This window comes from Xanthobacter autotrophicus, from assembly GCF_030015065.1.
In the GTDB taxonomy this organism is placed as follows: Bacteria; Pseudomonadota; Alphaproteobacteria; order Rhizobiales; family Xanthobacteraceae; genus Xanthobacter; species Xanthobacter autotrophicus_D.
Window position 1 is genome coordinate 1 of the sequence record NZ_JAIVFN010000008.1, and the last position, 57,671, is coordinate 57,671.

The window sequence follows — 57,671 nt, forward strand, 5'->3', positions numbered from 1 at the left end:
CAGGTGTGTATAAGAGACAGGCCGCCACGGCAGTGACCACCGGGTCTCCCGGGCATTGCGCGGCGCCGATCCCGGCCCCGGCACCGGAGCGCCGAACCGGGCGCGCGGCGGCCTCGCGCCAACAATCCTTTGATTCCGCGCCCCGTTCCGGCTAAGGCTCCCCCTCCCAGCCGCGCGAACGCCAAGATGCAAACTGAGACCCCGCTTTCGCTCGCCGACCTGCGCGCCGAGATCGACCGCATCGACGAGGCCATGCACCGCCTCCTCATGGAGCGCAGCGCGATCATCGACCGCCTGGTGCAGGTGAAGCGCACCGCAGGCGCGGAAAGCGGCTCCGCCTTCCGCCCGGCCCGCGAGGCCGACATGATGCGCCGGCTGGTGGAACGCCATGACGGCCTCCTGCCCCTCGACACGGTGGAGAGCATCTGGCGCGTCATCATCGCCACCTTCACCTATGTGCAGGCGCCGTATTCGGTCCACGCCGACCTTGCCGCGGGCGAACCGGCCATGCGCGACAGCGCCCGTTTCCATTTCGGCTTCACCGTGCCGTTCGTGCCCCATATGGGCGCGCGCGGCGTCATCGACGCGGTCAGGGGCTCGAAGGGCGACCTCGGCCTCATCGCCGCCGTCGCCCCCGCCGCCGGCGACCCGTGGTGGACCGCGCTGGAGGCCGAGGGCGCCCCCAAGATCATCGCCCGCCTGCCGTTCGTGGAGCGGGCCGACCATCCCGCCGGGCTGCCGGTATTCGTGGTCTCCCATCCCATCGACGATGCCGCCGTGCGCGAGGTCCGCGTCTATTCGCTCCGCGTCTCGGGGTGGAGCGCAGCGGCGGGCCGTGCCATACCCGCCTTCGCCGAGGTGGTGGTGGCGCCCGATGAGGCGCTCGACGGCGCGGCGCTCCTCGTCTCCCTGCCTCCCGGCCATGGGGTGGACGAGGTGATCGCAACCCTCACCGAGGCCGGCGCCGGCATCCGAGCCGCCGCCGAGGTGGGCAGCCATGCCGCCATCCACAAGGTGGGCGCAGAGGCGTAAGGGCAGACTGCCAAGGGCCGCCGGGCGGCCCGATCCGTCAGGTTCCGGAGTATGTTGAGATGTCCGCCGTGCTGAAAGACCCGATCCCCGCCCCCGGTCGTCCGCAGCCGCGGCCCGGCGTGCTCGCCATTGAAGCCTACGTGCCCGGCAAGAGCCACGCCCCCGGGGTGGAGAAGGTCTTCAAGCTCTCCTCCAACGAGACCCCGCTCGGCCCGAGCGAGAAGGCGGTCGCCGCCTTCGCCGAGGCCGGCCGCAAGCTGGAGGACTATCCGGACGGCTCGGCCACCGTGCTGCGGCAGGCCATCGCCACGGCCTATGGGCTCGATCCCGCGCGCATCATCTGCGGCGCCGGCTCCGACGAGATCCTGAACCTCGTGGCCCACACCTATGTGGGGCCGGGCGACGAGGTGATCTTCAGCGAGCACGGCTTCCTCGTCTACAAGATCGCGACGCTGGCCTCCGGCGGCACCCCGGTGGTGGCAAAGGAGCGCGACCTGACCGCCGACGTGGACGCCATCCTGGCGCTGGTGACGCCGCGCACGCGCCTCGTCTTCCTCGCCAATCCGAACAATCCCACCGGCACCTACCTGCCGTTCGACGAGGTGCGCCGCCTGCACGCCGGCCTGCCCGCCAACGTGCTCCTGGTGCTGGACGCGGCCTATGCCGAATATGTCCGCCGCAACGACTACGAGACCGGGCTGGAACTGGCGCTCACCGCCGACAACGTGCTGATGAGCCGGACCTTCTCCAAGATCCACGGCCTCGCCGCTTTGCGCATCGGCTGGGCAGTCGGCCCGGCCCATGTGATCGACGCCATGAACCGGGTGCGCGGCCCGTTCAACATGAACACCCCGGCGCTGCTGGCCGGCGCCGCCGCCATCGCCGATGCCGCACATGTGGAGAAGGCGGTGGCGCACAACGAGCGCTGGCTGCCGTGGCTGACGGAGCAGATCGAGGGGCTCGGCCTCAAGGTCACGCCCTCCGTCGCCAACTTCCTGCTCATCCACTTCCCCGACACCCCCGGCCGCACGGCGAAGGAGGCGGATGCCTTCCTCACCCGGCGGGGCCTCGTGCTGCGGCAGGTGTCGTCCTACGGCCTGCCTGGCGCCCTGCGCATGACGGTGGGGACGGAGGAGGCCAACCATCTGGTGGTGGCCGCCCTCGCCGATTTCATGTCAGGCCAGGATTCGGCCGGCAAGGAAACGGCGGGGAACGACAAGTGATCCGCCCCCTCGTTCCCCGCCTCGCCATCATCGGGGCGGGGCTCATCGGCTCGTCGCTCGCCCGCGCGGCGCGGGAGAAGCACCTCGCCGGCACCATCGTGGTGGCCGATCGGGACGCCGCCGTCTGCGCCCGCGTGCGCGAGCTGGGCTTTGCCAGCGAGGTGACCCAGAGCGCCGCCGAGGCCGCCAGGGACGCCGACATCGTCGTCGCCTGCGTGCCCGTGGGCGCCTCCGGCGCGGTGGCGGCCGAGGTGGGGCCGCATCTGAAGCCCGGCGCCATCCTCTCGGACGTGGGCTCGGTGAAGGCGTCGGTGGTGGAGGCCATGGCGCCCTTCGTGCCGGCCCACGCCCATCTGGTGCCGGCCCATCCCGTCGCGGGCACGGAATTCTCCGGCCCCGACGCCGGCTTTGCCACCCTGTTCGAGAACCGCTGGTGCATTGTCACCCCGCCGGAGGGGGCCGATCCCGCCGCCGTGGATCGCATCGTCGCCTTGTGGCGGGCGGCGGGAGCGAACGTGGAGACCATGAGCGCCCAGCACCACGATCTGGTGCTCGCCATCACCAGCCACGTGCCGCACCTCATCGCCTACAACATCGTGGGCACGGCGGCGCACCTGGAGGAGACGCTGACCTCCGAGGTGATCAAGTTCTCGGCCGGCGGCTTCCGCGACTTCACCCGCATCGCCTCGTCCGACCCCACCATGTGGCGCGACGTGTTCCTCGCCAACCGCGAGGCGGTGCTGGAGATGCTCGGCCGCTTCACGGAAGACCTCACCGCGCTCCAGCGCGCCATCCGCTACGGCGACGGCGACGCGCTGTTCGAGCATTTCACCCGCACAAGGGCCATCCGCCGCTCCATCATCGAGCAGGGCCAGGAGACCGCCGCCCCCGATTTCGGCCGCCGCGCCGCGGAAAAGCCCAAGCACGAGCAGAGCTGACACGGCTGCGGCCGGCCCCCTGTCACGCCACCGGCAAGAAACTGTGCCACTGGGGCGTGCCACGCTTCCGCCGAAGTCCGGGGCGAGGTGATACCCGGCCCGGATTCGGGGATGCACCCGCACCCGCGGCATCGACGGGCCGGTGAACGAGGACGATTGCCGATGACGCCGCGCACCGTGACGGTCGCCCTGAGCCTTGTGACCGCGCTCCTGTTCGCCGCTTTCGCGCCGCGCCCGGCGCAGGCGCACCCCCATGTGTGGGTCACCATGAAAAGCGAGCTGGTCTATGACGCCAGCGGCCGCCTCACCGGTGTGAAGCAGAGCTGGACCTTCGACGACGCCTTCTCCGCCTTCGCCCTGCAGGGCATGGAGAAGCGCAAGGACGGCGGCTATGGCGACGACGTGCTGAAACCCCTCGCCGAGGTGAATGTCACATCCCTGAAGGAATACAATTACTTCGTCGTGGGCAAGACGGCGACGGCCAAGCTCGCCTTCAAGGACCCCGTCGATTATTTCCTCACCTACGAGAACGAGCTGCTCACCCTGCACTTCACCCTGCCGCTGGAGAAGCCGGTGGCGGCGAAGGGGACCACCTCCCTCGAAATCTACGACCCCACCGCCTTCGTCTCCTTCGCCTTCAACGAGAAGGACGCGGTGAAGCTCACCTCGGCCCCGGCCGGCTGCACCCCGGAGGTGATCTCCCCCGAGCCTCCGGCGAGCCAGACGCTGAACGAGGCGTTCTTCTCCAACCTCACCTCCGCCAGCGCCTATGGCGCGCAGTTCGCCGACAAGATCACGGTGAAGTGCCCGTGAGCCAGATGACCGTGAAGGCGCCGGCCGGGGCGAGGCGGCCCATGCGCCGGCTGGCCGTGCTGCTGCTGGCGCTGATCGCCGCCCTCGCCTTTGCCCTGCTGGCGGCGCTGGTGCTCTATCCGGACCTCGCCTTCGCGCAGGGCTTCGGCGGGGCGCCCAAGACCTCGCCCTTCGGCCTCGGCGGCACGGCCCAGCCCACCGGCATCACCGGCTTCATCCTCGCCCGGCAGGCGGAATTCTACCGCGCTCTGGTGCAGGCGGTGCGGGCGAGCAAGCAGGACGGCAACGCCACCTTCCTCCTCGCCGGCCTGTCGTTCGCCTATGGCGTGTTCCATGCCGCCGGCCCCGGCCACGGCAAGGCGGTGATCTCCTCCTATCTTCTCGCGGATGGCGGCACGCTCCGGCGCGGCGCGGTGCTGGCGCTGGCCTCGGGCATGGTGCAGGCGATCGTCGCCGTCGCCTTCGTGGGCGTGCTGGCGCTGGCGCTGAACGCCACCGCCGTGTCCATGGCGCAGGCCATGAACTGGGTGGAGATCGCGGCTTATGGCGGCATCGGCCTGTTCGGCCTCTATCTCGCGATCGTGAAGGGCCGCGCCCTCGTGGCCGCAGCGCGGGGCGTGCCGGTCCACGCCCACGGCGCCGATTGCGGCTGCGGCGATGTCCACGCCCCCGATCCCGCCTTGCTCGAGGGCAGGGGCGGCTGGAAGCGGGCGGCGGTGGCGGTGGTCTCCGCCGGAGCGCGGCCGTGCTCGGGCGCCATCCTGGTGCTCACCTTCGCCCTGTCGCAGGGCGTGTTCGCGAGCGGGGTGGCCTCCGCCTTCGCCATGGGCCTCGGCACCGCGCTGATGGTGACGCTCATCGCCGCCATCGCGGTCTATGGCAAGCGCCTTGCGGTGCGGCTCGCCGGCCGCGACGACCGGCGAGCCGTCTTGCTGCGCCTCGGCGTGGAGCTGGGGGCCGCGCTGCTGGTGATGGTGTTCGGCTTCGCTCTGCTCACCGGCTATCTGGAAAGCGAGCGCCTGCTGCCGGGCTGAGCGCGTCGTTTCCAGCCTCCGGAATGCTGCATCGCCGTCAGACACATGCCGCGATGCGCCAAAATGCGCCACGCCTGTCTTTTGAGCAATTTCGTTGCGCCTTGAGTTAGAACAACGAAATTGCGGGGTGCGACACTCCGTGCCAGCCTAACGGAAAGGGTTGCGGCGGCTTGGCTTGAGCTTCGCCTGCGCCCGCTCCGGAGGCGCCCATGGCCCTGTCGCCCGTCTCGCTCGACGACAAATACGACCTCACCCAGGAGCGCGTCTTCGTCTCGGGGACGCAGGCGCTGGTGCGCCTCGCCTTGATGCAGAAGGAGCGCGACCGCCGCGCCGGCCTTAACACCGCGGGCTACGTCACCGGCTATCGCGGCTCGCCTTTGGGCGGGCTCGACCAGCAGTTCCTGCGCGCCGAGAAGATCCTGAAGGCCAACGACATCAAGTTCCAGTCCGGCCTCAACGAGGACCTCGCCGCCACCGCCCTGTGGGGCTCCCAGCAGGCCGAGCTCCGGGGCGAGGGCAAGTATGATGGCGTGTTCGGCCTCTGGTACGGCAAGGGGCCGGGGGTGGACCGCTCCGGCGACGTGTTCCGCCACGCCAACAATGCGGGCACCTCCCGCCACGGCGGCGTGCTCGCCCTCATGGGCGACGACCACACCTGCGAAAGCTCCACCACCGCCCACCAGAGCGAGTTCCACTTCGTGGACGTGATGATCCCGGTGCTGAACCCGGCCGGGGTGCAGGAGATCATAGATTACGGCCTCTATGGCTGGGCCCTGTCACGCTTCTCCGGCGCCTGGGTGGGCCTGAAGGCGGTGAAGGACACCATCGAGTCGACCTCCATCGTGGACGGGCGGCTGGACCGGGTGCGCATCGAGCCGGCGCTGGGCTTTGCGATGCCTCCCGGCGGGCTCAACATCCGCCTCGGCGACACCCCCCTCGCGCAGGAGGAGCGGGTCCAGGAATACAAGCGCGACGCGGTGCTGCACTTCCTGCGCGCCAACCGGCTCAATCGTTTCATCACGTCCGGCGGGGCGCGCCCGCGCATCGGCATCGCCACCGTGGGCAAGTCCTATCTGGACGTGCGCCTCGCGCTGGACGAGCTGGGCATCGACGAGGTGCGCGCCAACGATCTCGGCCTGCGCATCTGGAAGGTGGCCTGCCCGTGGCCGCTGGAGACGCAGGGCCTCAAGGAATTCGCCCGCGGCCTCGACCTCATCATGGTGGTGGAGGAAAAGCGCTCCCTCATCGAGGTGCAGGTGCGCGAGGAGCTGTACGGCACCGCCAACCAGCCGGTCTGCATCGGCAAGAAGGACGAGGAGGGCCGCTGGCTGTTCCCGGTGAAGGGGGCGCTCGACCCCAACGACATCGCCATCCAGCTCGGCCGCCGCCTGCTCGCCTATGGCGATATCCCGGACATCGCCGCCCGCGTCGCCGAGCTGGAGGAGGCCCAGCGCGTGCTCGCCGCCACCTCGGACGTGGCCACCCGCATTCCCTATTTCTGCTCCGGCTGCCCGCACAACACCTCGACGAAAGTGCCCGAGGGCATGCGAGCCTATGCCGGCATCGGCTGCCACTACATGGTGCAGTGGATGGACCGGGAGACCACCGGCTTCACCCAGATGGGCGGCGAGGGCGCCAACTGGATCGGCGAATCCTCCTTCTCCAGGCGCCCGCACGTGTTCCAGAATCTCGGCGACGGCACCTACAACCATTCGGGCTACCTGGCCCTGCGCGCCGCCTGCGCCGCCAAGGTGAACGTCACCTACAAGATCCTGTTCAACGACGCGGTGGCCATGACCGGCGGCCAGAAGCACGACGGCGACCTCACCGTTCCGGTCATCGCCCGGCAGGTGGCGGCGGAGGGCGTCGAGCGGGTGGTGGTGGTCACGGACGAGCCGGACAAGTATCCGCCGAACACCCACTGGCCCGCCGGCCTCACCATCTACCACCGGGACGAGCTGGAGACCGTGCAGCGGGAGCTGGCGGCCATTCCCGGCGTCACCGTGCTGATCTACGACCAGACCTGCGCCGCCGAGAAGCGGCGGCGCAGGAAGCGTGGCCAGTATCCGGACCCGGACAAGCGCGTGCTCATCAACGAGCGCGTGTGCGAGGGCTGCGGCGATTGCGGCGTGAAGTCCAACTGCGTCTCGGTGCAGCCGCTGGAGACCGAATGGGGTCGCAAGCGCGAGATCGACCAGTCCTCCTGCAACAAGGACTTCTCCTGCGTGAACGGCTTCTGCCCCTCCTTCGTCACCGTGAAGGGGGCTAGACCGAAGAAGGCGGCCGGCGCCGCCGGCGCGGCGGGCGGCTGGCCGGCGCTGCCGGAACCGGCGCACCCTGAGATCCACGGCACCTACGGCATCATCGCCACCGGCGTGGGTGGCACCGGCGTGGTCACCATCGGCGCCATCCTCGGCATGGCGGCGCATCTGGAAGGCAAGGCCTGCGGCATGATCGACATGGCCGGCCTCGCCCAGAAGGGCGGCGCGGTCTACAGCCACATCCGCCTCGCCAACGACCCGGCCGACATCACCGCCATCCGCGTGCCGGCGCGCGGGGCGGACGTGGTGCTGGGCGGCGACCTGGTGGTGGCCGGTACCAAGAAGGTGCTGGCGGCGGTGAAGCCCGGCAAGACCATCGTGGTGGTGAACACCCACGAGGTGCTGCCCGGCGACTTCACCCGCAATGCCGATTACTCCCTGCCCACCGAGCGCATCAAGCGCACCATCCGCGACCTCGCGGGCAGCGGGATGACCCATTTCATCGAGGCCAGCCGCCTGGCCCAGGCCCTGTTCGGCAACGCCCTGGCGCAGAACATCTTCATGGTGGGCTATGCCTACCAGTTCGGCGCCCTGCCGCTGTCGGCAGAGGCCATCGAAAAGGCCATCGAGCTGAACGGCGAGGCGGTGGCCATGAACAAGGCCGCCTTCCTGTGGGGCCGCCGCGCTGCCCATGATCCGGCCGCGGTGGAGGCCCTGGCGACGCCCAGGGGCGAGGTGACGAGCGACGCCCGCCGCCTCTCGCTGGGCCTCGACGAGGTGATCGCCCGCCGTGTCGCGGAGCTCACCGCCTATCAGGATGCGGCCTATGGGCAGCGTTATGCCGGGCTGGTGGAGAAGGTGCGGGCCGCCGAGGCGCAGAAGACCCCCGGCCGGGGCGGCCTGACCGAGGCGGTGGCGAAGAGCCTGTTCAGGCTCATGGCCTACAAGGACGAATACGAGGTCTCCCGGCTCTATGCGGACGGCGCCTTCCGCGCCCAGGCAGCCGCCGCCTTCGATGGGGACCTGACCTTCGAGTTCCACCTCGCACCGCCGCTTCTGGCCCGGCACGATCCCATCACCGGCGAGCCGCGGAAGATCACGCTCGGCCCCTGGATGATGCGGGCCTTCGGCCTGCTGGCGAAGCTGAAGGGGCTGCGGGGCACACCGTTCGACCCGTTCGGCTACAGCGCGGAGCGGCGCACCGAGCGGGCGCTCATCGGCGCCTACGAGAAGACGGTGGAGGAGCTGGTGACCGGCCTCGACGGCGCGAGCCATGCGCTGGCGGTGGCCATCGCCGCGCTGCCGGAGAAGATCCGAGGCTTCGGCCACGTGAAGGCGCGCAACCTGGCGGCGGTGCAGGCGGAGGAGGCCGAGCTTCTCGCCCGCTTCCGCGCCCCGCCGCAGGCCCCCGCCGTGGCGGCGGAGTGAGAGGAAAGCCGGCACGCGGCATTGGCGGTTTCAGGGGCCGGACGCCGCCGGCCCCTGAAACACCAAGCCTCAGTTGCCCGCGAGGATCGCGTTCAGCTCGGCGCGGAACTCGCCTTCGATGTCCGGGCGGGACAGGGCATAGGCCACGTTCGCCATGAGGAAGCCGATCTTCGAGCCGCAATCATAGATGCTGCCGTCGAAGCGCACCGCGAAGAAGGGGTCGGTCTCCTTCAGCTTCAGCATGGAATCGGTCAGCTGGATCTCGTTGCCGGCGCCCTTCTCCTGCTTCGCCAGCAGGTCGAAGATGGCCGGCTGCAGGATGTAGCGGCCGGAAATGGCGAGGTTGCTCGGCGCGGTGCCGGCCTTGGGCTTCTCCACCATCTGGGTGATGGCCTTGGCGCCCTTGGCCTTCTCCTCGCCCACGCCCACGATGCCGTACTGGTGGGTCTGGTCGTCCGGCACCTCGTAGACCGCGACGAGGTTGCCGCCGGTCTCGTTATAGGCTTCCACCATGGAGGCGAGGCAGCCCTGGCCGTTCTTCGGCATGTGCAGCATGTCGGGCAGCAGCAGCGCGAACGGCTCGTCGCCGATGATGTCGCGGGCGCACCACACCGCGTGGCCGAGGCCGAGCGGCAGCTGCTGGCGGGTGAAGGAGGTGGTGCCCGCCTTCGGCGTGTCCCGGTCGAGTTGCTCCAGCTCCTTGGTCTTGCCGCGCTCCTGGAGGGTGCGCTCCAGCTCGAACTGGCGGTCGAAATGGTCCTCGATCACCGCCTTGTTGCGGCCGGTCACGAACACGATGTGCTCGATGCCGGCGGCGCGCGCCTCGTCCACCACGTGCTGGACCACGGGGCGGTCCACGACGGTGAGCATTTCCTTCGGCACCGCCTTGGTGGCCGGTAGGAAGCGGGTGCCGAGACCGGCGACAGGAAGGATCGCCTTGCGAATGGGTTGACGCATCAATTCTGCCCCTTCTTTGCCAGACCGTCGGGTATCATAGAACCGGCTCCGATCAGGTGGGCCCCACCGACCGGATCGCAGCCGCCTCTCCCCGGGAAAGGAACGCCGATGGGCCGGCTTGCGACGCAGGCCGGCCAGCGTCTGCTCTAGCACACCCGCACAAGCCGCGCTGCATTGCAACTCGATCACGCTGCGCCGCACCAAATATATTCGGGCATGGTAACCCGACGGCAACAATCCGGGCGAATGGGCGGTGGCCTGCCCCCCGGGCCGGTGGACAACGCATTCCCCGGACTGGGATTCAGCGCCGATTCTCCGGCCGCATGGCCTCGATCCAGCCGGCACCGGCTCTTGCCGCGCCGCTGCGGGTAGCCCCGTCCCGCCCGGGGGCGTCCACGGGAATCTTGCCATCCATTAACCCCGGCGCAACCATATTGCCGCCCAGTAGAGTCCTATTCGGTGAGGTAAGGCGGCGGCAGAAGGACGCGCGCCGGGGAGGAAAGCTTGGCCATGGCTCAAACGACCTGCATGCGTGCCCTCAAGGGGACCTTCGTCGCCGGGCTCGCGCTCGCGGCGGCGGCGCTGATCACGCCGGCACGGGCGCAGGCCCAGACCACGGGCTCCATCTTCGGCCTGCCATTGGGCCAGCCGCAGGCGTCCGCCACCGGCGGCCATCCGCTGATGACGCCCCAGGCGCTGGCGGATGCCCAGGCCAACTTTCCCCAGTGCATCGCCAGCCTGTGGCCGCTGGCCCAGGCCAAGGGCGTCTCGCGGCGCACCTTCGAGCGCTACACGGCCAGCCTCGAACCCCAGATGAAAATCATGGAGTTCATGGACAGCCAGCCGGAATTCTCCAAGCCCATCGGCGCCTATGTGAACATGCTGGTCACCGAGTGGCGGGTGAAGAAGGGCCGGGAGATCCTGGAGCGCTACAAGCCCATCTTCGAGAAGGTGGAAAAGGCCTATGGCGTCGACCGCTATGCGGTGGCCGCCATCTGGGGTATCGAATCCACCTATGGCGACCCGGACGGCATCGGCCGGCGGAACGTTCTGGAATCCACCGCCACGCTCTCCTGCATCGGCCGGCGGCAGGACTATTTCCGCGACGAGTTCATCGCCACCCTCCAGATCCTGGAGAAAGACGATGTGCCCTACGACCACATGAAGGGCTCGTGGGCCGGCGCGTTCGGGCCCACCCAGTTCATGCCCACCTCGTTCCAGCGCTTCGCCGTGGACTTCGACGGCGACGGCAAGCGCAACGTGGTGGATTCCATCCCCGACATCATCGCCTCCACCGCCAACAACCTGAAGCTGGACGGCTGGGAGCTCGGCAAGGCCTGGGGCTACGAGGTGGTGCTGCCGCAGGGCTTCGACTACCGCAACGCCAACCGCTCCATCAAGCGCACGCTCGGCGAATGGAACACCATGGGCCTGCGCCGCGCCAGCGGCCTCGCCTTCCCGCGCCCGGCCGACACCGCCTACCTGCTGCTGCCCGCGGGCGCCAACGGGCCGGCCTTCCTGATGATGAAGAATTTCGACGCCATCCTGAAATACAACCCGGCCGACGCCTATGCCCTCGCCATCGGGCACCTGGCGGACCGGCTCAAGGGCGGCGGCGCCTTCGCCCAGTCCTGGCCGAAGGAGGAGCGCGGATTGTCGAAGGCCGAGCGGCAGGAGATCCAGTCCCGCCTCGCCCAGATGGGCTACGACATCGGCAATGTGGACGGCATCCTGGGCCAGAAGACCCGGGTGGCCATCCAGGACTACCAGGCGCGCTCCGGGGCGCTGCCCGACGGCTATCCCGACCTCCAGTTGCTCCAGCAGATGAGAAGGTAAGCGGCGACGCTGCTTTCCGGAAGGAAGAACACACCCGCCGGCCCGCCCGGCGGGATTGTTTTGGGGCGGTCCCGCCCTCCCAGCGCCGCGACGCCACCCTCTCCTGCTTGCGGCGGAGGGAGCAGGGTTGCGCAGACGGCTATCCGAGCCTGTCCGGCCCGGATCCGTGGCCTTGCCCGCCAGCAGCGCGCGATTTTCGCCCATTGGGCGTCGCTCAACCCGTATCGTTTCGCGGCCATCGCTGGGCTCCGTGCTCCAAAAACACGGAACCCCATGAATCAGCATTCTCCAGCCTTGGGAATCCTGAACGACGATCGCCCTCTAAATCCAACGAAGAGAACGCGTTGCCCGATCAGCTTGCGATGCAAGCTGATCGGCGCGTGCTCTAGAGCGCGATCCGATCAGATTGAATCAATCTGATCGGTGAATCGCCCTCTAACTTCAAGAAAGAGAACGCGTTGTCCGATCAGCTTGCGATGCAAGCAGATCGGCGCGTGCTCTAGCGCCTGCCCGCCCGATTGACTGGCCCGCCGCGGTTTGCCGGCGTTCCGGGGCGAACCCCCACACCACGCGCCCCGACGCCGGGCGTTGCCACCGCCCGCGCCGCAGGCCGCGGTCGAAGCACGACACCGGGCCTCACGACACACCCCGCCGGATACTCGACATACTGGCAGTACACGACGGCGCTGGCGGTATCGGTGCCGGCTGTGACACATCCAAGCGCAAGCAACGCGGATAGCATGATCGAAAGTCGCATGCTGACCTCCCCGGCTCAAGTTGGCTTAATCAAGTATATCGACAAGCCAACCGCACAATTCGTGCGTGAAATCGGGTCTATTCAAATCGGCTCTCCGAACCGACGCGGCGACCTGTAAATTATAACTTGTAGTACACTATGAGGGACCGGTCGTTGATGCACATCAAAGGATCGCAGCTCCTTCGGGGGACGACAGGTCTGGTTCATCGGGTGCACGGAGAAGCTCCCGGCAATTCGGGAAAGAGCGACGCCCATTGAAGACGTTCGCGCACAGAACCGGCGTTATTGCCGGGCACTGACCGCGGCGAGCGAGAGCGCGATCCGAGCAAATTGAACCGATTTGCTCGGATCGCGCTCTAAACTCAAGAAAGAGAACGCGCTTTCGCGCGAAGCGGGCACCGGTTCGCGTGAATAAAATGCGCTGATTCAAGAATTCGGAGCGCCTCATGGTTTCCATGAAACGACGAGGCGCTCCGATCACTCCAGCCCGATGCGATAGCTCTGCGGGAACGGCGTGCCGGCCATGTCCACCGGCGCCAGCGGTCGCGACGTCGGGCGCCTCAGCACCCTTTTCACGATCTCCGGGATCATCACCGAGCCCACATAGCGGCCGAGGCACTCATGATGGCCGTAGCCGAAATGCAGGTAGGTATGGAACGGCCGGTCGGGCCGGAACGCCTCCGGATCCGGCACGAAGTCCGGATCGAACATGGCGGACAGGCTCAGGGGCAGCACCACGGTGCCCTTGCCGATCACCTTCTCCCGCGGCGTGCCCTTGGCGATGGTGACGGTGGATGCCGCCTCGCGGAACATGAAGGCGACGATGGGCGAGAAGCGCAGCGCCTCCCACACATAACCGTCGAAGGCGGCGTCGTCCCCCGCGATCGCCGCCGCCCGCGCGCCGGCCAGCGCCTCGGGCCGGGAGAACAGCTCGGCCAGCGCATTGATGACCGCTTCCGCCGTGGTCTCGATGGCCCCGATGAGCAGGCCGCCCACATTGATCACCACCCGGTCCATGCCGAAATGGTCCGATGCGGGCAGGTTGAGGCTCAGGATGCGGGTCAGGCTGTCGTCGGGGGCGGTGCCGGCCTTGATCTGCGCGATCCGCGCCGGGATCAGCTGGGCGAACAGGGTGCGCAGCTTCACCCGCGAGTCCTCCGCCGCCTGGTGGATCGCCTCGGCGTCGGGCCGACCGTCATAGGGCAGGTTGTTGAACTGGTCCATCTGGTTGGCATAGGACCAGTCGAGCAGGTCCTGGTCCGGCCCGTGGATGCCGAAGCAGCGCTGCACGATGCGCATGGGCACGTGGCGGGCGAGTTGCTGCACCGCCTCGATCTCGCAGCCGGCGGCGTCCAGCGCCGTATCTGCCACCTCGGCCACGACCGCGCGGATCTTCGGCAGGTCGTCGAAGGCGAGGATGGCGCGCATCACGGACTTGTCGCGGTAATTCACCACGGTCTCGTCCATGGCCAGCATGAAGTCGCCCATCTTGGGCTTGTAGAGGTCCACCGTGAACACCTTCGGGATCGAGAGCACCTCGATCACGTCGGCGCGCTTGGCGATCAGCGTCACCTCGCTGGTCTCGTAGATGGGGGCATGGGCGCGCAGCTCGGCGAAGAAGGCGCGCGTCTCGTTGGCGATGAGGTCACGGGCCAGCGGCCAGCGCTCGGCCGGGCGCAGCGCTGCGAGGCGGTCGAGGCACGGCGTCTGCGACACCGGCACCACGTCCACCCCGCCCGCGATGCCGCCGGCGATTCCCTGGGCGATCTCAATGGCGGACATCGGGCCCCTCCAGGATCTTGAGATATTCGATGATGGCGGTGCGGTCGTCGGGCGTCAGCTTCGCCACCGCGGGGTCGGGGAAGGCATGGCCGCGGTTGGAATTGCCCGGCAGGCTGGTGTCGAACAGGAACAGGCTTTCGCGCTCCTTCTCGGTGAACGCGTCGGCGGAGGAGACGAAGCCGAGCTTCTTCGTGTCCAGCTCCCGCGAGCCCACATAGAAGCGGGCGGGCCGCTCGTCCTCCGGCGAGAGCAGGTCATAGACGGTCGGCACCGAGCCGTTGTGCAGGAACGGCCCCGTCGCCCACACGCCGGCCAGCGGCCCGGCCTTGTAGCTCGGCGGTGCCAGCCAGCCCGGCTGGGGCGAGGGGCGATCCGGCGGCTGGCTGCCGGGCGCGAACCGCCAGCCGTACCACTGCTTGCGCGCATCGCCGGTGATGCCCTGGGCCCTGAGGCTGTTCTCGGTGATGGCCGTGACCGCCGCCAGCAGCACCGCGCCGGCCGGCACCTGGCCATCGGCGAGATGCGGCGCGCTCGCGACCAGGGGTCCGAGCACGCCGGGCTTGGCGAAGCGACCGGTGAAATTGGTGAGCATCTTGGGGTCGGTTTTCACCTTGGCGATGTCCACCATGGAGACCGCCAGCCACCGCCGCCCGCCCTCGGTTTCGGCGGCGGGGGTGAGACGGTATTCGGGGCCGCCATGGCAGCCGGCGCAATGGGCCTTGAACAGCTCGGCGCCACGCTGCGCCTTGGCCGCGTCCACCTTGCCCAGCTCCTTCTCGGGCCACGGCGGCGGCTTCAGGTCCGCCACCCAGGCCTCCAGCGCCACCAGGTTGCCGGGGAGCGCGGTGGAGGTGAAGGCGGCCGGGTTACCGTTGGCGAAGCTGGTGTGGCCGAACACGCCCAGCACCTCGCCGAGATTGCGCCCGAGCGGGTTGCCCGCCACCCCGTTCCACTGCACGTAGCGCTGGTGCGGGGTGGTCCACAGGAAGGGATAGCTCACCGGCGCATCCGGCATGCGGAAGTTGGCGGGCTCGCCGAGCGCGTCGGCGGCCACCGCATTCAGGATATGGCCGAAGGCGTCGAGCCGGCCGCGGCCATAGGGCACCGGGGTCCAGGACGCGGCCTCCAGCCGGCGGATCTCGGCGGCGGTCGCCTCCAGCGCCGGGCGCACCTGCTTGGGATCGGCGGCCACGAGGCGCGCGGCGAAGCGCTGGAACTTGGCGGGGTCCGCCAGAGTGTTGTCGAGGGCGCGGCTGAGGCGCTTCATGAACAGCTGGTAATCGGCCAGGGACGCGCCGCCGTCGATGCGGATGCGCACCCCGTCCGCCACGATATCGGAGGTATGGCAGGCGGCACAGGTCATGCCCACCATGGGCCCCATCGCCCCGCCGGGCCGCGGGTCCTTCACGAAACCGATGGGCAGCCCGTCCGGATTGAGGGGCGAGGGCCCGTCCGCCGGCAGGAAGCCCATCTCGGTCATGTGCCTGGGATCGAGGAACGGCTTGTCGGAGAGCGGCTGCTCCAGCGCGCGCAGGAACACGTAGGGCAGGAGCTGCGAGCCCTGGGACGTGTAGTAGAACTGGTCGCGCAGGCCGTCCGACCACCCCTGGTCGAGCACCTTGGGCGGGCCCGCCTTCTCGTCGGCCTGGCGCCGCGACATGATCGCGTCGGTGGCCGCCGCAAGGCCCAGGAAGCCCGCGACCCCCGCGAGCACGATGAGACCCTTTCGTCCCAGCATTTTCTCCCCCAAAGACTGGTGCGGGTCACCGCCGTGCCCGCCGGAGCCGGTCCGCGCGGGCAGATCCGCGCGGGTAGGTCCGCCGGGCGGTGAAGCCGTCTCGTTTCAGAATGATTAAAAAGCGATTCAGGCTCCGGATGGAAGCACAACAGCATCCACACGGAGGATTTGCATGGTCCCCGCCGGACCGGGGGTGAAGCGTGACGCCCGACGTCACGCGCCGATCGCCCAACCCTCGCGCGGGCGCATGTCAGGCGCGCGACAGCCAGAGCGGGCGCGGCCCGCCCCGGATCGGGCACGCAGCATGGCGGATGCGGCCGGCGCATCCGCCATGACGCCCATTCCGGCAGGCGTCACACCAGCGACAGGTCGAGGCTCTCGCGCAGGCGGGCCACCAGCTCGCCCTGGCGGTTGGTATCCGTCTTTTCGTACAGCGCCTTGAGCTGGCTGCGCACCGTGGACATGGCCACGCTGCGCTGCTGGGCGAAATCGGCGAGCGAGGCGCCCACCGCCAGCGCCGCCGCCAGCGCCGCCTCCGACGGCGTGAGGCGGAAGGTGGTCTGCAGGCGGCGCGCCACGTCGGCGCCGCTGCGGCCCGGCGCCCGCACCACCACCGCGATCTGCGAGCGCGTGGTCAGCTTCACGCTGCCCTCGCCCAATGGCAGCGGATGCAGCGAGACGCGGTAGGGCGCGGCATCCGCATCCGAGCGCTGAACCTCCATGTGCTCGGCATGGGGCAGGCTGGCCTCGCCGCGGGCGGCGGCGAGGGCCACCGCCACCGCTGCCGCCACCTGGCGGGACGCGCGGTCGTCGCGGAAGGCGAGCTTGCCGCCGCGCAGGGCGATGTCGCCCTCCTTCACCATGGCGTCGCCGGCCCGGTTGACGTGGGCCACATGCATGTCTGCGTCCACCAGGAAGATGCCGGCATCGACGATGTCGAGGGCGGCGGCGATGTCGCCCACCTTGGCCTTCGCCTCGTCGAGCAGCGCGTAGAGCTCGAACGCCCGGCGCAGGTGCGGCACCACCAGTCCCAGCTTTTGCTTCTCGGGCGCGCCGAACGGCCCCTGGCCGCGCCCGCGCATGGCGCACACGGTGGCCATCACGTCGGCTTCCTGGGCGAAGTAGGAGACGAGCGAATGCTCGATATCCATGGGCTCCACCACCTCGCGGAACATGGCGGTGGCGCGGAACTGGTCCGGGTCCACCCCGTCCTCGCCGACGATGACGCGGCCGGGATTGGAGAGGATGTACGACAGGCGCGGGTCTTCCGTCGCATGGCGGTACAGGAAGGTCTTGTAGGCCTCGTGGTCGTAGCCCCACACGCGCCAGGTGGGCCGGCGCGGCTGCTTGAGGCTGTAGACCGCGAGCTGGCCGACGCGGCCATCCACGAAGCGCGTGACGCCTTCCAGCAGGATGCCCCATTGCTGGGGATCGCCGCTGAGCTCGTACACGTCGCCGATGAGGCGGGAATATTGATCGAGATCGCCCATGTCCGTCCCATTTCCGCGCGTCGCCGCGGCCGGCCGGGCCGGAACCGCGGAACGCTTTGATCCGATGGACCGCCGTGGCTCATCCCCGCGAGAGCCAGAGGCGCGCTGGCACCCCCGGTCCTGCCGCGGGGCAGGGCAAGGGGACGAGGGTGGCAGGCTTGCCTGCGCCACCCGATGCCACAGTCGCCGGAGCGGTCACGCTCCCGGGCCGCATCCCGCCGGGTTGCACCAACCCGGGCCGCGAATGCGCCCCTCAACCTGTTGAATGAGACCGCGTGACCCGACCCGCCTGCGATGCAGGCGAACCGGCGCGTGCTCCTGACTGCAGCATTGCACAACCACCTCAGGCTGCAAGACGGCCAATGTCGCGGTCATCCCCCATTCGCGGGATGCTGCCCCTTGGGGCTCCATGCTGCCCTATGCGGGAAGCGGCTCAGGCATCGGAACCAGCATGACACTTGAGAGGTCCATGGAAATGTGTGTGGGGGGAGAGGAGGCGCGCCCATCGCTCCGCGAGGCCATCGGGGAGCGCGTGCGCGCCCTGGCCCTGGAATCGGGCGCCCGTCCTGCCGATCACGGCTTCGGCTTCATGTTTCCCGCCCTCACCGGACCGGCCCATCGCCTGGCGCCGGAGCCGGGCACGCTGAAGGCCCTCACCCGCCTTGCCGCGTCCATGGCCGAGCCCCCGGGCGCCCTGCCGCCGCCGCGCACCCGCTCGGCGGGCGACAGCGACCTGCCGGCCGCCTATACCTATCTCGTCGAGTTCCTGCGCAATGATCTGGTATGGGAACGCCGCGCGCCGGACGAGGAGCGCCCGGGGCCGGAGGCCTTCGCGCCGCTGCCGTCGCTTTCGGGGCTGCTGAACCGGCGCTCGGGCGGGCTCGACCTCGACAGCGTCTATGACGCCCCGCGGGACCCCGAGACGGTGCGCCGCATGCTGGTCGGCCCGCTGTCGCCGAAGCCCCAGGGCTGCCCCCATGCCCGCCCGCCACGCGCCGGGGAGCGCAACGACCTGCCGCGGCACCCCCGCAGCCCGGAGCCCGGCCGCGACCGCGCGCCCCGCATGAGCGATCCCCGCAATGACGAGCACCTGATCCTCGGCCAGATGCACGTCGCCTTCCTGAAGGCGCACAATGCCCTCATCGCCTCCGGCCTGTCGTTCGAGGCGGCCCGGCGCGCGCTCCGGCGGCGCTTCCAGTGGATGGTGCTGTTCGACCTCCTGCCCAAGCTGGTGGCGCCGGACGTTCTCGAAGATGTGATGGACGAGAGCCCGCGCCTGTGGCGCGTGGAGCGGCCCGCCGCGCTGTTCATGCCGGTGGAGCTGTCCGCCGCCGCGCTGGTGCTGGCGCCGGTCATGCGCCGCGCCAGCTACGACTACAACGGCAATTTCCGCAACATCGAGCGCAGCGCGCTGGCGACGCGCAGCGTGCTGGCGGGCGGGCGCGACGGGCCGGACACCCTGCCGGAGCACCACGTGATCGCCTGGGACGGCTTCCTGCCGCTGGCCGCCGATGCCCCGCAGCGGGCGCGGCGGCTCGACACCCACATCGCCGGCGCGCCCGAGAGCGCGGAGGCGGTGGCGTCCCATCACCTGCTGCGCGGCTTCCGCCTCGGCCTGCCGACCGGGCAGGCGGTGGCGCGGCATCTCGGCCTGCGTCCGCTCCGGGACGACACCCTGCTCGCCGCCCTGCCCGACCACCAGCGCGTCGCCGCCCTGCCCTTCTGCGAGGCGACGCCCCTGTGGTTCTACATCCTCGCCGAGGCCGGCGATCCGGACGGGCCTGCCGGACGGCATCTCGGCCCGGTGGGCAGCCGCATCGTGGCGGAGGCGCTGTGGACCCTCGCGCTCCACTCGGATGCCTCCATCCTGGCCCCGGGCACCCTGCCCGACTTCGCGCGCTTCTCCCTGAGCGACCTGGTCCTTCTCGCCGGCGAGGAAGACGCCCGCTGAGAGGCGAACGGCCTGGCCGCGCGGTGCCAACCATGAGATGCAACGCAGCACGAGCCAGGCCGTATCCGGCCGCATCTGTCGGAAAACCTACATTTCCGAAGAGATGAAAAGCGCAAGCATAGATCGGTACAATAGTGCCTCTAACACCATAACGTACCGACGTTTACTGTCATTTTTCGCAGAGTCGGAAGAAATCAGGTGACAGATCCGCGACTCTCCGCATAGGTTGCGGTGCGGCAATCTTGCGGAAGAGGGCGCTTCCCATGGATAGCTTGGATCTTCTGGACGGCGAGGCACGGGCGGTCGGAAACGGCCTTGGTGGGGAACCCGAAGCTGTCGCAGTCATCGGAATCGGCTGTCGTTTTCCAGGTGGTATCGCGAGTGCGGAAGGCTATTGGTCCTTCCTTCTCGGCAAGCGTTGCGGCATCCGGGAGATACCCGCGGATCGCTGGAACGTTTACAATTATTATGACCCAGACCCCGAAAGTGCCGGGCGCTCCTATTCCAAGTGGGGCGGATTCTTGTCCGGGGACGTCTTCAACTTCGATCCCGCCTTCTTCGACATGGCCCCGCGCGAGGTCATGTCCATGGATCCCCAGCAGCGTCTGCTGCTGCAGGTGGCCTACGAGGCCATCGAGGATTCGGGCGTACCCCTGCGTGCGCTGCAACGCCAGCGCACCGGCGTCTTCGTCGGCATCTCCACCTCGGACTTCAGCTACAGCCAGCGCTACCGGCGCGTCGCCACCGACATCTTCGCCGGCACCGGCTCGGCCTATTCCATTGCGGCCAACCGCATCTCGCACCGGCTTGACCTGAAGGGGCCGAGCATGGCGCTCGACACCGCCTGCTCGTCGGCCCTGGTGGCGGTGGACCAGGCCGTGCGCCACCTCGCCATGGGCACCTGCGACGTGGCCATGGCCGGCGGCGTCAACATGATGCTGGACCCCGGCCCGTTCGTCGCCTTCTCCAGCGCCAACATGCTGTCGGCCACGGGCCGGATCTACACCTTCGACGCCCGCGCCGACGGCTTCGTGCGCGGCGAGGGCTGCGGCCTCGTGATGCTGAAGCCGCTCGCCCGCGCGGTCGCGGACGGCGATCGCATCTATGCGGTGATCCGCGGCTCGGCCGTGAACCAGGACGGGCGCACCCCGACCCTCACCGCCCCGAGCGACGCGGCCCAGACCGCCATGCTGGAAAGCCTGGTGGCCCAGACCGCCATGGACCCCGAGGACGTGGGCTATGTGGAGGCGCACGGCACCGGCACGCCGGTGGGCGACCCCATCGAGGCCAGCGCCATCGGCCGCGTGTTCGGCGCCGGCCGTGTTGACCGCCCGGTGCTGGTGGGCTCCTTCAAGCCCAATCTCGGCCATCTGGAATCCGCTTCCGGCATCGCCGGGCTGATCAAGATCGTGCTGTCCACCCATCACGGCATCGTGCCGCCGAACCTCAATTTCGAGCGGCCGAACCCGACCATTCCGTTCGACGCGCTCGGCCTCTCCGTGCCGGTGGAAGCCACCCCCTATGCCGGCGAGCACGATGTGCGCCTCGCGGTGGTGAACTCGTTCGGCTTCGGCGGCACCAACGCCTCGGTGGCGGTGGAGAGCTGGCGCGGCGGCAAGCGCACCCGCGCGGAGAAGCGGGCCCGGCCGGCGCCGTCCGACGGGCCGGTGTTCATCCCGCTGTCGGCCAATGGCAAGGCCGGCCTCGCCTTGTGGGCGGAGGAGCTGGCCGACGCGGTGGACGAGGGCGGACCCCTCGGCGCCGTGCCCTACGAGACCCTGTCGACAGCGCTCCGGACCGGCCGCGACCATCTCACCGAACGGGCCGCGATCCTCGCCGACACCGAGGCGCAGGACCTTCCGCTCAAGCTGCGCACCCTCGCGCTCGGCGCCGACGCGCCGGCCAACGAGGCCATCGCGCCCTACATCATCACCGGCCGCGCCAGGCCGCGGCGCCTCGCCTTCACCTTCTCGGGCCAGGGCGGCCAGTGGTGGGCCATGGCCCGCAAGCTGCTCACCGAGGACAAGACCTACCGCGCCTTCGTCGACACCTTCGACGAGGCGCTGAAGCCCCATACCGGCTGGTCGGTGATCGAGGAGATCACCCGCGACGAGGCCACCACCCGCATCAACGACGCGGACGTGACCCAGGCCGCCATCTTCACCAACCAGGTGGGCCTCTACCACATGTGGCGCGAGCGCGGGCTCACGCCGGAACTGCTGGTGGGCCACAGCTTCGGCGAGGTGGCGGCGACCCATATCGCCGGCTGCATCGACCTCGATACCTGCGCCCGGATCATCTATCACCGCGGCCTCATCCCCCACCAGAGCACCCGGCGCGGCGCCATGGCCACGCTGGGTATCACCTACGACCAGCTCGCGCCCCTGCTGCCCGGCGACGGCAGCGTGGTGGTCGCCGCCTTCAACGGCCCCACGGCCCAGACCATCTCCGGCATGGAAGCGCCGGTGGTGGCGCTGCTCGAAGAGGTCAAGCGGCTCTATCCGGACGTCACCGCCCGCCGCCTCACCATGGACTTCGGCTGGCATTCGCCCCATCTCGACGATTGCGAGGCCTATTTCCGCGAAGGCCTCGGCGAGATTTCCTGGAAGCCGCCGTCCTTCCCCATCGTCTCCACCGTCACCGGCGTGCTGGAGACCTGCTTCGACACCGAATACTGGTGGCAGAACCTGCGCCAGCCGGTGAACTACAAGAAGGCCATCGACTTCTGCCTTGATCTCGGCATCGACGCCTTCCTCGAGCTCGGCCCGCACCGCACCGTCACGCCGCTGATCCACGGCATCGCCCAGGAGCGCAACGCCTCCGTGGTGGCCGTGTCCTCGCTGGAGCGGCAGGGTGACGACCGCCTCGTGATGGCCCGCTCCATGGCGGGCCTTTACGTGAACGGCGTGGCCTTCGACTGGAGCGAGACCGAAGCCGGCGCCGAGGAGCACGCCAAGGAGCATCTGGCCCTGCCCCGCAGGCCGTGGGTCAACGAGCGCCTGGTGCAGATGCCGCTGGAGGCGCGGCAGTTCCTGTTCGAAGGCAATCGCCACCCCCTGCTCGGCTGGCGCGAGACCGGGCCGGAGCCGGCCTGGACCAACGAGATTACCCTCAAGAGCCTGAAATATCTCGCCGACCACCGGCCGGGCGGGGACTGCCTGTTCCCCACCGTCGGTTATGTGGAGATGATGGCCGGCGCCCTGCGCGAGCTGTTCGGCGAGGCGCCGGTGGAGCTGCGCGACTTCCGCATCTACGACGCCCTGTCCATCAGCGGCGACGATGCGGTGCTGATCCGCACCTCCTATGATCCCGTCACCTGCCGGCTGCGCATCTCCTCCATGAAGCGCGACACCGACGAGGACTGGCGGCTGCGCGTGGAGGCCTATGGCTGGCAGCACGCCTTCACCCTGCCCCCCGCCCGCTTCGACCCCGCCATCTTCCAGGGCAGGCCCGCCATCGAGCGCGAGGACTTCTATCGCCTCACCTCGCGCCACGGGCTGGATTACGGCCCCACCTTCCAGGCGGTGGACGCCCTGTGGCTCGCGGGGCCGCGGCATGCGGTGGCGCGCCTGTCGAGCACGGAAGCGGCCAGGCGCGACGGCTTCATTGCCTTCCCCGGCCTGTTCGACAGCGTGCTCCAGTCCGGCCTCGTGGTGGAAGACGTGGAGCTGGGCCTGTGGGTCCCCGGCGAGCCGCTGCCCGAGGAGGACAGCGTCGCCGGCCAGTACAAGCTCATGCTGCCCGTGGGCATCCGCAAGGTGATGGTGGCCGGCCCCCTGCCGCCGGAAGTCATCTGCGAATTCTTCACTGATCCCGCCGACGACACCGGCATCTACCGCGTCTACGCGCTGGACGGCACGCCGCTGATCGCGGTGGAGAACCTCAAGGTCAAGACCCTCGGCGCCCTGAAGGCGAACGCCACGGACGGCGGATCCGTGGTGATCGAGGAGACGTTCGAGGCGGCGGCGGCGAAGCCCGACACCCCGGCGCGGCTCGGCCGCTGGCTGGTTCTGTCGGGCGATCCGGCGGCGACGGAGCCGCTGGCCAGCGCGCTCGTGGCGTCGGGCGCCACCGTGGAGACGCTGGCGCCGGACATCTTCACCGCCATGCAGGCGGAGGACGCCACCCGGTTGATCGAGCAGCGGCTCGCCGCGCCCGAAGGCCTTGCCGGCATCGTCTATGCCGCCACCGCCGGGGTCGAACTCGGCCCGGAGGCGGAGCTGTCCACCGATCGCCTGGTGGCGGCGGTGGAGGAGGCCTCGTTCGGCCTCGTCACGGTAGGCCAGGTGATGGACCGCCTGCGCACCGCCGCCCACCGGCCGGCGGTGGTGGTGATCGGCCGCGCCAGCCGCGCCATCCCCGGCGACGCGCCGATGGCCACCGAAGGCCTCGCGGATTCCGCGCTGCTCGGCCTGTCGCGGACGCTGGCCAACGAATGCCCGGAATTCGCCGTCCGCCATGTGGACGCGGACGCCGCCGCCTTCAGCGAGGGCATGGCCCTCGCCCAGGCGGTGCTGGAGGACAGCGACGAGGCGGAGATCATCCTGCGCGGGACGGAACGCACCGTGCCGCGCCTCAGGCAGGGTCCGCTCGGCGGCCTCGCGCCGCTCCGCCGCACCATCGCCAAGGACAGGGACGAGGCCAATTTCTCGGTCACCATGACCAGCCCCGGCCTCATCGACAACGTGGTGCTGCGCGAGTGCCCGTACCCGACCCCGAAGGCGGGCGAGGCGGTGGTGGAAGTGGCCGCCGTGGGCCTCAATTTCCGCGACATCATGGCCGCCACCGGCATCCTGCCCGACGAGGCCGAGGGCGAGGGCGCCTGGTGGCGCAATCTCGGCCTCGAATTCGCCGGTACCGTGCGCGCGGCCGGCGAGGGCGTCACCGGCTTCAAGCCGGGCGACCGGGTGATGGGCATGGGCAAGGGCTTCCTGCGCCGGTTCGCCGCCGCCGATGCCCGCTTCCTCATGCACGTGCCCGACGACGTGGCGCTGGAAGACGCCGCGACCCTGCCGGCCGCCTTCATGACCGCCCATTATTCGCTGGTGGACATTGGCCGCCTCGAGGCCGACGAGAAGGTGCTGGTGCATCTCGCCACCGGCGGCGTGGGCCTCGCGGCCATCCAGGTGGCGCGCGACATCGGCTCCGAAATCCTCGCCTCGGCGGGCTCGGACGCCAAGCGCTCCTTCCTGCGCGACCTCGGCATCGAGCACGTGATGAACTCGCGCAGCCTCGAATTTGCCGAGGGGGTGCGGGCCGCCACCGGCGGGCGGGGCGTGGACGTCGTGCTGAACGCCCTGTCGGGCGCCGGCATCGACAAGGGCCTCGAATGCCTCGCGCCCTTCGGCCGCTTCGTGGAGATCGGCAAGCGCGACCTCGCCCAGGACAAGCCCATCGGGCTGAAGTCGCTCTATTACAACAATACCTATGCGGTGATTGATCTCTCCACCATTGCCGACGAGCGCCCGGCGCGCCTGTCGTCGCTGCTGCGGGCAGTGGAAGCAAAGGTGGCGCAGGGCCTTTACCGCCCCATCGTCGCCACCCGCTTCCCGGTGTCCCGGGCGGCGGAGGCCATGCGCATGTTCTCCAAGGCGCAGCACATCGGCAAGGTGGTGCTCACCTTCGACGAGCCCGCCATCGAGGTGGAGGTCGATCTCTCCCAGCCCATGCGCTTCTCGGGCGAGGCAAGCTATCTCGTCACCGGCGGCCTGCGCGGCTTCGGCGTGGCGGTGGCGGACTTCCTCAGCCGCCAGGGCGCCGGCCGCCTCCTGCTGTGCGGCCGCAACGGCACCCCGGATGCCGAGTCCGAGCCGGTCATCGCCGCCATCGCGGCGCGGGGGACGCAGGTGGTTCCCGTCGCCCTCGATGTCACCGATCCGGATGCCGTGGACGCGCTGATCGCCGCCCACGCCAGGTCCGACAAGCCGCTCAAGGGCATCGTCCACGGCGCGGCGGTGATCCAGGACGGCTTCCTCAGCCAGCTCGACGCCGGCCAGATCTCCCGTGTCATCCGCCCCAAGGCGGGCGGCGCCTGGAGCCTCCACCGCGCGGTGACCAAACACGGCGCCGACCTCGACTTCTTCGTCAGCTTCTCCTCGCTGGCGCAGGTCATCGGCAGCCCCGGCCAGGCCAACTACACGGCGGCCAATTCGGTGCTCAACGGCATGGGCTCCTACCGCAGGGGACGCGGCCTCGCCGGCTCGGCGGCGGCCTGGGGCTCCATCGCCGGTTCGGGCTTCGTGGCGCGCTCCGAGGCACTCGGCAATTATCTGGAGAGCATCGGCATGAAGCCGGTGCCGGACACGGAGGCCGCCGCCTCGCTCGGCACGCTGCTGCGCGCCGCGGACGAGAATCTCGGCTTCGCCCGGGCCGACTGGGCCGCCATCTCGCGGGCCCTGGCGCGCACCGCCGGGACCGCCCGCGTCAAGCCGCTGCTGGCCCAGCGCACGGGTGGCCGCTCGCGCATCCAGGCCGAGTTGCTCGCCGCCCCGCGCGAGGCGTGGGACGGCATGCTGGCGGACCTCATCCGCGGCGAGGTGGCCAAGGTGCTCAAGGTGTCGCCCAACGACATCCCAGCCGACCGCCGGCTGTCAGAACTCGGCCTCGACTCCCTGTCCTCGTTCGAACTGAAGAACCGCATCGAGGCCCATGTGGATGTGAACATCCCCGTGGCCAAATTCCTGCAGACGCCCACCGTCACCGGCCTGTCCGGCGTGGTGGCCGCCACCTTCGAGGCTACCCAGAAGGCTCGCGCCGCCAGCGCCGCAGCGCTCGCCAGCGGCGACGGCAGCGCCGGCGGAACGGCGGGCGGACCGGTGTTCCGCCCGCTGGTGCGGCAGGAGACGCTGCTCGCCCTCGGCGCGAAGCCCATGACCTCCCCGGTCGCCCGGGCGGCCCTGGAAGTGGCGGCCTCGCGCCCCGTCGATCCCGCGCTCGGTTTCGAGACGCTGGCGCAGGCGCTCGCCGCCCTCGCCCTGGCCGAGGATGCCTTGAGGCTCACCGCCACGGCCGCGCGCGAGATCGTGGTGGGCGAGGCCCCCGACCTCGAATGGGTCACCGACCCCTCGGGCCTTGCCCCGATCAGCCAGCCGGGGCCGCTGTGGCGCTTCGGCGTCTCCAAGGCGGCGGATGGCGCGCTCACCCTCCATGCGCGGGCCCACCGTGCGGCGGCGGACGCGCTCTCGCCCCATCTCGCCCTCGCCGCCCTCGTGGCCGCGGCCACGTCGGCCCCCGCGCCCGACACGCCCTTCACCGCCTTCGCGGCGATGGAACGGCCAGCCGAGGGCTCGGTGGTGCAGGCCGGGCACATGGCCTTCTGGAAGGAAGTGCTACGCACCCCGCCGGCGGCCCTGCCGACCCCCGGCCGCACCCTGGCGCCGGCCCCGGCCGGCTTCGGCCTCAACCGCGGGCCGGTGGGCCATTTCGACGCCACGCTGGCCCTCCCCGGCTTCGGTGCTTTGTCCGCGCCGGACCAGGAGGTGCTTCTCCTCGCCGCGCTGGGCCGTGCCCTCGTCGCCGGCACCCACCTCGACCGGGTGGTGGTGGAATGCCACGACCCGGCCCGGCGCGACGCCCCCGCCGGCCTGATCGGACCGGTGGCGAGCGCCGTCCCGGTGCTGCTCGACCAGCTCGACGCCACCGCCGACCGGCTGCTGCGACGGGCGCGCCAGCGCCTCGTGGCGGCGCGCAACCACCGCGCGCTTGATACGGCGGCGGTGGAAGCCCTGCTGGCGGAACGCCTCAACACCGCCGGCGCGGCGCTGCGCCAGGTGGGCTTCTCCTACCTCGATGCCGACGGCGCGGCGCGGGCTGCCGCGCTCGGCATCACCGCCCCGCTGGCGACGTTCAGCGACCCGTTCAACGAGCTGCGGCTCGATGCGGTGGCGGACGGCGGCGGCCTGACCCTGAGGCTCGCCCTCGACACCGCCGCGTTCCCGATGGAGACCGGGCGCGCCCTCCTCGCGGACTTCGCCGCCGCGGTGTCCGCGCTCGCCGGCACCCCGGCGACGATCGGCACCCCCACGTGGCACGGCGCCACCGGAACGGTGCGCCGCGCGGCGGCCGCGCCACCGACCCCGGCGGCCGACGTCCCGGCTCCCGCGGTGACGGGCCTGACCCCCTCGGGCGAGCGGCCGGTGCCGCTCTCCGTCAAGCAGCACAACGTGCTGCGCTCCCTGATGAAGCCGGGGACCAACCACGCCTACCGGGTGTTCTGGTCCATCGGCCGCGCCTTCCGCATCGCGCCCCGCGCCGACATCGACCGCCTGCGCCGGGCCCTCAAGCTGGTGGAGGAGCGGCAGGAATCGCTGCGCACCCGCTTCGTGGCCGGCGATGACGGGCAGCCCCGCGCCCTCATCCTGCCGTGCGGCGAGCCGCCCCTGGTGGTGGAGGAGATGCCCGGCGCCGATACGGCGGCCGTGCAGGCGCGCCTGTCCGCCCTGCTCGATGCCCCGCTCGATCCCTTCACGGAGGCGCCCTACCGCGTCACCGTGCTGCGCGGCGGCGAAGACGGCGACGTGGTGGTGGCGCAGGGCCATCACCTCATCTTCGACGGCTGGGCGCTCGGCGTGTTCGTGGAGGAGGTGTTCCAGGCCTTCCTGGGCATTCCGCTGCCACCCCCCGAAATCACCGTCGAGCAATATGTCAACGAGTTCGACCGGGCGACGGACCCCGTCTTCATGGCCGAGCGCGAGGCCTATGTGCGCGAGCTGTACGGGGCCAACCCGCCGCCTCTGCCGAATTTCGGCCGCAAGGCGAAGGGCCTCGTGCCCAACCTCGACCGCACCCAGGCGGGTCCGGGCGGCGAGATCTTCGCCTTCCTGAACGCCGCCGGGCAGGAACGGGTGCAGGCCCGTGCCCGCCGGATCGGCATCACCGAGACCTCGCTCCTCAATGCGGCCGTCGCCCAGGCCGTCGCCGTGCGCGGCGGCGTGGAGGACGTGATCCTCAACATCCCGGCGGCCATGCGGACCGACCGCCGGCTCACCAACTTCGTGGGCTGGGTGCACGGCTCGACCCTGCTGCGCGCCCCCGGCGGGGCCGTGGCCGACCTCGACGCGCTCGGCGTGTCGCTGTCGGAGCAGCTCAACCGGGCCCTGGTCTACACTCCGTTCGAGTTCTGCTTCCTCGACGGCGACCTGCACGACGACCTGGTGGCCCGGGGCTCCTACCTCGCGCTCTTCGTCAGCGGCATGCAGACGCCGGACCGCTTCGCCCGGGGGGCCACCACCTCCGCGCTCCAGCGGCAGGGCAAGACCGAGGAGCTCGACCTCGGCGTCATCAAGGTGGCGCCGCTCTCGGCCAAGCTGCTCCGCTACGCCATCAACGAGATCGACCTGCGCTCCTTCCAGAGCGCCGAGGGCCTCTCCTACCGCCTCGGCTACGACACCACGGCGCTGACCGCTGCGGAAGGACTGGACCTCGTGAGGGACGTGCTCGATCGCCTGGGCGTCGGCCCCGACGGCTGCGAAGCCATAGTGGACACCGACGCGGAGGAGAAAGCGTGAGAACGGCCCGCAGCGCCGCGCCGGCTGGAGGCCCTCCGACCGAGGAGCGGGGGCGGTGAAGCCGCAGCCCCTGCCCCCCTCCCTCGCCGAGACGGATTATTCCGCAGGCTGGCGCCGTCTCGCCATCGTGCTCTCCCTCGCCGTGCTGGCGGGGGCGCTGATCGGCTACTGGTACGTGGTGCCGCGCACCGCCGCCTGGCACCGGGTGCAGGCTCGCCCCATGAGCCTCGAGATCAACGGGCCGGGCCTGCTCGACGCCATCAACCGCGTGGTGGTGACGAGCCGCATCCAGGGCTTCCTGAAGTCCATCGAGGTGGACCGCAACGATTCCGTCAAGCGCGGGCAGGTGCTGGCGCGGCTGGAATCCGTGGACCTCATCAACCAGCTCGCCGTCTCCGAGGCGGAGGCCAGCGCCGCCGCCCGCAGCATCAACGAGGCCGAGAGCGAGCGGTCCCGCGCCCAGGCCGCCTTCGACAAGGCGAAGATCGAGTTCGACCGGCGCACCGTCCTCGCCCGCACCAACGTCATTTCCCCGGCCGAGCTGACCAATGCGGAAAGCGCCTTCAAGCAGGCCGAGGCGGAGATGGCGCGCGCCGAGGCCGGCATCGAGCGGGCCAGGGCACAGCTTCTGGCCCAGCAGGCCAACGTGAAGGTGCTGGAGGCCAAGCTCGCCGAGGCCACCATCACCGCCCCTCTCGACGGCGTGGTCATCTCCCGCGAGCGCAATCCCGGCGACCTGCTGCTGCCCGGCGCCAACCTGATGCAGGTGGTGGAGCTGTCCACCATCATCATTTCCGCTCGCTTCGACGAATCCGCCCGCTCCGCCATCAAGCCGGGCCAGCCGGCGCGCATCCGCTTCGCCTCCGATCCGTCGCGGCAATGGACCGGGCGGGTACTGCGCCTGTCGCGGCAGGTGGACCAGGAGACCCGCGAGTTCACCGCCGACATCACCCTCGACGAGTTGCCCGAGGCCTGGGCCATCGGCCAGCGGGCCAACGTGGCGGTGGAGGCGCAGTCGCCGGCGGTGGCCATCGGCGTGCCGGAAGCCTTCGTCACCCGCCGCGACGGACGCGCCGGCGTCTGGGTGGCGCAGTCCGGCCGGGCGGCCTGGACCCCCCTCGCCCTCGGCTATACGAGCGGCGCCAACATCGAGGTGACGCGCGGCCTCAAGGCCGGCGACATCGTACTGGCGCCGGCCGGGCGCTATTCTTTCGAGCCGATCGATCTCGGCGTCGAGGTGCCCTAGAGCACGGGCCGATCTGCTTGCATCGCAAGCTGAGCGGCGCGTGCTTCAGGCGGAGTGCGGAGGCTGAGGCGATGAACATCGCCGTCAAGGACATGCGGTTCTCGATGCTGCGCTTCGCCCTCACGGCGGTGGGCATCGGACTGCTGCTTGGCGCCACCATGGGCATGATCGGCCTTTATCGCGGCATCGTCCACGAGGCCCTGCTCATCATCAACGACATCGGCGCCGACCTGTGGGTGGTGGAGGGCGGGCGCTCCGGCCCCTTCGCCGAGACCTCCGCGGTGCCTTCCAGCCTCGACCGCCGGGTGGAGGGCGTGCCGGGGGTCGCCTCGACCCGCCGCTTCATCCAGTACAACCAGCAATATATTATCGACGGCAAGAGCGTGCGCCTCGCCGTCACCGGCGTCGACTACCCCAAGGATTCCGGCAGCTGGATCCCGCTCATCGACGGCCGGCTGTTCCGCTCCACCCGCTACGAGGCCATCGCCGACCAGTCCACCGGCCTCTTGGTGGGCGACGTGGTTCGCCTCGGCCATGACGACTACACCGTGGTGGGCCTCACCAAGGGACAGGTGGACATGGGCGGCGACGGCATGTTCTTCGTCACCATTCCGGACTCGCAGGCCATCAACCGGGTGCTGCCCTCCGAGGCGATCCTGCTGAACCGCCTTGCCAAGGGGCGCTCGCGCATGGGCCTCGGCGACGGCGGCGCGCTGGCGGCGGTGATGGTGGAGCTGAAGCCCAATGCCGACCCCGAGGTGGTGAAGGCGCAGATGAAGGCCTGGGGCGATGTGGAGGTGCTGACGCAGGAGGAGGAGCGCTCCATGCTGCTCGACGGGCGGCTGTGGCGGCTTCGGGTGCAGATCCTCGCCTTCACCGCCATGACCCTGCTGGTGGCGGGCTCCATCATCGCGCTCACGATCTACATGCTGACACTGGAGAAGATCAACCAGATCGCGCTCTTGAAGCTCATCGGCGCCCGCGACCGGGTCATCATCGGCCTGATCGTGCAGCAGGCCCTGTGGATCGCCGCGCTGGGCTTCTCGGTGGCCCTGTTCATCTCCTTCACGCTCTATCCGCACTTTCCCCGCACCGTGCTGCTGGTGCCGGAGGACCTCGCCGGCATCGGCGTGGCGCTTCTGGTGATCAGCCTCGGCGCGAGCTGGTTCGCGATCCGGCGGGCGATGCAGGTCCGGGCGCAGGAGGTCTTGGCGTGACCGCGCAATTCTGGCCCAGCCATGTGGTGATGGAGGTGCGGGGCGCCAGCAAGACCTATCTGTCCGGCGCCAACGAGGTCAAGGCGCTCACCGACATGACGCTGGCGCTGAAGTCCGGCGAGCTCACCGGCATCGTCGGCCCCTCCGGCTCGGGCAAGACCACCTTCCTGATGATCGCCGGCCTGCTCGAGCCGCCGACCACCGGCACCGTCCACTTCCGCGACCAGCCCATCGCCAACGCCTCGACCCGCCTCAACAACCTGCGCGACTTCCGCCGCACCCATGTGGGCTTCATCTTCCAGAAGGCGAACCTGATCCCCTTCCTCACCGCCGTGGAGAACGTGCAGATCGCCCTCGAGATCAACGACGTTCGGCCGAAGCAGGCGAAGGCGCGGGCGCGGGAGCTGCTGGCCCAGTTCGGCCTCGACCACCGCGAGAACAATTACCCTTCCCAATTGTCCGGCGGCGAGCAGCAGCGCGTGTCCATCGCGCGGGCGCTGGCCAACGACCCGGTGCTGCTGCTGGCGGACGAGCCCACGGCGGCGCTGGACGGCTCGCGCGGGCGGCAGGTGATGGAGGTGTTCCGCACCCTGGCCGACGTGCACCGGGTGGCGGTGTGCGTGGTCACCCACGATCCGCGCTGGTCGGACATCTTCGACCGCATCGTGGAGATGAGCGACGGCCGCGTGGTCGAGGTGCGCCCCGGCGGCGCCATGAAAGCCCGGCTGCAGATCTGAAGTCGCCGCCGATCAAGCGAATCCGGCTCGAAGGCCGGCGCCCCGCCCGCGGGCCGCCGCGACGCTCACACCACCGGCGGCAGGCGCTCGGCGGCGGTCTCCAGCGTGCCGTCCGGGGCGAGATAGTCGATGAGGCTCAAGGTGCGCTCCCCGGTGCCCGCCAGCTTGGCGATGATGGCGCGCAGCGCCTTGAAGTCGCTCGCGGAGAGCGGCTCGAACAGGGCGTCGTTGGCCGGCACCTGAACCCGTGTCAGCTCGGCGAGGCGGCGGTCGGCCTCCCCGGTCACGGCCAGCACCACGCGGCGGCGGTCGTCCGGGTTCGGCGTCTTGGTGACGAGGCCGGCCTGGACCAGCTTGTTGACCTCGATGGTCACGAACGCCCCCGACAGATGCAGGTGCTCGGCCAGCGCGTTGACCCCCAGATCCGGCGCGCTGCGGCTGAGCCGCGCGATGGAGTTGAGGATCGTATATTGCGTCCCCGACAGGCCGATGAGGCCGCCCAGCCGGTTGCGCACCTCCTGGATGGCGGCGGCGAACGCCAGCATGTTGTGCACCAGCTCGCGGAATTCGAGGTCCGATCCGTTCACCAGCAGGGCCGCACGCGAGGCGGTCAAAGGCAGTCGCCTGCGGACGTTGGGCGTCGATTGCGGCATGCGGGCGCTCCCTGATCGTGCCGGCGGCGGGCGCGATGCCGGCCAGCAGGCCATGGCCCGGACCCGCCTTCCGCCGACACGGACATATCCTGATCGCGCTTCATAGGCGGCAAGGGCCCAAACGTCCATCGCCTCCCCATAATAGCTTTGTTACAAATCTAATTAAGCGGACATCGCCCCATGTCGGCCAACACGACAGACGCCTTCGACACGCCCGCTTTCCAGCGCACCCTCGGCGTCTTCGCCACCGGCGTCGCCATCGTCGCCGCCGAGGGCGGTGACGGCACTGCCGGACGCTACCGCAGTCTTGCGGCCGCAGCGTCCTGACCCAGCAGCTCTACGGCAAGTTCATCACCAGCCTGCGGGAGCTGGCCGGCGGCGGCACGATCATGCTGCCGTCCTCGGTGCATGACTTCGAAAATCCGGAGCTGGCCGCCCTCATCGGCAAGACCCAGCAGTCCCCCGCCGCCGGCGCGCTGGATGAGGAGAACAAGAGCGGCTCGCGCACGCGCCTGCCCAGCGCATCCATGACAAGGGCCAGCAGCACATGCCGGGGGAAGAGGCCTGGGTAGTGGGCGAGTGGCGGTCTTCGGGCGAGCGCAAATACTATCTCTCCAACCTGCCGGCCGGAGCCTCTCTCACCAAGCTCGCCACCGCCATCAAGGCGCGCTGGGTCTGCGAGCAGGCCCATCAGCAGATGAAGGAGGAACTGGGCCTCGACCACTTCGAGGGCCGGTCCTGGCGCGGCCTCCACCGCCATGCCCTGATGACCATGATCGCCTATGCCTTCCTCCAGCACCGGCGCCTGGAACAGGCCACCGGAGAAAAAAGCCTGCGACGGGGACCGCCGAGACCGACCCTGCCTCAGGTCCGCAGAGCCGTCGTCAGGGCACTCTCCTCGGCATCACCTGCACAAACATGCCCCCACTGCCGAATGACTATCGGGCGGCCACCAATCTGATTCTGCCAAAGTAGTGGTAGGCGCTGGTGACGGCGGCGAGATCGCCGCCGGCGACGGCGTCGATGCGCGACCGGGCGAGGTCCTCGGCGGGACCGGCGACAGCTGCCGTGGCGCAGAAGGCGGCGAGGACCAGCGGGGCGGCTCCTCTCGTGGAAGGGATGCGAGGGAGACGCGCCGCCGCCGCGCTTTATTCCCTCGCCCCGCGCTTTTTTCCGCACCCGTCCAGGAGCCGCCTTTGCGGATCGCTCCGGGCGCGCCGGAAAGATTCGTGCCGCTTTGGAATAAAGGCCGCCCGGCGGAGTCCCCCTCCTGAAGGCGCCGTTACACCGGAGGAGACCGTCATGCGCATTCGCGCTCCATCCCTCGCCATCGGCCTGATCGCCCTTGCCGCGGCGTGCACCGCGGGGACCGCCGCCACGCAGGCACAAGATGCCGCTCCGGTCGGCTCGGCAACCGCCCGGCCCATCGACGAAGCGCCGTTCCTCGCCGAGAACGCGGCGGCGATGGACAAGATGATGGCGGACATGGACGTCGCCCCGACGGGCGATGTCGATGTCGATTTCGCCGCGATGATGATCCCGCACCACCAGGGCGCCGTGGACATGGCGGTCGCCTATCTGCGCTACGGCCGGAACGAGCAACTGCGGCGCCTCGCGCAGGAGATCGTGGTCGAGCAGCAGCAGGAGATCGCTGCCATGCGCCTCGCCCTCGGCCAGCCTTTGCCGCCCTCCGCACCGGCGCCGACCCAGCCCGGGCCTGCGGCAACCGCCGGTTCGGCGGGTGCCGCAGGCCCCGTCCACGATCATTCCGCCCACGGCGGCATGTCCCACGGCGGCATGTCCCCAGCCATCCCGATGTCGATGAAATAGGAGCCCACCGATGAAGACCCGTCTCCTGACCGGCCTGCTGGCGAGCGCCATGCTCGCCTGCGCGGTGCCCGCCCTGGCCGGGCAGGCGCCCTTCGCCGCCTCGGCCCCCGACATCCCGCTGAGCGGCCGCGACCGCGTCTACGCTGCCGAGCAGTTCTCCAATACCATCTCCGTCACCAATCCGGCCACCAACCGGCTGCTCGGCGTCATCCGCCTCGGCGATCCGCAGCCGGGCAATTTCAGCCCGCTCTACAAGGGCCAGGTGCTGGTGCACGGCATGGGCTTCTCGCCCGACCGCACGACCATCGCCGTGGTCTCGATCGGCTCCAACGCGGTGACCTTCGTGGACACCGCCACCAACAAGGTGAGGCACACCACCTATGTCGGCCGCTCGCTGCACGAGGCGTTCTTCACGCCCGACGGCAAGGAGGTGTGGGTGACGGTGCGCGGCGAGGATTATATCGCCGTGCTCGACGCGCAGAGCTACGAGGAGAAGACCCGCATCAAGGTGCCGAACGGTCCCGGCATGCAGATCTTCTCGCCGGACGGAAAATACGGCTATGTCTGCTCGTCCTTCACGCCCGAGATCGAGGTCATCAGCGTCGTCGACCATCAGGTCGTGGCCCGGGTGAAGCAGGAGAGCCCGTTCTGCCCGAACATCGCGGCGACGCCGGACGGCAAGCAGGTCTGGTTCACGCTGAAGGACATCGGCAAGACGCAGGTGTTCAACGCCCGCCCGCCCTTTGACGTCATCAGGACCATCGACACCGGACCGATCACCAACCACGTCAACTTCGCCCGCAACGCCAACGGCACCTTTGCCTATGTGACGGTCGGCGGGCTGAACGAGATCAAGGTGTTCCGCACCGACGACTTCACGCAGGTCGCGACCATTCCGGTCGGCAATCTCCCCCACGGCATCTGGCCATCGGGCGACGGATCGCGGGTCTATGTCGGGCTCGAGAATGCCGATGCGCTCGCGGCCATCGACACGCTGACCAACACGGTGGTCGCCACCATTCCGATCGGCCAGGCGCCGCAGGCGGTCAACTACGTGCCCGGCGCGGTGCCGGATGGCGACGGCACCGCGGGTCTCCAGCCGCTCGGCGTGGCGGGACAGACGGCGCACCTCACCCTCGGCCGGGCGGCCGGCAAGGGAGAGGGCAAGGCGCCGACCAGCGTCTCGCTGTTCGACCAGGGCCTGATCCAGATCCTGCAGGCCTCGGTGACCGGGCTCGAGCCGAAGAAGCCCTACGTGCTGGCGCTCGCCGGCCAGCCGGACGGCAAGGGCGCGCTGGAGCCGCTCTCGGCCTTCATGACCAACCCGGCGGGCTCCGCCATCGTCAACGCCACCGGCCAGATCCGCCAGATCGTGCAGAGCGACGCGACGGCGGCGCGGCGCTACCTGGTCATCGCGGAGGGCACTGCCAGCCAGCCCGGTGCCGTGGTGCAGCGCCAGACGATCAACTGACGCGCAGGGCCGCCTTTCCCACCGCATTCGTGCGGCAGAAAGGCGGCCCTCGGCCCGGCCTCCATGGGATCGCCCCGATGACCGAGATGGTGCGTCTGATCGAACCGCTCATTCCCGCGCTGCGGCGCTATGCGCGCGCGCTGCTGCGGGATCGCGCGGCGGCCGACGATCTGGTGCAGGACTGCCTGGAGCGGGCCATCGGCCGCTGGCACCAGCGCCGCGCCGACAGGGAGCCGCGTGCCTGGATCTTCGCCATCCTGCACAACCTCGCCATGACGCGGCTGCGACGGGCGGCGAACCGGCCGCGCCCGGTGGCGGTCGAGGACGTGGGGGAGGGCGATCTCGCCAACCCGGCGGCGCAGGAAGACAGCCTGCGCTACCGCGATCTCGTTTCCGCCCTGTCGCGACTGCCGGACGAGCAGCGCACGGTGCTGCTGCTGGTCTGCGTCGAGGAACTCTCCTATGCCGAGGCGGCACGGGTGCTCGACGTGCCGATCGGCACGGTCATGTCGCGTCTGTCGCGGGCACGCGAGCGTCTGCACAAGGCCATATCCGACAATTCGAGGCCGGAAACTGCCCACCCGCACCTGCGGAGAGTGAAATGACCACCCGCCCGATCGCCGAAGACGACCTCAACGCCTATGTGGACGAGGCCCTCGACGCCGAGCGCCGCGCCGAAGTCGTCGCCTATCTCGAAACCCACCCCGAGATGGCGGAAAGGATCGCCGCCCATCGCGCCGAGCGCGACCTGCTGCGCGTCGCCTTCGCGCCGGTCGTGGAGGAGCCGTTGCCGCCGCAGCTCTCGCTCGCGCGCATGATCGAGGCCCGGCGGCGACCCGCCGGCACGCCCCGCTGGGCCATGGCCGCGGCCGCCATCCTGCTGCTGGGTGTCGGTGCGGCTGGCGGGTGGTCCCTGCGCGGCATGGGCGTTGCTCCCTCCGGTGGGCTGCAGGCGCTTGGACGGGAGGCAGCGGCGAGCTACGCGGTCTTTGCGCCCGACCAGGCGCGGCCGGTGGAGATCCGTGCCGAGAACCGGGCGCAGCTCGTCGCCTGGACCTCGCGCCGCCTCGGCCGGCCGGTGGCCATTCCCGACCTTGCCTCTTCCGGCTACCGCCTCATGGGCGGGCGTGTCGTCGCCACCGAGCACGGACCCGCGGCGCTGTTCATGTATGACGACGACAAGGGGAACCGGCTGGTCATGTTCGCACGGCCGATGACCAACGGCCGGGACATGCCGGTGGCGCCGCACGTTCAGGATGGGATCAACGGCTACACCTGGGCCGACGATGGCCTCGGCTACAGCCTCGTCGGAGCGGTGGCGCCCGGCCTGCTGCATCCGCTGGCCGACGAGGTGCGCCGCCAGATCCGCAGCGAGGCATGAATGCGGAAAGTCCCGCCATCCACATGGCGAAGTAAGCGTTGCTTCACACCGGCTGGCGCCCCAATCCGCCGTCGCAGGCCTCCCTGATGCGCTGGCGCGCCCGAGAGGTAGTCCGCTATCTCAGCTGCATCTCCGCCGGCAGGCCCGCTTCGCCCGGGCAGGCATGGAGCCGTCATAGAGCGCTCCGTTAGAGCAGCCTAACGGGTCCTGACCGACGCATCGATTTACATTCTATATCTTGAATTTATAATTTCTGAATGTAGTCTCGGGACCAGAGACGGCAAAGGCCGCAGGGCGGTTGCGCTGTCAGGCGCGCCACGCATGCCAGTGGATGGCGCAGATCATCCCAGACCGTCGGCCGCAACAGGCCGCGAACAACGAGAAGGGCGCACACATGACGCCCCGCAAAATCAAGATATGGAGGAAGCCCAGTGTCCCGCATTGTCATTCTCGGCGCCGGTCTCGGCGGAGTCATAATGGCCTACGAGTTGAAGGAGAAAGTCGGACCAAAAGATGAAGTCATGGTGGTCAATAAAGGGGCCACCTATACTTTCGTGCCATCCAATCCATGGGTGGCTGTCGGCTGGCGCGCGGCATCGGAAATCAGCGTCGATCTCACGAAGGTCTTCTCCGGTCGCGGCATCGGCCTCAGGCCCGAAGGCGCAAGGCGCCTTCATGCGCACGAAAGCCGGCTGGAGCTGAATGACGGCAGCTTCCTCGACTATGATTATCTGGTCATCGCCACGGGCCCGGATCTCGCCTTCGACGAGGTGCCCGGCCTCGGACCGGAGGGCCACACCCATTCGGTGTGCCAGACCGACCACGCGGCGCAGGCGAAGCTCGCCTTCGACGCGCTGGTGAAGACGCCGGGGCCGGTCGTCATCGGCGCGGCGGCGGGCGCGTCCTGCTTCGGACCGGCCTACGAGTTCGCCTTCATCCTCGACGCCGCCTTGCGCAAGGCGCGCACACGCGACCGCGTGCCCATGACCTTCGTTTCCCCCGAACCCTATGTGGGCCACCTCGGCCTCGATGGAGTCGGCGACACCAAGGGCCTGCTCGAAAGCGCGCTGCGCGAGCACCACATCAAATGGATCACCAATGCCCGGATCGCCAAGGTGGAGGCTGGCCGCATGGCGGTGGAGGAAGTGAACGAGGACGGCTCGCTGAAGACGGCGCATGACCTCCCGTTCGCCTTTTCCATGGTGCTGCCGGCCTTCCGCGGGGTCCCGGCGGTGGCGGGCATCGAGGGACTGACCAACCCGCGCGGCTTCATCCTCATCGACGAGCATCAGCGCAATCCCGCCTTCCCCAACATCTTTGCGGTGGGCGTGTGCGTCGCCATCCCGCCGGTGGGCAAGACGCCGCTGCCGGTGGGCGTGCCGAAGACCGGCTTCATGATCGAATCCATGGTCACCGCCACCGCCGAGAACATCATCGCGATCATGGCCGGCAAGGCGCCGCACGCACGGGCGAGCTGGAACGCGGTGTGCCTCGCCGATTTCGGCGACGGCGGCATCGCCTTCGTCGCCCAGCCGCAGATCCCGCCGCGCAACGTGAACTGGTCGGCGCAGGGCGCCTGGGTGCATGCTGCGAAGGTGGGCTTCGAACGGTATTTCCTGCACAAGATCCGCCAGGGCGTGAGCGAGACCTTCTACGAAAACGCAGCGCTGAGCCTGCTGGGCATCAAGAAGCTGAAAAACCTGAACTGAGACCTGCGGCCGATGCGTTTGACTCGTCGGCCGCAGGTACAAGCCCGCTGCCGCGCCTGAGATGCCCTCCCGGCACCGGTCAAAGACCTGGGCCGTTGGTATGAGGTGCCCGCCGTTTCCCGGCGCATGCCGATCGGGAGTGGCAACATGCCTCTTGCCCTAAAACATTCATATATTATAATTTAATGTTATTGAATGTAACGGAGCTCATCACACGCGACGGACGGGCATTGAGGCATCTTGCCCTCCGACACGTGGGCATCTCCACGGAGCAATATCATGACCGCCTCCGCGCACATCGTTCCGGCGCAAGCCCAGGTCCGGCGAACCGGGATGTTCCAGCAGAAAGCCTGGTCGCCTTATGTCGCCGGCATCGCCATCGGCCTCCTTCAGGTGCCGGCCTTCCTGCTGATCTCCACCGCGCTCGGAGCGTCCTCGTCCTATGTGACGGTCGGCGGCTTCATCGCTGCGCTGGTCGATCCCGGCGTCATCCAGATCGACTACGTGGCCAAGCACATGGCCGCCACGGGCAAGAACTGGTGGCAGGTGGCGCTGGTGACGGGCGTCGCCCTCGGCGCGTTCCTTTCCATGAAGCTGTCGGGTGCGCACCGCAGGCCCATCTCCCCCATCTGGACGCGGGCCTTGGGAACATCGAGCCCGGCCCTTCGCTATGCCATGGCCTTCGGCGCCGGCTTCCTGATGCTGTTCGGCGCACGCCTGGCGGACGGCTGCACCTCTGGCCACGGACTTTCGGGCATGGCGCAGATGGCTGTGTCCTCCACCATCGCCGTCACCTTCATGTTCGTGGGCGGCATCGCCGCCGCCACCCTCCTGCTGCGCCGCATCTGACGGCGCGCGCACAAGGACGAGGAACCGCCATGTCGCTTTTCACTTCCATCCTCACCGGCCTCGCCATGGGCGTGGTGTTCGGCGTCGCGCTGGAAAAAGCCCGCGTGTTCGAGCCGGGCATGATTGTCGGCCAGATGCAGATAAAGAATTTCATCATGCTGAAGGTCTTCCTCACCGCGGTCGCCACCGGCGCCGTGGTGCTCGCCGCCCTGCACGGCTTCGGCCTGATCAAGCTCGCCCCCAAGGCCACCTTCTATGCCGCGGACATCGTGGGCGGCCTCGTGCTGGGCATCGGCATCGCCCTCGCCGGGGCATGCCCCGGAACGGTGCTGGCGCAGATCGGCGCCGGCTATCGCGATGCGATCTTCACCCTCGTGGGCGGCATAGCCGGAGCCGTCGCCTTCGGCTATGCCGAGCCGGCGCTTGCGCCGCTCCTGCTCACCGGCGGTCCGGGCAAGCTCACCTTCATGGACCTCACCGGCGTCTCCTATCCGGTCCTGTCGGTGGGCTTTGCCGCCGTGCTGGTGGTCGTGCTGGTGCTGCTGGAGCGCTGGCGGCCGTGGCGCGCCGAACTCGGCGCCGATGTGGACGGGGATTTCGGCCCGGCCGAAGGCGCGCCGGGAGTGCCGGCGTCCCGGCTGAAGCCGGCGGAGTAGTGGCGTCATGACCGCGCTCCCCCGCATCGTCATCCTGGGGTCCGGCTTCGCCGCCCTCACCGCCATCCGCGAGCTGCGGCGCAGCGGCGTTTCCGCCGATATCACCGTGGTGTCGCCAAGCGACGAACTCACCTACCTGCCGAGCCTCATCTGGATTCCCGCCGGCCTGCGCCGGGGGGAGGACCTGAAGATCCCGCTGGCCGGCTTCTTCTCCCGGCACCAGGTGCGGCATCTGAAGGCGCGCGTGGAGGCCGTCACCGACGGGGGACGCACGGTAGAGACCTCCGCCGGCCCCGTCGCCAACGATGTCCTGCTGATCGCCACGGGCGGGCGCTATATCCGCAAACTGCCGGGGATCGAGCACGCCATCATTCCCTGCGAGGGCATCGCGGCGGCGGAAGCGGTGCGCGACCGTCTCGCGGCCCTGTCCAGCGGCACCGTCGCGGTGGGCTTCGGCGCCAATCCGGCCGAACCCTCGGCCGTGCGGGGCGGGCCCATGTTCGAATTCCTGTTCGGCATGGACACGCTGCTGCGCCGGCAGGGACGGCGGGATGAGATCGACCTCGTCTTCTTCAACCCCTCGGCCCAGCCGGGCCAGCGGCTCGGCCCCAAGGCGGTGAGCGGCCTGCTGAAGCAGATGGAGCGGCGCGGCATCGCGACCCGCCTCGGCCACAAGATGGTGCGCTTCGAGCCGGACAAGGTGGTGACGGAGGGCGGGGCCTTTTCCGCCGACCTCACGCTGTTCATGCCCGGCCTCACCGGGCCTGCATGGCTTGACGCAAGCTGCCTTCCCACCTCCCCAGGCGGCTTCGTCGCGGCGCAGGAAACCTGCGCGGTGCCGGGCCTCGATCGGGTCTATGTGGCCGGCGATGCCGGCTCCTTTCCCGGACCCGACTGGATGCCCAAGCAGGCCCATCAGGCGGATCTCCAGGCGGTCGCCGCAGCGCGCAACATGGCGGCGGAACTGGCCGGCAAGCCGGCGACGGCGGTGTTCAAGCCGGAGCTGATCTGCATCGTCGACACGCTGGATGCCGGCATGCTGGTGTTCCGCGATCCGAAGCGCAACCTCGCGCTGCCGCGCCTCAAGCCGCTCCACACGGTGAAGCGGATGTTCGAGACGCATTATCTGAAGGCTTACCGGGGCGCCTGAGGTTCAGGGTCGCCGAAGAAAGCCGCCCTCCCAACTGCGACCGGCGCGCCAGATCCACTGCAGCAAAAGCATAGCTGCCCGGATCTACGAACAGGGCAGGTATTGCGAATACGCAATGCCTATTTCGGCCCCCTCAAGCACTCTACGCAAAATATAGAGCCTTCGCACTGCCGTGCAGTGCTGGCGTGCGCGCGTGTCGCACGCCGATGGAGATCTTCAATGATCGATCCGACATTCGTTGAGCTGTCGCGGTGGCAATTTGCTGCGGTTGCCATGTATCACTTCATTTTTGTCCCGCTGACGCTCGGCCTGATCTGGCTCCTGTTCATCATGGAGTCGGTCTACGTCATGACGGGGAAGGAAATATACCGCGATATGTCGCGGTTCTGGACCAAGTTGTTCGCGATCAATTTTGCTCTTGGCGTTACAACCGGCCTCACCATGGAGTTCCAGTTCGGCACAAACTGGGCCTATTACTCCCATTACGTGGGAGATGTCTTCGGCGCGCCGCTGGCCATCGAAGGACTGATGGCCTTCTTCCTGGAATCCACCTTCGTCGGCCTGCTGCTGCTGGGCCGCGACCGCATGAGCAAGCAGGCCTATCTTGCGGTGGTGTTCCTCACTGCCGTGGGCACCAACCTGTCGGCCTTGTGGATCCTGGTCGCCAATGCCTGGATGCAGAACCCGGTGGGCGCCGAATTCTCCGCCGAGACGATGCGCATGGAGATGACCGACTTCGCCGCCGTGGTGTTCAATCCGGTGGCGCAGGTGAAGTTCATCCATACGGTGGCTGCGGGCTACGTCACCGCGTCCATGTTCGTGATCGGCATTTCCGCCTGGTACATCCTGAAGGGGCGCGACCTCGCCTTCGCCAAGCGCTCGTTCGCGGTGGCCGCCGGCTTCGGCGTCGCCGCGGCGCTGGCCGTCATCGTGCTCGGCGACGAGAGCGGCTATGAGCTCGGCGACGTGCAAAAGGTGAAGCTCGCCGCCATCGAGGCGGAATGGGAGACCCACGCGGCCCCGGCGCCGTTCACCATCTTCGGTCTGCCCGACGACGAGCACATGGAAACCGACTACGCCATCCGCATTCCCGGCCTGATGGGTCTCATCGCCACCCGCTCGCTCGACAAGGAGGTGCGCGGCCTCGACGACCTCGTCAAGGACCACGAGACGCGCATCCGCTCGGGCATGATCGCCTATGGCAAGCTCGAAGCCCTGCGTAGCGGCGACAAGTCGGAGGAGACGCGGACCCTCTTCGAGCAGCACAAGCGCGACCTCGGCTACGGCCTGCTCCTGAAGCGCTATATGGAGGATCCCACGAAGGCCAGCGATGCCCAGGTGATCCAGGCGGCCCGGGATTCGATTCCGCAGGTGCGCTACCTGTTCTGGAGCTTCCGCATCATGGTGGGCCTCGGCTTCCTGTTGCTGGGCTATTTCCTGCTGTCCTTCTACTTCCTGGCCAAGGGCACACTTGAAAGGAAGCGCTGGCTGCTCAGGGCTCTGGTCTATTCCATCCCGCTGCCCTGGATCGCTGCGGAGACGGGGTGGTTCGTGGCGGAATTCGGCCGCCAGCCGTGGGCCATCGGCGAGGTCCTGCCGACCTTCCTCGCCACCTCGGCGCTCACCGTCACCGACCTGATCGCTTCCATTGCCGGCTATCTGATCTTCTATTCGATCCTGCTGGTGATCGAGATCTTCCTGATGTTCCGCTTCGCCCGGCAGGGACCGAGCGCGCTGCACACCGGCCGCTATCACCATGAGCAGCCGGCCGCGCCGGCGCAGCAACCCGCCGAGTGAAACGCCGCCCCTGAAAGGACCGAGCCATGCTCGATTATGAAACCCTGCGCCTCGTCTGGTGGGTTCTGGTGGGAACTCTCCTCATCGGCTTCGCCATTGCCGACGGCATGGACATGGGGGTGGGCGTCCTGCTCCCCTTCCTCGGCAAGTCCGATGCCGAGCGCCGCGTGATCATCAACACCGTCGGGCCCCACTGGGACGGCAACCAGGTGTGGCTGATCACCGCCGGCGGCGCGATTTTCGCTGCCTGGCCTGCGGTCTATGCCGCAGCCTTCTCCGGCTTCTACCTCGCCATGCTGGTGGTGCTCATCGCCCTGTTCTTCCGGCCGGTCGGCTTCGACTATCGCAGCAAGATCGCCGATCCGCGCTGGCGCAGCGCCTGGGACTGGGGCCTGTTCGTGGGCGGGCTGGTGCCCGCGCTCATCTTCGGGGTGGCGTTCGGCAACATCCTTCAGGGCGTGCCGTTCCACCTCGACAGCTTCCTCAAGCCGCATTACGGCTCAACCTTCATCTGGGCGCTGTTCGGGCTGCTCAATCCGTTCGCGCTGCTGGCGGGGGTCGTCAGCGTGGCGATGCTGACGGTGCACGGTGCCGTGTGGCTGCAGTTGCGCACTGAAGACACCATCGCCGCACGGGCGAAGGGGGTCATCTCCTGGCTGGCGCCCACCCTCGCCGTGCTGTTCGCCTTGGGCGGCGTGTGGGTCTATCTCGCAATCGACGGCTATCGCATCGTCTCCCAGCCCCCGCTCACTGCGCTGCCGAATCCGTTGGCGAAGGAAGTGGCGCGCGAAGCCGGCGCCTGGTTCGCCATCTATCGCAACATGCCGATCGCCATGCTTGCGCCGGCCATCGGGCTTGCCGCCCCGCTGCTGACATGGGCGCTGTCGCGCATGAACCGTCCCGGCTTCGCCTACGTGACGAGCGCCATGACTCTCACGGGCATCATCGGCACGGCGGGGCTCTCCATGTTCCCCTTCATCATGCCTTCCAGCACGGACCTCACCTCGAGCCTCACCCTTTGGGACGCCGCATCGAGCGCCCTGACCCTGAAGGTCATGCTGGGCGCGGTGGTGATCTTCCTGCCGATCGTGCTGCTCTACACCCTATGGTGCTATCGCACCATGTGGGGAAAGGTGACGGTGGCCGACATCGAGACCCGCCAGCATCAGGCCTACTGAAGGGTAAGGGGCGCCACCCAGCCCATCACGCTCTTCCGCCCGCGGGAGCGGCAGGCACATCACCCCTATCCCGGAATCGGGCTTTTCATCGCAGTGAAGGAGACGGAAACATGTGGTATTTCGCATGGGTCCTGGGCGTCGCGGCCGCATTGGCCATGGGCGTTATCAATGTCATGTGGTTCGAATTCCAGAACGAGTTCGACGAGCGCGACGGAACTCGCTCGAATCCGTGACGCCGCCATGATCACCGGGAGGTGTCAGCATCACCACTGAACGTGCGCCCGATGAGAAAGCCGACCGCAAGCGCCTGTCGGGCTTCCTTTCCCGCTTCAGGAGTTCGGCGAAGGGTGATCTGCGCCTCACCATGACCTGTTCGGTGGTGACGGGCCTTCTCGTCATCGCGCAGGCCTTCCTGGTGGCGCGGGTCCTGAACGGGGTCCTGTTCCACAACCTGCCCATTGGCGCCTTCCCGGCGGAGATGGCCGGGCTGGTCGCCGCCATCGCCCTGCGCTTCGGTTCGGTCTGGTCCACCGAGCGCTTTGGCTTTTCCGCCGCCGCCAAGGTGATGCGGGCGCTGCGGGCCGAACTGATCGACAAGGTGGAGACCATCGGCCCCGCCGGCCTTGCCGAGGCGCGGACCGGAGAGCTGGTCGCGGCGCTGGCCGAAGGCGTGCGGGCGGTGGAACCTTATTATGCACGCTATATCCCCGCCTCGGTGCTGGCCGTGGTGCTGCCCCTCGCCATCGTGATGGTGGCGTTCCCCCTCGACTGGATGTCGGCGCTGATCTTCCTCGTCACCGCCCCGCTCATCCCGGTGTTCATGATTCTCATCGGCAAGGGAGCCGAGGCGCTCAACCAGAAGCAATGGCGCCGGCTCATTCGCATGTCCGGCCATCTGCTCGACGCGGTGCAGGGGCTGGCGACGCTCAAGGCCTTCAATGCCGCCGACCGCATGGCGCGGCAGGTGGCGGAGGTGGCCGACGGCTATCGCCGCGACACCATGGCGGTGCTGCGCGTCGCCTTCCTGTCGTCCCTGGTGCTGGAATTCTTCGCCACCGTCTCCATCGCGCTGGTGGCGATCCTCATCGGCTTCCGCCTCCTGTGGGGTGGCATGGGCTTCTTCGAGGGCCTCTTCATCCTGCTGCTGGCGCCGGAATTCTATGCCCCGCTCCGGGCCATGGGCACCGCCTACCACGCGCGCATGGAAGCCCTCGGCGCCGCCGAGCGCATGCTGGCGCTGGAGGACCTGCCGCAGCTCGCGGAGACCGGCGGCGCGACCCCCCTCCCCTCGCCCGGCGCCATCGAGATCCGGTTCGAGGACGTTCACCTCGTCTTCGCCGACGGGCGGCGGGCCCTCGCCGGGGTGAGCTTCACCATCGCGCCGGGACAGACGGTGGCGCTGGTGGGTCCCTCGGGGGCGGGCAAGACATCGCTTTTGAACCTGCTGCTCGGCTTCGTGAAACCCACCACGGGCCGGGTCCTGGTGAACGGCGTGCCGCTCGCGGAGCTGGACCTTGCCGCCTGGCGGCGGCGCATCGGCTACGTGCCGCAGCACCCGCGCCTGTTCGCCGGCACGCTGGCCGCCAACATCGCCCCCGGCGAGGACGCTCCCGACCGCGCGCGGCTGGAGCGCGCCATCGCCGATGCCGGGCTCACGGACGTGGTCGCGGCGGTTCCCGGCGGCCTTGCCGGACGGGTCGGGGAAGGCGGGGCCGGGCTTTCGGGCGGCGAGGCCCATCGCCTCGCGGTGGCCCGCGCCTTCTACCGTGATGCGCCCATGATCGTGCTCGACGAGCCCACCGCCCATCTCGACGGGCAGAGCGAGGCCAGGGTGCAGGAGGCGCTCGCCCGGCTGCTGCCGGGCCGGACCGGCCTTGTCGCCGCCCATCGCCTCGCCGGCATCCAAGGGGCGGACCGCATCGTGGTTCTGAACGAGGGGCGGATCGCGGAGGAGGGCGACCACGCCACGCTGCTCGCCCGCGGCGGGCTCTATGCCGGCCTGCTGCGCCCCGGCCCTGCCGCAACCCCGGAGGCCGCCCAGTGAAGGACGCCCTGCGCCTCCTCGCCCTCATGCGGCCGCAGGCGGGCTGGATGGCCCTCGCCGTCCTGCTCTCCGCCCTCGCCACCCTTGCGCATGTGGCGCTGATGGCGACCTCCGGCTGGTTCATCACCGCCATGGCGCTGGCGGGCGCGGCCGGCGCGAGCATGAATTACTTTACGCCGGCCGCCTATATCCGCGCCTTCGCCCTCGTTCGCACGGTGGGGCGCTACGCGGAGCGGCTGGTCGGCCACGAGGCGACGCTGAAATTCGTGGCGAACCTGCGCCCATGGTTCTTCGTGCGCCTTACGCCGCTCGCCCCGGCGGCGCTGGAGGATCAGCGCAGCGGCGACCTGCTGACCCACCTCAAGGGCGATATCGACCGGCTGGAATTCGCCTTCCTGCGCATTCTCTCGCCGGCTCTGGCCGCGGTGCTGGTGCTGGCCGCCGGCCTCTTCGTGGTGGCCGCCTATGACGGTGCCATGGCCCTCGTCCTGCTGGGCACGGCGCTGCTCGGCGGGCTCGGCCTGCCGCTGCTGGTGCACCGGCTCGGCGCGGCGGCGTCGCGGCGGGTCACCGCCCGCTCGGCGGACCTGAACGTGCTGCTGGTGGATCATCTGGACGGCCGGGCCGAACTCGACATCTATGATCCGGGCCGGCGCCATCGCGCCGCGCTGGATGCCGCCAGCGACGGCCTCATCGCCGACGAGAGCCGGCTCGCCGGCATTGCCGGATTTGCCGGCGCGGGCGTCGGCCTTGCCGCGCAGACGACGCTGCTTCTGGTGCTGGCGATCGGCGCCCCGCGCGTGCTCGACGGCAGCCTGCCCGGCGCCGACCTGCCCATGCTGGCCCTGCTGGTGCTGGCCCTGTTCGATGCCGTGGCGCCGTTGCCGCTGGCATTCCAGACCCTGCCGGGAACGCTTGCCTCCGCCCGCCGCATCTTCGCGCTGGTGGACCGGCCGGCTCCGGTGCCAGATCCGGCGGCGCCGAAGCCCGTGCCGGCCGAAGGCGCCCTCGTCTTCGCCCATGCGGGGTTCACCTATCCCGGTGCGGCGGCGCCGGCGGTGGAGCATGTCGACCTCACCCTCGCGCCGGGGCGGCGCATCGCCATCATCGGGCCGAGCGGCTCGGGCAAGTCGAGCCTGATTGCCCTGGCGCTGCGCTTCCGCGCGGCGGAGCCGGGCGCGCTCGCCTACGGCGGGGCGCCGGTGGAGGCGTATGAGGCGGACGCCCTGCGCCAACGCATGAGCGTGCTGGCCCAGCAGGACCACCTGTTCTCCGCCACCATTCGCGAGAACCTGCTGATCGCGGCGCCGCAGGCCTCGCCCGCTGAAATCGAGGCGGCCTGCGCCCGCGCCGGCATCCTGTCCTTCATCAAGGCCCAGCCCGACGGGCTTGAGACCTTCATCGGCGCCCACGGGGCGAAAATCTCGGGCGGGGAGGCCCGCCGCCTGGGCCTTGCCCGCACGCTGCTGAAGGAGGCGCCCATGGTCCTTCTCGATGAGCCCACCGAGGGGCTCGACGCCGATACCGAGCGGCGCGTGCTCGATGCCGTGCTGGAGGCGACACGGGCCCGCGCCCTGCTCCTCGTCACCCACCGCATGGTGCGGCTTGAAGCCATGGACGAGATCATTCTCATGGAGGCTGGGCGCATCGTCGCCCGCGGTCCGCCGGCCGAGATGATGCGGCACGTGGCGGTTGTCGAGCCGGAGGCCGACCGGCTGGGCGGAGAATCTGCATGAAGCACGTCGCCCTGTCGGAAGCCTGGACTGGCGTCGCGGACTGCAAGAACTGCACGATCCGGAACGCCGTGCTCTTCGCCGGTCTCAAGGAGACCGATTTCGACGCGCTGCACCGGCCCATTGACCAGATCGTCTACCCCGCGGGCGCGCAGATCTACGGCACCGGCGACGAGGCCAAAACCCTATTCACCGTCCGTAGCGGTTTGGTGAAGCTCACCCAGTATCTGCCGGACGGAACCCAGCGCATCGTGCGTCTGCTGCACCAGACCGACCTGTTCGGCCTGGAAGCATTGATCGAGGATGCCTATCCCCACACGGCCACGGCCCTGCATGACACCGAACTGTGCCGGCTGCCGGTGGACGTGGTGCGCGACCTCTCCCGTGCCAGCAGCGGCCTCTATCACGAGTTGATGGCCCGCTGGCACCGTGCCCTGTCCAGCGCCGACCGCTGGATCACCGAATTCTCCACCGGCTCCTCCCGTGATCGGGTCGTGCGTCTGCTGCTTTGGCTGTCCGAGCCCGAAGACGGTGGGCGTTGCGCGCTGTTCAGCCGGGAGGATCTCGGTGCGGTGCTTGGGCTCACCACCGAGACCGCCAGCCGCACCATGGCGGAACTGAAGCGCCACGGCTTCATTTCCGAGCCGAAACCCAATCAGATCGTGTGCGATACCGTCCGGCTCCGCCGCCTCGTGGACGGCTGAAAACATTCGGGGCCGCCAGACGAGACGCGTCGTGCCAAGCAACGGATTATCGTCGCCTCCCCTGCATCGCACGTCTCGCTTTCAGCGCCACCGGGTCAGCCATAAAGATGCCGTGCATCATGCTAGCGCCGAATACCTACCCCCGGGGGGCCTTCATTTTCGCCGCCTACACGATCAAGTGTATTGAGCGCGTATCGCCGATGCTGAACTTCAACGCGCGCAGCTTGGAGGGCATGGCGGCGCTCAAGCCGCGAGCCAGCGTGCGACATCGTCCGGCTTCGCCCGGACGAAAAAGGCCGAGATCCCCCTCGACACCGACATTGGCGGGCGCGCCGATGCGTTCAACCCGGCGGAACTGTTTCTCGCCGCCATCGCCGCATGCATGATCAAGGGCATCGAGCGGGTGACCCCGATGCTGAATTTCGAGTTGCGCGGGGTGGACGTCGCGCTCCATGCCGTTCGGCAGGACGCGCCGCCGAAGATCGTCTCGGTGGATTACGAATTGATCATCGACACCGACGAGACGGAGCAGCGCCTGGCTTTGCTCCACACCAACGTCCGCAAGTATGGCACGATTTCGAACACCGTGGCGCAAGCGACCCCATTGGAGGGGACCATCCGAAGGAAGAGTTGAGCGTCATCACGGCGCTGGCCACCCCAGTGCCCATGCCGTCAGTCGTCATCCATGAAAGGCCAAGCCATGACGAAACGAGACGCGGTCATCTGCGCGCCGGTGCGCACGGCGATCGGCACCTACAATGGCACTCTGAAGGCGGTCCCCGCGACCGAGCTGGGGGCGATTGTCGTGCGCGAGACGCTCCGTCGCTCGGGCCTCGATCCGGCCAAGCTGTCGAGCCTGATCATGGGCAACGTGGTCCAGGCCGGCAACAAGATGAACCCTGCCCGCCAGGCCGCCTTTCATGGCGGCGTGCCGGTCGAGGTGCCGGCCATGACCGTGAACCGGGTCTGCGGCTCCGGCGCCCAGGCCGTTGCCTCGGTCGCCCAGGAGATCTGGCTGGGCTTCGCCGATGCGGCGATTGCCGGCGGCATGGAGAACATGGATGCCGCGCCCTATCTCATGAGCGGCGGGCGCTGGGGCTATCGCATGGGCGATGCGCAGATCTATGATTCCATGCTGCGTGATGGCCTGAACGACGCCTTCTCGGGCGAGCATTCCGGTTGGCACACCGAAGACCTCGTGACGAAGTATGGCGTCTCCCGCGAGGATCAGGACCGTTGGGCGACGCGCTCGCAACAGCGCTTTTCCCAGGCGCAGGCCGCCGGAAAATTCGATGCCGAGATCGTCGGCGTCGAGATCAAGGGCCGCAAGGGTCCGGAGATGTTCGCCCGCGACGAGCACAATCGGCCGGACACCACGATCGAATCCCTCACCAAGCTGAAGCCGGCCTTCCGCAAGGACGGTACCATCACCGCCGGAAACGCGCCCGGGCTCAATACCGGCGCCGCGGCGATGATCCTTGCCGACCGCGATTTCGCCGCGGCGAACGGCCTCGAGCCGCTGGCGCGGCTCGTCGCCTTCGGCGTCGGCGCGGTGGAGCCGGGCATGTTCGGCATCGGTCCGGTGCCGGCGGTACGCCAGGCGCTGGGGCGTGCGGGCTGGACCATCGCGGACGTCGAGCGGGTGGAAATCAACGAGGCCTTCGCGGCGATCGCCCTCGCCGTCACCCGCGAGCTCGGCCTTGCCGAAGAGATCGTCAATGTTGAAGGTGGGGCGATCGCCCATGGCCATCCCATCGGCGCGAGCGGGGCGATCCTGACCACGCGGCTCATCCATTCGATGCGGCGCGACGGCCTCAAGCGTGGCATCGTTACCCTCTGCATCGGCGGCGGCCAGGGCATCGCGCTCGCCATTGAGGTCCTGACCTGAAAGACATGTCCAACGCCCGCGCGGGCTGCCGGCTTCGGCCGTAATCGCGCGCGGGCTTCTTGAAGACGGCCATCGCGCCGCCGGTGGGTTCCGGGCAGAAGAACAGGCCTCCTGACGGAGCGCGCGGCCCCATGTCGTCGTTGCTCACGCCAACACTGATGCGCGTTTGCGTTCCCCGGCATCGGCGCTATTCTTCGATTTAAGAAGAATTACAAAGCGGGAGGCCCTAGCGCATGGGCACCGGTTCGCGCATGGACCGCAGGGCGGTCCTTGCAGCCGCTGCTTCGATGGTCGGCGCGACGCTCGTGCCCCTGTTCGCGCGCGCCTCGGCCGGTACCATCCGCTTCGGTCTGACCCCAGTCTTCCTGACCTCCGATCTCGAACTGCTCGGCCGGCTTCAGAGCTACCTGCGGCGGGCCACCGGTTTCCCGGTCGAGCTCGTCAGCCGGCGGACCTACCAGGAGATCACCGCGCTGCTCGTATCGGGCCAGCTCGATGCCGCATGGATCTGCGGCTATCCGTTCGTGGCCCATCGCGACGCGCTCCAGCTGGTCGCGGTTCCACTGTGGCGCGGGCAGCCGCTCTATCAGTCCTGCCTCATCGTCGACCGGGACCGTAATGCACGGGACTTCCAGGATCTCAAGGGCGACATCCACGCCTTCTCGGATCCAGATTCCAATTCCGGCTTCCTCGTCACCCGCGCGCTTCTCGCGGAGCACGGCCTGAAGCCGCCGTCCTTCTTCGCCCGCACCTTCTTCACCTACGGCCATCGCAACGTGATCCGTGCCGTGGCCTCCGGCCTTGCCCGATCCGGCTCCGTGGACGGCTACGTCCTGGCGGTGATGCGGGAGATCGAGCCGGAACTGACATCGCAGGTCGCCATCCTGCGCCGGTCCGAATGGCTTGGCTTCCCGCCCATCGCAGCCCCGCGCCATCCGGCCGACCCGCAAGCGCTCGCCGCGCTGACTGAGGCGTTTTCGCGCATGAACGGGGACGAGGACGGCCGGGCGGTGCTCGCCATGCTGCGACTCGATGGGTTCGTGCCGCAGGAGACCAGCCTCTTCGACCCTATCGCCGCAAAGGCGGCGCTCGTCGCGGGCGCCGGGTGACGCCCATGATCGCGCGCCTCGACCCCCGCCAGTGGCCTGTCACCCTCAAGGTACCCCTGGCGGTTGCGGCGCTCATGGTGCTGGTGGGGCTTGCACTCTCGGAGCGCGTGCTGAGCCGGCTGGGGGAGACGCAAGAGCGCCAGTTGCGCGCTTTGGCGCAGACCTATCTGGATAGCCTCTCCTCTGCGGTCGCGCCCGCGATCCTGCGAGACGATGTCTGGGAAGTCTATGACGCCATCATGCGGGCACAGGATCTCAACAAGAACCTTCATCCGTTGAGCGCCGTGATCACCGATGCGGAGGGCCTCGTCATCGCGGCGTCCGATCCCCGCCGTTTCCCCGTCGGGGTGCGTCTTCCGTCTGATCTTGCTCCGCTCGGGGCCGGCCGGGATTTCAGCTTCGAGACGGGCGCCCAATTCGCCACTGCGACGCACGTGCTCTCCTATCCTGGACGCATCGTCGGGATCATTCACGCCACCTTCGACACCAGCCATCTCGCCTTGGAGCGGCGCGACGTCGTCCTTGCGCTCGTGGCCACGAACGGAATGGTGACGCTCCTGCTCGCCGTGGCCGGCTGGCTGCTCGTCGCCCGCATGATGGCGCCCGTGCGCACGCTATCGCGTTATCTGGGCGACGCGAGCGAAGGGCGGGCGACGCTGGTGCCCCCCGAGGCGGTCGCGCGCAACGGCGCGGAATTCGCCCGCCTGTTCCTGGCCTACAATGCGCTGGTCCGGTCCATGTACGAGCGGGAGGACCTGGCCCGGCAGCTGGCGGACGAGCATCGGCTCGGCAGCCTCGGGCGGCTTACCTCGGCGCTCGCCCACGAGATCAACAATCCGCTGGGGGGCCTCTTCAACGCGCTGGCGACGCTGAAGACCCATGGACACCATGCGGCGGTCCGAAAATCGTCCCTCGGCCTTCTGGAGCGCGGCCTCGTCGGCATCCGCGACGTGGTGCGCACCACCCTCGCTTTGTATCGGCCGGAGCAAGCGCCGCGGCCCCTCGCCATGGCCGATTTCGAGGACCTGCAGCTGCTGGTTGCCCCCGCGGCGCGCCGGAAGGGTGTCGATCTGAGGTTCTCCGGTCCCGTCGACGTGTTGCTTCCTCTGCCCAGCACCCCGGTGCGCCAGGCCGTGCTGAACCTGCTGCTGAATGCGGTCTCCGCCGCCCCACCGGGAAGCGAAGTGGCGGTGGACGCATTGCTCGAGCCGACCGCTTTGCACGTGGTCGTGTCGGACCACGGCAGCGGCCTTCCGGAGCCTGCGGCGCGCCTTCTTGCAGTCGGCGGGGAAACGGGTGGCTTATCCTGGGGCGGCGGCCTCGGCTTGTGGACCACCCGGCGCATCCTGGACGACCTCGGCGCCTCGGCCGAGGTCGAGCGGCCTGAAACGGGAGGAACGCGGATCCGTCTTCTCTTCCCTCTCATCGCCCCAGTGGAGCTGGCCCATGTCGCATGAGCCTCCCGTCATAGGCCTGGTAGAGGACGATCCGATCATGGGCGAGAGCCTCGCCCAGCGGCTCGGCTTGGAAGGCATGACGGTGCATTGGTGGCGGACCGGTCGCGAGGCGGTGGCCGAGATTCGAAAGTTCCGTTTCGAGGCTATCGTATGCGACATCCGCCTTCCGGATCTCGATGGGGAGGCCGTGTTCCGGGAAGCGGCGCACGTGCCCCGGACGCCGCCTTTCCTGTTCGTGACCGGCCATGGCGACATCGACCAGGCGGTGCGCCTGATGCGGTCCGGCGCGGCGGACTACGTCACCAAGCCCTTCGAGATGGAGGACTTCCTGGCGCGGCTCACCGATTTGCTGATGCCGCATGGAACCACGGAAGGCGGCACCCTGGGCGTCTCACCCGCTATCCGGCAGGTGGAGGCGCTGTTGTGCAGGGTGGCGCGCCTGTCCTCCAATCTGCTTATCACGGGGGAGACAGGGACAGGTAAGGACGTGGCCGCCCGCTTCATCCATGCGCAATCACGGCACGCGACCGCGCCGTTTATCGCGGTCAATTGCGCCGCCATTCCCGCCGACCTCATGGAAAGCGAGTTGTTCGGCCATGAGCGAGGCGCGTTCACCGGTGCCGCGCAGCGCCATCTCGGCTATGTGGAGCGCGCCGGCGACGGCACGCTGTTTCTCGACGAGATCGGGGAATTGCGTCCGGAGTTGCAGGCAAAACTCCTGCGGCTGATCGAGAGCAAGACGTTCCAGAGGGTCGGCGGCGAGCGCGAGATCGCCTTCGGTGGGCGCATCGTGACGGCAACCAACGCCGATCTGGCACTGCGCGTCGTCGGTCGACAATTCCGCGAGGATCTTCTTTACCGTATCAACGCGGTCAGCATTCGCCTGCCCTCTCTGCGGGAGCGCCCGGAGGACATCCCCTGGCTCATGGAGCGGTTCTTCACCGAGTACAGTGCGGGCACCGAGACCAGCCTGAAAGGGATCAGTGCCCTCGCTGAGGAGGCGGCGCTGCAGCATCCCTGGCCCGGAAATGTGCGGGAACTGCGCAACCGGATGGAGCGGGCGGTCGCTCTCGCCTTGGGTCCCTGGCTGATGCCCGGGGATCTTTTTCCCGAGCTCGTGGACAAAGGTGCAGGCACAGGTGTGCGGATCGGCTCGCTGGAGTCCGCGCGCCAGGAGGCGGAAAAGCGCCACATCCTCCGGGCGCTGGCCGCGACTGGAGGCGAGCTTTCCGCTGCCGCCCGCCTCCTCGGCGTGGGGCGCACCACTCTGTGGGAGAAGATGCGTCGCCTCGGCCTCGGCAGCGACGGCTGACAGCGCGTTCGGACTTCCGGACAGACGGCGCCGCAGCATGTTCGGGATGGCGGACGTGCTCGCCTCAGCTCGCCCCTTAAATCATTGATTTTTCTGCTCAGCTTCGCATGGCGCGGCTTCTGCAGGACGTCTCGCGTCTGAAAGGACCAAGACGCTCTGGGAGGAGCTTTCATGAAAAGATGTCCAAGCCTCGTCGATGCCGGCCGCCGCAGCTTCCTGACCGGCGCCGGCCTTGCGACAGCGGGCGCCGCCGCCGCCACCGTCCTGCCGGCGCAGGCCAAGGCTGCGCCCGCGCTCGCGCTTGTGAAGTATCCGGCGAGCCGCCTCGCCAACCTCAAGGACCTGACGGTCAACGAGCCGCACAATGTGGCCTATCCCGACGTCAACGCGCCCGGTGTCCTCCTGAAGCTCGGTACGCGCGTTCCCGGAGGCGCGGGACCCGACGGCGACATCGTCGGCTTCACCACCCTCTGCCCGCACAAGGGCTTTCTCCTGACCTACAGCACCGGCGACAAGACGCTGAACTGCCCCGGTCACTATTCGCGCTTCGACTGCGAGAAGGGCGGCCAGCAGATCTGGGGGCAGGCGACGCAGAACCTGCCGCAATACGCGCTGCGCGTGGACGCGAAGGGCGACATCTATGCCGAAGGCGTGGATGAGCTCATCTACGGCCGCCTCTCCAACGTGCTCTGAGGGAGGACGCCATGGCTTACAAGCGCCAGATCGGCCAGCTGCCCATCATTCCCGCCAACGCCACGGTCCACAACGTGGTCTGCCACTATTGCATCGTCGGCTGCGGCTACAAGGCCTATAGCTGGGACGCCCGGTACGAGGGCGGCACGGCGCCGGGCGAGAACGCCTTCAGCGTTGATCTCTCCAGGCAACAGCCGGCGGAGACGGCGGCGTGGTATGCGCCGTCCATGTACAACATCGTCAAGCAGAACGGGCGGGACGTGCACATCGTCATCAAGCCCGACAAGGCCTGCGTGGTGAATTCGGGCCTCGGCTCCGTGCGCGGCGCGCGGATCGCCGAGATGAGCTATTCGCGCCAGCGCAACACCCAGCTCCAGCGCCTCACCGACCCCCAGGTCTGGCGCTACGGGCAGCTCCAGCCCACGAGCTGGGACGACGCCCTCGACCTCGTCGCCCGGGTGACCGCAGCGGTGATCGCCGAACAGGGCGAGGATGGCCTGTTCGTGTCCGCCTTCGATCACGGCGGCTCAGGTGGCGGATACGAGAACACCTGGGGCACCGGAAAGCTCTATTTCGGCGCCATGAAGGTGAAGAACATCCGCATCCACAATCGCCCGGCCTACAATTCGGAAGTCCACGGCTCCCGCGACATGGGGGTGGGCGAGCTCAACAATTGCTACGAGGACGCCGAGCTCGCCGACACCCTCGTGGCGGTGGGCACGAACGCGATGGAAACCCAGACCAACTATTTCCTGAACCACTGGGTACCGAACCTGCGCGGAACCTCCCTCGACAAGAAGAAGACGGAGTTCGGCAACGAGCCCGTGGCCAAGGCGCGCATCGTCATCGTCGATCCGCGCCGCACCGTCACGGTGAATGCCTGCGAGGTGGAGGCGGGCAAGGAGAACGTGCTCCATCTGGCGCTGAACTCCGGAACCGACCTGATCCTGTTCAACGCCTGGCTCACCTACGCGGCGGAGAAAGGCTGGATCGACAAGGCCTTCATCGCAGCGTCCACGAAGGATTTCGACAAGGCGCTCGCCGCCAACACGGTGAGTGTGGCGGACGCGGCCCGTGCCACCGGCCTCAGCGAGGCGGACATCGTCAAGGCCGTCACCTGGATCGCCGAGCCGAAAGCCGGCGGCGCACGCCGGCGCACCATGTTCGCCTACGAGAAGGGGCTCATCTGGGGCAACGACAACTACCGCACCAACCAGGCGCTGGTGAATCTCGCCCTCGCCACCGGCAATGTGGGCCGGCCGGGCGGCGGCTGCGTGCGCATGGGTGGCCACCAGGAAGGCTATTGCCGCCCGTCCGACGCGTTCGTCGGCCGGCCGGCCGCCTATGTGGACAAGCTGCTCATCGAGGGCAAGGGCGGCGTGCACCACATCTGGGGCTGCGACCACTACAAGACCACGCTCAACGCCATGGCCTTCAAGCGCGCCTACAAGATGCGCACCGACCTCGTGAAGGACGCCATGGCCAGCGTTCCCTACGGCGACCGCGACGCGATGGTGGCAGCAATCATGGGTGCCATCCGCAAAGGCGGGCTGTTCAGCGTCGACGTGGACATCGTGCCGACCCATATCGGCGAGGCCGCCCATGTGATGCTGCCCGCCGCCACCTCCGGCGAGATGAACCTCACCTCCATGAACGGCGAGCGGCGCATGCGCCTCACCGAACGCTACATGGACCCGCCGGGCCAGGCCATGCCCGACTGCCTCATCGCCGCGCGCATTGCCAACCACATGGAGCGGGTGCTGCGCGCCGCGGGCAAGGCGGAGGCCGCCGACAAGTTCAAGGGCTTCGACTGGAAGACCGAGGAAGACGCCTTCATGGACGGCTACGCCAAGAACGAGAAGGGCGGGGGATTCGTCACCTATGACCGCTTGCGGGCGATGGGCACGAACGGTTTCCAGGAGCCGGCAACGGCATACACGGACGGCAAGATCGTGGGCACCAAGCGCCTGTTCGCCGACGGCAAGTTCAACAAGCCGGACGGCAAGGCGGTGTTCGCAGAAACCAGATGGCGCGGGCTCCAGGCGCCGGGCAAGCAGGCGGAGAAGGACAAGTTCGCCTTCCTCATCAACAACGGGCGGGCGAACCTGGTC

41 protein-coding genes and 1 pseudogene (1 of these 42 running past the window's edge) are annotated in these 57,671 nt (G+C 68.9%); 36 read left to right on the plus strand and 6 right to left on the minus strand.

What is annotated here, in order from left to right; genetic code table 11:
- The first annotated feature begins 186 nt into the window (after positions 1–186).
- The 6 genes from K9U40_RS03410 (at position 187) to K9U40_RS03435 (ending at position 8,729) form a co-directional block, all read left to right on the plus strand.
- A complete protein-coding gene (locus K9U40_RS03410; RefSeq protein ID WP_282888813.1) occupies positions 187–1,032 on the plus strand; it encodes a chorismate mutase in 846 nt (281 codons plus the stop codon).
- A 59-nt stretch (positions 1,033–1,091) separates the two neighbouring features.
- On the plus strand, positions 1,092–2,255 hold the full coding sequence (gene hisC / locus K9U40_RS03415; RefSeq protein ID WP_282888814.1) for a histidinol-phosphate transaminase: 1,164 nt from the start codon (positions 1,092–1,094) through the stop codon (positions 2,253–2,255).
- Positions 2,252–3,193, plus strand: coding sequence for a prephenate/arogenate dehydrogenase family protein (locus tag K9U40_RS03420; RefSeq protein WP_282888815.1), 942 nt, complete (start codon positions 2,252–2,254; stop codon positions 3,191–3,193). Before hisC ends, K9U40_RS03420 begins: the two co-directional genes overlap by 4 nt.
- A gap of 162 nt (positions 3,194–3,355) precedes the next feature.
- Positions 3,356–4,006: a DUF1007 family protein gene (locus K9U40_RS03425; protein ID WP_282888816.1), complete on the plus strand. Its 651-nt coding sequence runs from the start codon at positions 3,356–3,358 to the stop codon at positions 4,004–4,006.
- A gap of 5 nt (positions 4,007–4,011) precedes the next feature.
- Positions 4,012–5,040 (plus strand): nickel/cobalt transporter, encoded by a 1,029-nt coding sequence (locus K9U40_RS03430; RefSeq protein WP_282888858.1) that lies wholly within the window; start codon positions 4,012–4,014, stop codon positions 5,038–5,040.
- Positions 5,041–5,249: 209 nt separating this feature from the next.
- Entirely contained in the window at positions 5,250–8,729 is a 3,480-nt protein-coding gene (locus tag K9U40_RS03435) for an indolepyruvate ferredoxin oxidoreductase family protein (protein WP_282888817.1), read from the plus strand.
- A gap of 69 nt (positions 8,730–8,798) precedes the next feature.
- On the opposite strand, the gene galU is transcribed toward K9U40_RS03435, so the two are convergent.
- A complete protein-coding gene (gene galU, locus K9U40_RS03440; protein WP_282888818.1) occupies positions 8,799–9,686 on the minus strand; it encodes a UTP--glucose-1-phosphate uridylyltransferase GalU in 888 nt (295 codons plus the stop codon).
- Between the two features lie 510 nt (positions 9,687–10,196).
- Here galU and K9U40_RS03445 point away from each other — a divergent pair.
- Entirely contained in the window at positions 10,197–11,522 is a 1,326-nt protein-coding gene (locus K9U40_RS03445; protein ID WP_282888819.1) for a lytic murein transglycosylase, read from the plus strand.
- Positions 11,523–12,021: 499 nt separating this feature from the next.
- Here K9U40_RS03445 and K9U40_RS03450 read toward each other — a convergent pair whose 3' ends face one another.
- The 4 genes from K9U40_RS03450 to K9U40_RS03465 all read right to left on the minus strand — a co-directional run bounded on the left by K9U40_RS03450 (position 12,022) and on the right by K9U40_RS03465 (position 17,289).
- On the minus strand, positions 12,022–12,279 hold the full coding sequence (locus K9U40_RS03450) for a hypothetical protein (protein WP_282888820.1): 258 nt from the start codon (positions 12,277–12,279) through the stop codon (positions 12,022–12,024).
- A gap of 477 nt (positions 12,280–12,756) precedes the next feature.
- A complete protein-coding gene (locus tag K9U40_RS03455) occupies positions 12,757–14,061 on the minus strand; it encodes a cytochrome P450 (protein ID WP_282888821.1) in 1,305 nt (434 codons plus the stop codon).
- Positions 14,048–15,799: a di-heme-cytochrome C peroxidase gene (locus K9U40_RS03460; RefSeq protein ID WP_282888822.1), complete on the minus strand. Its 1,752-nt coding sequence runs from the start codon at positions 15,797–15,799 to the stop codon at positions 14,048–14,050. Before K9U40_RS03460 ends, K9U40_RS03455 begins: the two co-directional genes overlap by 14 nt.
- 353 nt (positions 15,800–16,152) lie before the next feature.
- Entirely contained in the window at positions 16,153–17,289 is a 1,137-nt protein-coding gene (locus K9U40_RS03465; RefSeq protein WP_282888823.1) for a helix-turn-helix transcriptional regulator, read from the minus strand.
- Positions 17,290–17,758: 469 nt separating this feature from the next.
- On the opposite strand from K9U40_RS03465, the gene K9U40_RS03470 reads away from it, so the two are divergent.
- The 5 genes from K9U40_RS03470 to K9U40_RS03490 all read left to right on the plus strand — a co-directional run bounded on the left by K9U40_RS03470 (position 17,759) and on the right by K9U40_RS03490 (position 31,946).
- Entirely contained in the window at positions 17,759–19,240 is a 1,482-nt protein-coding gene (locus tag K9U40_RS03470) for a hypothetical protein (RefSeq protein WP_282888824.1), read from the plus strand.
- Between the two features lie 263 nt (positions 19,241–19,503).
- A complete protein-coding gene (locus tag K9U40_RS03475) occupies positions 19,504–28,746 on the plus strand; it encodes a type I polyketide synthase (protein ID WP_282888825.1) in 9,243 nt (3,080 codons plus the stop codon).
- A gap of 55 nt (positions 28,747–28,801) precedes the next feature.
- On the plus strand, positions 28,802–29,992 hold the full coding sequence (locus tag K9U40_RS03480; RefSeq protein ID WP_282888826.1) for an efflux RND transporter periplasmic adaptor subunit: 1,191 nt from the start codon (positions 28,802–28,804) through the stop codon (positions 29,990–29,992).
- A gap of 71 nt (positions 29,993–30,063) precedes the next feature.
- Positions 30,064–31,209 (plus strand): ABC transporter permease, encoded by a 1,146-nt coding sequence (locus K9U40_RS03485; protein WP_282888827.1) that lies wholly within the window; start codon positions 30,064–30,066, stop codon positions 31,207–31,209.
- A complete protein-coding gene (locus tag K9U40_RS03490) occupies positions 31,206–31,946 on the plus strand; it encodes an ABC transporter ATP-binding protein (protein ID WP_282888828.1) in 741 nt (246 codons plus the stop codon). The genes K9U40_RS03485 and K9U40_RS03490 overlap by 4 nt, the downstream gene beginning before the upstream one ends.
- Positions 31,947–32,011: 65 nt before the next feature.
- Here K9U40_RS03490 and K9U40_RS03495 read toward each other — a convergent pair whose 3' ends face one another.
- A complete protein-coding gene (locus tag K9U40_RS03495) occupies positions 32,012–32,599 on the minus strand; it encodes a MarR family winged helix-turn-helix transcriptional regulator (protein ID WP_282888829.1) in 588 nt (195 codons plus the stop codon).
- A gap of 180 nt (positions 32,600–32,779) precedes the next feature.
- Between K9U40_RS03495 and K9U40_RS03500 the strand changes: the two genes are divergently transcribed.
- The 24 genes and pseudogenes from K9U40_RS03500 to K9U40_RS03615 form a co-directional block, all read left to right on the plus strand.
- Positions 32,780–32,926 carry a hypothetical protein gene (locus K9U40_RS03500; RefSeq protein WP_282888830.1) on the plus strand — a complete coding sequence of 49 codons (147 nt, stop codon included), beginning with the start codon at positions 32,780–32,782 and terminating at the stop codon, positions 32,924–32,926.
- Between the two features lie 41 nt (positions 32,927–32,967).
- A complete protein-coding gene (locus tag K9U40_RS03505; RefSeq protein WP_282888859.1) occupies positions 32,968–33,171 on the plus strand; it encodes a hypothetical protein in 204 nt (67 codons plus the stop codon).
- A pseudogene (locus tag K9U40_RS03510) lies at positions 33,096–33,574 on the plus strand (transposase); the annotation flags it as partial. The gene K9U40_RS03505 and the pseudogene K9U40_RS03510, both read left to right, overlap by 76 nt.
- A 327-nt stretch (positions 33,575–33,901) precedes the next feature.
- On the plus strand, positions 33,902–34,429 hold the full coding sequence (locus tag K9U40_RS03515; RefSeq protein WP_282888831.1) for a DUF305 domain-containing protein: 528 nt from the start codon (positions 33,902–33,904) through the stop codon (positions 34,427–34,429).
- 10 nt (positions 34,430–34,439) lie between these two features.
- Positions 34,440–35,900, plus strand: a complete 1,461-nt coding sequence (locus K9U40_RS03520; RefSeq protein WP_282888832.1) for a YncE family protein — start codon at positions 34,440–34,442, stop codon at positions 35,898–35,900.
- A gap of 77 nt (positions 35,901–35,977) precedes the next feature.
- The gene (locus K9U40_RS03525; RefSeq protein WP_282888833.1) at positions 35,978–36,505 is read left to right on the plus strand and encodes a sigma-70 family RNA polymerase sigma factor; all 528 of its coding nucleotides are present in this window, start codon (positions 35,978–35,980) and stop codon (positions 36,503–36,505) included.
- A complete protein-coding gene (locus K9U40_RS03530) occupies positions 36,502–37,281 on the plus strand; it encodes an anti-sigma factor family protein (protein WP_282888834.1) in 780 nt (259 codons plus the stop codon). Before K9U40_RS03525 ends, K9U40_RS03530 begins: the two co-directional genes overlap by 4 nt.
- Before the next feature lie 431 nt (positions 37,282–37,712).
- Positions 37,713–38,990, plus strand: coding sequence for an NAD(P)/FAD-dependent oxidoreductase (locus K9U40_RS03535; RefSeq protein ID WP_282888835.1), 1,278 nt, complete (start codon positions 37,713–37,715; stop codon positions 38,988–38,990).
- Positions 38,991–39,269: 279 nt separating this feature from the next.
- Positions 39,270–39,839: a YeeE/YedE thiosulfate transporter family protein gene (locus tag K9U40_RS03540; protein ID WP_282888836.1), complete on the plus strand. Its 570-nt coding sequence runs from the start codon at positions 39,270–39,272 to the stop codon at positions 39,837–39,839.
- Between the two features lie 29 nt (positions 39,840–39,868).
- Positions 39,869–40,495: a YeeE/YedE thiosulfate transporter family protein gene (locus tag K9U40_RS03545; RefSeq protein ID WP_282888837.1), complete on the plus strand. Its 627-nt coding sequence runs from the start codon at positions 39,869–39,871 to the stop codon at positions 40,493–40,495.
- A gap of 7 nt (positions 40,496–40,502) precedes the next feature.
- On the plus strand, positions 40,503–41,645 hold the full coding sequence (locus K9U40_RS03550; protein ID WP_282888838.1) for an NAD(P)/FAD-dependent oxidoreductase: 1,143 nt from the start codon (positions 40,503–40,505) through the stop codon (positions 41,643–41,645).
- Positions 41,646–41,864: 219 nt separating this feature from the next.
- Complete coding sequence (locus K9U40_RS03555; RefSeq protein ID WP_282888839.1) at positions 41,865–43,442, plus strand: cytochrome ubiquinol oxidase subunit I; 1,578 nt, start codon at positions 41,865–41,867, stop codon at positions 43,440–43,442.
- Positions 43,443–43,468: 26 nt separating this feature from the next.
- Complete coding sequence (gene cydB / locus K9U40_RS03560) at positions 43,469–44,620, plus strand: cytochrome d ubiquinol oxidase subunit II (protein ID WP_282888840.1); 1,152 nt, start codon at positions 43,469–43,471, stop codon at positions 44,618–44,620.
- Between the two features lie 110 nt (positions 44,621–44,730).
- A complete protein-coding gene (gene cydX / locus K9U40_RS03565; RefSeq protein ID WP_282888841.1) occupies positions 44,731–44,853 on the plus strand; it encodes a cytochrome bd-I oxidase subunit CydX in 123 nt (40 codons plus the stop codon).
- Between the two features lie 74 nt (positions 44,854–44,927).
- Entirely contained in the window at positions 44,928–46,664 is a 1,737-nt protein-coding gene (gene cydD / locus K9U40_RS03570) for a thiol reductant ABC exporter subunit CydD (protein WP_282888860.1), read from the plus strand.
- Positions 46,661–48,400, plus strand: a complete 1,740-nt coding sequence (gene cydC / locus K9U40_RS03575) for a thiol reductant ABC exporter subunit CydC (RefSeq protein WP_282888842.1) — start codon at positions 46,661–46,663, stop codon at positions 48,398–48,400. Before cydD ends, cydC begins: the two co-directional genes overlap by 4 nt.
- Positions 48,397–49,101 carry a Crp/Fnr family transcriptional regulator gene (locus K9U40_RS03580; protein WP_282888843.1) on the plus strand — a complete coding sequence of 235 codons (705 nt, stop codon included), beginning with the start codon at positions 48,397–48,399 and terminating at the stop codon, positions 49,099–49,101. Before cydC ends, K9U40_RS03580 begins: the two co-directional genes overlap by 4 nt.
- 382 nt (positions 49,102–49,483) lie before the next feature.
- Positions 49,484–49,735 (plus strand): hypothetical protein, encoded by a 252-nt coding sequence (locus K9U40_RS24770; protein WP_414114941.1) that lies wholly within the window; start codon positions 49,484–49,486, stop codon positions 49,733–49,735.
- A 66-nt stretch (positions 49,736–49,801) separates the two neighbouring features.
- Positions 49,802–50,989, plus strand: coding sequence for a thiolase family protein (locus K9U40_RS03590; RefSeq protein ID WP_282888844.1), 1,188 nt, complete (start codon positions 49,802–49,804; stop codon positions 50,987–50,989).
- Between the two features lie 233 nt (positions 50,990–51,222).
- A complete protein-coding gene (locus K9U40_RS03595) occupies positions 51,223–52,098 on the plus strand; it encodes a PhnD/SsuA/transferrin family substrate-binding protein (RefSeq protein WP_282888845.1) in 876 nt (291 codons plus the stop codon).
- Positions 52,099–52,103: 5 nt separating this feature from the next.
- On the plus strand, positions 52,104–53,555 hold the full coding sequence (locus K9U40_RS03600) for an ATP-binding protein (protein ID WP_282888846.1): 1,452 nt from the start codon (positions 52,104–52,106) through the stop codon (positions 53,553–53,555).
- Complete coding sequence (locus K9U40_RS03605) at positions 53,545–54,867, plus strand: sigma-54-dependent transcriptional regulator (protein ID WP_282888847.1); 1,323 nt, start codon at positions 53,545–53,547, stop codon at positions 54,865–54,867. The genes K9U40_RS03600 and K9U40_RS03605 overlap by 11 nt, the downstream gene beginning before the upstream one ends.
- 171 nt (positions 54,868–55,038) lie before the next feature.
- Entirely contained in the window at positions 55,039–55,560 is a 522-nt protein-coding gene (locus K9U40_RS03610) for an arsenate reductase (azurin) small subunit (RefSeq protein ID WP_282888848.1), read from the plus strand.
- Positions 55,561–55,571: 11 nt separating this feature from the next.
- Positions 55,572–57,671 carry the 5' portion of an arsenate reductase (azurin) large subunit gene (locus tag K9U40_RS03615; protein WP_282888849.1) on the plus strand. It continues 363 nt past the right edge of the window, so the window shows 2,100 of its 2,463 coding nt (coding positions 1–2,100); its start codon is at positions 55,572–55,574; its stop codon lies beyond the right edge, outside the window.

Excerpts from the sequence above, each read along its gene's own strand:
- hisC (WP_282888814.1), top strand. The coding sequence starts at position 1,092 with ATGTCCGCCGTGCTGAAAGACCCGATCCCCGCCCCCGGTCGTCCGCAG.
- K9U40_RS03435 (WP_282888817.1), top strand. The coding sequence starts at position 5,250 with ATGGCCCTGTCGCCCGTCTCGCTCGACGACAAATACGACCTCACCCAG.
- K9U40_RS03525 (WP_282888833.1), top strand. The coding sequence starts at position 35,978 with ATGACCGAGATGGTGCGTCTGATCGAACCGCTCATTCCCGCGCTGCGG.
- K9U40_RS03555 (WP_282888839.1), top strand. The coding sequence starts at position 41,865 with ATGATCGATCCGACATTCGTTGAGCTGTCGCGGTGGCAATTTGCTGCG.
- K9U40_RS03530 (WP_282888834.1), top strand. The coding sequence starts at position 36,502 with ATGACCACCCGCCCGATCGCCGAAGACGACCTCAACGCCTATGTGGAC.
- K9U40_RS03430 (WP_282888858.1), top strand. The coding sequence starts at position 4,012 with ATGACCGTGAAGGCGCCGGCCGGGGCGAGGCGGCCCATGCGCCGGCTG.
- K9U40_RS03515 (WP_282888831.1), top strand. The coding sequence starts at position 33,902 with ATGCGCATTCGCGCTCCATCCCTCGCCATCGGCCTGATCGCCCTTGCC.
- K9U40_RS03495 (WP_282888829.1), bottom strand. The coding sequence starts at position 32,599 with ATGCCGCAATCGACGCCCAACGTCCGCAGGCGACTGCCTTTGACCGCC.
- K9U40_RS03610 (WP_282888848.1), top strand. The coding sequence starts at position 55,039 with ATGAAAAGATGTCCAAGCCTCGTCGATGCCGGCCGCCGCAGCTTCCTG.
- K9U40_RS03445 (WP_282888819.1), top strand. The coding sequence starts at position 10,197 with ATGGCTCAAACGACCTGCATGCGTGCCCTCAAGGGGACCTTCGTCGCC.
- K9U40_RS03580 (WP_282888843.1), top strand. The coding sequence starts at position 48,397 with ATGAAGCACGTCGCCCTGTCGGAAGCCTGGACTGGCGTCGCGGACTGC.
- K9U40_RS03455 (WP_282888821.1), bottom strand. The coding sequence starts at position 14,061 with ATGTCCGCCATTGAGATCGCCCAGGGAATCGCCGGCGGCATCGCGGGC.
- cydX (WP_282888841.1), top strand. The coding sequence starts at position 44,731 with ATGTGGTATTTCGCATGGGTCCTGGGCGTCGCGGCCGCATTGGCCATG.
- galU (WP_282888818.1), bottom strand. The coding sequence starts at position 9,686 with ATGCGTCAACCCATTCGCAAGGCGATCCTTCCTGTCGCCGGTCTCGGC.
- K9U40_RS03605 (WP_282888847.1), top strand. The coding sequence starts at position 53,545 with ATGTCGCATGAGCCTCCCGTCATAGGCCTGGTAGAGGACGATCCGATC.
- K9U40_RS03475 (WP_282888825.1), top strand. The coding sequence starts at position 19,504 with ATGGATAGCTTGGATCTTCTGGACGGCGAGGCACGGGCGGTCGGAAAC.
- K9U40_RS03450 (WP_282888820.1), bottom strand. The coding sequence starts at position 12,279 with ATGCGACTTTCGATCATGCTATCCGCGTTGCTTGCGCTTGGATGTGTC.
- K9U40_RS03590 (WP_282888844.1), top strand. The coding sequence starts at position 49,802 with ATGACGAAACGAGACGCGGTCATCTGCGCGCCGGTGCGCACGGCGATC.
- cydB (WP_282888840.1), top strand. The coding sequence starts at position 43,469 with ATGCTCGATTATGAAACCCTGCGCCTCGTCTGGTGGGTTCTGGTGGGA.
- K9U40_RS03545 (WP_282888837.1), top strand. The coding sequence starts at position 39,869 with ATGTCGCTTTTCACTTCCATCCTCACCGGCCTCGCCATGGGCGTGGTG.
- K9U40_RS03465 (WP_282888823.1), bottom strand. The coding sequence starts at position 17,289 with ATGGGCGATCTCGATCAATATTCCCGCCTCATCGGCGACGTGTACGAG.
- K9U40_RS03550 (WP_282888838.1), top strand. The coding sequence starts at position 40,503 with ATGACCGCGCTCCCCCGCATCGTCATCCTGGGGTCCGGCTTCGCCGCC.
- K9U40_RS03540 (WP_282888836.1), top strand. The coding sequence starts at position 39,270 with ATGACCGCCTCCGCGCACATCGTTCCGGCGCAAGCCCAGGTCCGGCGA.
- K9U40_RS03520 (WP_282888832.1), top strand. The coding sequence starts at position 34,440 with ATGAAGACCCGTCTCCTGACCGGCCTGCTGGCGAGCGCCATGCTCGCC.
- K9U40_RS03470 (WP_282888824.1), top strand. The coding sequence starts at position 17,759 with ATGGAAATGTGTGTGGGGGGAGAGGAGGCGCGCCCATCGCTCCGCGAG.
- K9U40_RS03500 (WP_282888830.1), top strand. The coding sequence starts at position 32,780 with ATGTCGGCCAACACGACAGACGCCTTCGACACGCCCGCTTTCCAGCGC.
- K9U40_RS03460 (WP_282888822.1), bottom strand. The coding sequence starts at position 15,799 with ATGCTGGGACGAAAGGGTCTCATCGTGCTCGCGGGGGTCGCGGGCTTC.
- K9U40_RS03425 (WP_282888816.1), top strand. The coding sequence starts at position 3,356 with ATGACGCCGCGCACCGTGACGGTCGCCCTGAGCCTTGTGACCGCGCTC.
- K9U40_RS24770 (WP_414114941.1), top strand. The coding sequence starts at position 49,484 with ATGATCAAGGGCATCGAGCGGGTGACCCCGATGCTGAATTTCGAGTTG.
- K9U40_RS03595 (WP_282888845.1), top strand. The coding sequence starts at position 51,223 with ATGGGCACCGGTTCGCGCATGGACCGCAGGGCGGTCCTTGCAGCCGCT.
- K9U40_RS03485 (WP_282888827.1), top strand. The coding sequence starts at position 30,064 with ATGAACATCGCCGTCAAGGACATGCGGTTCTCGATGCTGCGCTTCGCC.
- K9U40_RS03410 (WP_282888813.1), top strand. The coding sequence starts at position 187 with ATGCAAACTGAGACCCCGCTTTCGCTCGCCGACCTGCGCGCCGAGATC.
- K9U40_RS03600 (WP_282888846.1), top strand. The coding sequence starts at position 52,104 with ATGATCGCGCGCCTCGACCCCCGCCAGTGGCCTGTCACCCTCAAGGTA.